The following is a 57,671-nucleotide window of genomic DNA, read 5'->3' on the forward strand; positions in this document are numbered from 1 at the left end:
CCCCCCGCGCGCAAGGCGCAGGGAGTGTCTATGTGAATGTCTCCGATTCTTCCGTCACAGTATGAACTTGAGTTTATTGTAGCTTCCCCGCCACGCTCTCGTCAAGCATGCCAAGTGGCGAGAATGGGTCTCTCACCCTCCTCTTGCACATTGAACTAAAAAATAAAGTTGTATTTTTATTGTATACATCATATACTGTTTATTACATACACATTTAGTGATTTTCCAGAAGGAGGAATAATATCATGACTGCATTTGCTATTGAAATTGCGGGCTTGCGAAAAAGTTTCGGTGACCAGGTTGTGCTTGACTGGATCGACCTTGCCGTGCCGGCAGGAACCGTATTTGCCCTGCTTGGCCCGAACGGAGCAGGAAAAACCACTCTGATTAATATTCTGTCAACGCTGGTGGTCCCCGATGGAGGCTCCGTACGGGTAGCCGGTCACGATGTCAGAACCTCCAGGGAAGAGGTTAAACAATCTATCAGCCTGACGGGACAATTCGCCGCAGTGGATGAGGTGTTGACCGGTGAAGAGAATATCCACATGATCTGCAGGCTTTCCGGCCTTACCGCTGCAGAGTCTCGCACCCGAACCAGCGAGCTGCTGACGCAATTCGACCTTGTTTCGGCCTCCCGCAAGCGGGTCAAGACGTATTCAGGCGGGATGCGCAGGCGGCTTGATCTCGCCATCAGCCTTGCAGTCATCAGGCCCGTGATGTTCTTGGACGAACCAACAACAGGACTTGATACAACCAGCCGGCGCGCCTTGTGGGATATCATCCTTCAGCTTAAAGAACAAGGCATTACCATTTTTCTCACAACTCAGTATTTAGAAGAAGCCGATCAACTGGCGGACAGGATTGCCGTGATCAACAAAGGACATCTCGTCGCGATTGGAACCGCCAAGGAGCTGAAGTCGCATGTTGGCGGTGAGGTGCTTGAGCTTCACAATGCAAAGGACGAATTAATTGTAACGATCCCGACCAGCGGCAGTATCCATGACGTTAGTCAAGCCTTGAATGAGCTTTCCCGTACCCTCCCGCAGGATGCGCGGGTTAGCGTCCGCAGGCCCAGCATGGACGATGTGTTTCTTGCTCTGACAACCAAGGAAATGGAAGGAACTCCTTTATGACAACACATACCAGACCTACCCAAAAAGCATCATTCGTCGTTACGAATGCCGTCTTCATTGGACGGAGCTTCCGTCATAGTTTGCGGAACACAGAAGCATTAGTGATGGCTATTATGCTTCCCATAATGCTCATGCTGCTGTTCACTTATGTGTTTGGCGGCGCAATTGATTCCAGCGGAGATTATGTCAATTACGTTGTTCCGGGCATCATTTTGTTATGTGCCGGATTCGGATCGTCGAGTACAGCTGTAGACGTCGCCAATGACATGACTAACGGCATTATTGACCGGTTTCAAACGATGCCCATCCAAAGTCTGAGCGTTGTGACCGGGCATGTCGTTGCAAGTTTGGCACGCAATCTGTTTGCAACGGGCGTGGTCTTCGGAGTTGCATTGCTGGTTGGATTCCGGCCAACGGCTAACGTCGTCGAATGGATCGGAGCAGTGATTGTCATTACTCTGTTTATCCTCACTTTCACATGGCTGTTCGCAGCCATCGGACTTGTTGCAGGTAGCCCGACAGCTGCCAGTGGATATGGATTCTTGCTGCTGTTCCTTCCCTATCTGTCCAGCGCTTTCGTTCCCATTGACACGATGCCGGCATGGCTGCGCGGCGTTGCCAACAATCAGCCGATGACGCCGATAATCGAAACGATACGCGGATTGCTCACGGGAACGCCGATTGATGACCGTGCATGGTGGGCAATAGGATGGTGTTTGCTCATTCTTTGTGTGTCCATTCTATGGGGCCTGTGGGCATTTCGCAAAAAAGCGGGACGCCGATAACTTTGGCAAAATCAAGCTTGAAGGTCGAGCGGCTTTCGCCTTCTCACACACCACGGAACCAACACTCCAGCAAAAACGAAAAATGGCGCACAGGTTGAACAACCTGTAACGCCATTTTTTTGTTGTGAAATTTTATTTCTTCTCGATGTCACTTGGCATCTGAGCTACGGGCATTTTGGCGGCAAGGTAATGTTCAATGCCATCCAGAATCCGTTCCAACCCAAAATCGAAATCATTTCCAACGGTATTTTCATTCTCAATCTCGTCGGTATAAGCTCCTGATTGTACAACCGGACTGAGATACGGAAAGTGGTCCGGCTGAACCAGCTGCTTAAGCTCTGCACTGTAGTCCAGACCGCTGAATGCAGAAGGACTGCCGCCTGTCCGTACGGCCCGCGCCATATCCCTTTGAATGATACCGCATGAACGGGCGTAGCTGCTTAGCAGCAGGACGATGGACATTTTCTCATAATCATTAAACGGGAGTTTACGCATCGATCTCAGTCCCCAATCAACAATCTTAAGGTTGTTTGGAGTGACTGGAGCGCCGTAGATCGGGATGTCACCATACCAGGGATGTTCCTGGAAAACATGAATGGTTACCCGGACATACGCACGCATTTCTTCGCGCCAATAATTCCGCTGCTCCTCTGGGGGGATAGGGATATTACAGACTGCATCCTGCATAAGCAGGAGCAAATCATCCTTGCTGGATATGTAGCGGTAAAGGGACATGGCGGTAAATCCCAGAGAGGCTGCAACCCTGCTCATGGAGACAGCTGCCAGTCCGTCCTTGTCTGCAATCGCGATTGCAGCCTCGATGATCTGGGCGATGCTCAGTTCGCCCTTTGGCCCCCGCTGCGGACGTTTGACCAGTCCCCAGCTAAGCGCTATGCCACGGGGTAAATTCTTAAAATCTTCGTGCTCCATATCTTTGTCCTTATCCATGATTTCAAATCCCCCATAACTCTTCAGACTGTGGAATACCTGTTGAAGAGGATCCCACAAGAAACTGTATATTCAATAAACAGTATATCACAACATGAAGGAGGTTTCTTCCCCTGAACATAAAAGCAATCTACAGGTTAGAGCTTATACTTTCTTACATTATAAAAAACCGCATAGAAGTCTATGCGGTGCCGTTCATATTATATCGTAAGTGCTTCGCGCGGATCAGAAGGGATCCAGTTCGTACAAGCCGATCAGCAACCTCTCTTCGAGCCATCCGGATGCCGTTTCCAGCCCCGCTGCCATCAGCCATTCACAGCAGCGGTATTCTTTGCAGTCGTATAGCGGTTGGCCGGAAACGGAATGCCTAAATTGCCTCGCAGCGTATCCGCTTCGTATTCGGTGCGGTACAATCCGCGCTCCTGCAGAATCGGCACGACCTGCTCTACGAAATCCTTCAGGCCGCTTGGAAGAGGCGTGTGGATAATAAACCCGTCCGCTGCCTCTTCCTCATTCCATTGCTGGATCAAGTCGGCTATCTTTCGGGGCGTACCGATGAATTCGCCGCGCGGCGTTGCCGATCGCAGCGCTACCTGGCGCAGAGTAAGATTTTGTTCTTTGGCTTGTTTTTTGATTTTATCCGTTCCGCTGCGGAAGCTGTTTTTGCCCAATTCGCCAACATCCGGGAATGGTTCGTCAAGCGGATATTGGGAAAAATCATGGTGCTCGAAGAACCGTCCCAAATAATTGAGCGCACTATCGATGCTGACAAGTCCTGCAATTTCCTCATATTTGCGCTCGGCTTCTTCCTCCGTCGCTCCAATGATCGGCCCAATGCCCGGAAGAATGACGACATCATCCGCAGAGCGGCCACTGGCAATCGCGTTGTCCTTGATTTCCTTATAAAACTGCTTGGCTTCCTTAATGTTCTCGTGGCCGGTGAATACTGCATCTGCCACTTTGCCTGCAAGTTTCTTGCCGCTTTCGGAGGATCCGGCCTGGAAGATCACCGGCTGACCTTGTTTGGATCTTGCGATATTCAATGGTCCCTGTACAGAGAAATATGCACCTTTATGGTTGAGCGTATGCAGTTTGTCAGGATCGAAGAATACTCCGGATTCCTTATCCCGGATGAAAGCATCGTCCTCCCAGGAATCCCAGAGCCCCTGTGCGACCTGGAGAAATTCCTCCGCAATCCGGTAGCGTTCATCATGGCTCGGGTGCTCGGCTTTGCCGTAATTTTTGGCGGAGCCTTCCAGAGGCGAGGTTACTACATTCCAGCCGGCCCGGCCGCTGCTGATCTGGTCCAGGGAACCGAACTGCCGGGCAACCGTGAACGGTTCGCTGTAAGAGGAGGATAAGGTTCCTACGAGACCGATATGCGAAGTGGCCGCGGCAAGCGCGGACAAAATGGTAATCGGCTCGAAACGGTTCAGAAAATGAGGGATGGATTTCTCATTGATATAAAGGCCGTCCGCGATAAAAACCAGATCGAATTTCCCCGCTTCCGCCGTCTGTGCCTGCAGCTTGTAGAACTCAAAATTCACGCTGGCATCCACCGGAACCTCAGGATGCCGCCATACGGATACATTGCCGCCTACGCCATGGATCAAAGCACCGAATTTGATTTGCTTGCGATTTGACATTTCCCTTCTCCTCCTTAATAATCGGGTTTCTTTCAGGTTAATAAAGTGCTCCCTCCCAATTGCAGCCGATAACTCTTCACCAGCAGATTGCCATTCATAATATCTTTATCAAACGCCCGTTCAAAGCCCAGATGTTCATATAATCGGACTGCGGCATCCATCATGTCGGAAGTATGCAAATGAACGGTTTGCGCCCCCCACGCATGGCATTCCCGGACACTTGCCCGGAGAAGCTCCGTCGCTACGCCCAGGCCCCGCGCTTTGCGGGAAACCGCGAGCAGCCGGATGACGGGATTTTGGATATCCAGATCGCTGCTCCCGTATGCAGACTCGGAAGAATCGAACAGAAACACACTTCCGATGATCTCCCTCCCAAGCTCCGCAACAAGCCGCTTTTTTGTTTGCGCCCCGCTCACTGAAGCGATTATGCTTTCCTTATATTCTTCCCAGCGTTCCTTGGGGAGTGTCTGTTCATATTGGCTGTATGCATCCACCAGAACAGCTGTAATCGCTTCCGCATCCGATTCTTTGGCAGCCCGGATAATAATGGACCCCGTTGTCATTCTGTTCACCTGCTTTCCAGTTATCGATTTTCCGTATCTGCATTCTCCCGCATTAAACCTGTTCACGTGTCCCCGCAGCTGCCGGCGGTGCCGCCACCACGTCCTTGATCCGCTCGATCTGGGCAATATGCGTATCTACATGATGGATGAAGGATTGAATGCTGGTCGATAATTTCACGGGATCTCCTTTGGCATTCAGACCCATCTTCTCCCATTCCTTCGCAGACAAGCGGTGGAACAGAAGGCTGTTATAGACAAGCAGCGACCGGAATACCTCCAGTATATCCGCCGCTCGGCCCGCATTCGCCGCCTGGCCGGCAACCCAGTTATCCTGATTGAAGGCTGGCAAGCGGACCTCGGAGCCTGACAGGATTTCACGAATCCGGAAGGAAACCACAATATTATGATCCACGAGATGGGCAAGCACCTCGGTAACGCTCCATTTGCCCGGACCTTCATTCTCGGTCAGCTGCTGCTCCGTTAGTCCGGCTACAGCCTGCTTTAATTGTTCATAGGTATCCAAGTAAGATTCTATATTGATGGTTGGTTGTGTCATTCTAACCCCTCCTCCTGGCAGGTGTCCGGTTCATCCTTGATAGACGGATGCGAACCGGGATAATGAGAACAAGCCGATGTCGTGTCTGGTTACACCGCGTTCAAGCAAATCCGCGGCAATTTCTCCGACAACGCTGGCAAATTTAAAGCCATGTCCGGAGAAGCCGCCGGCCAGCAGCACATTCCGGTGAACAGGGTGCGTATCAATAATGAAATCCTCGTCCGGGGTCATCTCATATTTGCATACCGCACCGCTGAGCAGCCGCCCCGCCGCTCCCGGCATGACCGATGAGAGCACCCTGCGCAAATCGCCTTCATCCTCCGGATAGAATCCGAATGGGGCCAATTCCTCGCCGGGCTGCCATTCCACACCGGTATCATGTCTGCCGATTTTGAGTCCCTTGCCGTCTATGCTTGGAAACCCGTAATAACCGCCGTCCCGGGTCCCCAGTGTAAAGCCTGGGAATTTCCCGGCATCAAATCCAGTCCCCTCCGTTTCGAACCATCCCACCACTTTGCGGATTGGACGGATCGGCAGCGAGACGAACGGTTTCAGCGACTTGAACCAGGCTCCGGCGCTGATCAGCACCTTGCCCGCAGTAAAGCTGCCCTGCTTCGTATGGACCGTGACTCCTCCGGCATCCGGAACAATATCCGTCACGAACGTATTCGTCAACAGCACCGCCCCGGCCTCCAGTGCTGCGCGTCTATAAGCGGCTACGCATTTCTCGCTGTAGAGATAGCCGGCATTAGGCTCATACAAACCTTCATAGCCGTCAGCCAGCTGCACCCCGGGCCAGCGTTCCCGGATTTCACCAGCATCTAACCGCTCAATAACAACGCTATGCGTGAGCGCATCATGGAGACGGACATCGTAGGAATAAATGGCGGGATCCGACATGTTCAGCACGCCCGAGCGCTCCAGCAGTTTCTCCCCGGTCATTCTCTCAAGCTCCAGCCAGCGTTCGTCGGCACGAAGCGCTAGAGATACATAAGCCGCTCCCCCGTGGTAGGCATGTCGGATCAAACGCGGCTCCCCGTGGTGGCTCCCCTGGTTATGCGGAGGATCGAACGCATCGATAAGGAGCGTGTGGAGCCCACGGCTGGCAAGCTCATAACCCGCGCTCATCCCCATGGAGCCGGCTCCGACCACAATGGCGTCATACGATGGTTTCATGGTGACTCCTCCTGCTCCGTCAACTGGTTAATGGCTCTTTCGGCCAGCTCCGCAAAAAACGAAGCTGCAATCGGCAAAGCTGCTTCATCCACATCAAATGCCGGATGATGCCATTCCTGCGGTCCCGATGTTCCCATAAATACAAACACGCCAGGCACTTCCTTCATATAAAAGGCGAAATCCTCGCCTGCGGGCGACGGCTGGGGCTCAACCACCTTCAGCCCGAGCGATTCCGCTGCCAGTGCCGCCTGATCCGCCCACCTCTGATCATTAAGAACTGGCGGCGGGCCGTCGATCCAGTTGATCCTGGCTTTGGTCCCAAAGGCGGCAGCGACTCCGTGCACAACCTGCTCGAAACGCTCCAGCACCTTCCTGCGGACCTCTTCATCGAAGGTGCGTATCGTGCCATCGAAGATAGCGCGGTCGGCGATCACATTCCAGGCCGTTCCGCTGTGCAGCCGGGTCACGCTTATAACGGCGCTTTCCAATGCGCTTACATTGCGGCTGACGACACTTTGCAGCGCCGTAATTATATGCGCGGCGGTAACAATGGGATCAAGGCCGGCTTCGGGAACAGCCGCATGTGTGCCGAGTCCCTCCACAGCGACTTCGAAGCCATCGGCGGCCGCCATGATGGGGCCCCCTTTGATGCCGATCGTACCTACCGGCAAATCCGGTTTATTATGCATCCCGAACACGGCTTGCACGCCCTGAAGAGCTCCGCTGGCGATGACCTGCCTCGCGCCTTTTGCTTTCTCTTCGGCAGGCTGGAACAGGAATCGAACCGTTCCTTTCAGCTCCTGCTCCCTGCTCTTGAGCAGCAGCACCGTACCGATAATGGAAGCCGTATGAAAATCATGTCCGCAGGCATGCATCCGTCCAGGAATGCGGGAAGCGAACGGCAGCCCGGTCTCTTCCTGAATTGGCAGCGCGTCGATATCCGCCCGGACAGCCACGACCGGCCCGCCGTACAAACCGCCGACTTCCGCGACGACTCCCGTATGGAGCGGGTAGTCTGCGAGCCGGATACCAGCTTCCGTCAGCCACTCATGAATCGCAGCGGTTGTCTGGAATTCCTCGCCGGACACTTCCGGATTCTCATGAAGCTGACGGCGGATGGCAACCAGCTGCTCTATCAGGGGTTCGGCAGTAGACAAACTCATATTTTAAGTCCTCCTCGCCTTCAAAAGGCCGGTTAATAGATTGTTTTGCACTACTTTCGTTTCCTTCTATCTTCTATATACTTCGCGTTCAAATTCATACCACCTCTTGAACAGGGAGCTCGGCAAAAGCCTCTTTCAACAACCGGAAGGAATGAATCCGTTTCTCGAAATCCTTCACAATCGTGGTAAATATAAACTCGTCCGCGCCGTAGGTCTCCTTCAGCTCCAGCAATCTTGCCCGGACCGTTTCTTTGGTGCCTTTGGTAATATCCGCTTCCCGGATTTCGTAGGTGAAGGTTTCGCCGGCCTGCCGGGCAAATTCCTCCGCCTGCGCAAGCGTCCCTACATTGATGGTCTTGCCGCTTCCCAGCGTTACCCGGATGTTCTTATGTTCGCCCGCCAGCTCCACGGCTTCCTCATGCGTGTCGGCCGCGATGACGGCCAATGCCAGAATGGTTTTGGGCTGCGAGCCTGTTTCATAATTAAATTTGCTGCGGTATGCGTCGAATGCGCGAAGCGCCGTTTCCGGATCATTATTAATAAATAAAGCAAATGCATAGGGATACCCCCGCTCTGCGGCCAGTTCGGCGCTACTTACGCTTGTGCCAAGCAAATGAATGGCTGCAGGCAGCTCGGTGAGCGGATTCGCCTGAAGACCCGCAAGCGGATGCTCTTCCCCCGCGGGGCCATGCAGAAACTGCTCAAGCTCCGACAGCTTCTCGCCCAGTGTCCATGATTCCGCCTGCCCCTTCTGCAGCGCTTTCGTTGACCGGGGCAATCCCCCAGGCGCTCTTCCGATGCCAAGCTCCACGCGTCCGGGAGCAAGCGATGCGAGCACATTGAAATTCTCGGCAACCTTGTAAGGGCTGTAATGCTGGAGCATCACGCCTCCCGAGCCGATGCGGATTTTCTCCGTTCGCGCCAGAAGGTAGCTGATCAGCACTTCCGGTGAAGAACCGGCCATCTGCGCCGAATCGTGATGCTCGGAAACCCAGAACCGCTCATACCCAAGCGACTCCGCCAGCTTTGCCAGCTTGACTGTATTGGCTAAGGCCTCACCCGGCGTCTGCCCCGGAAATACAATGCTTTGATCGAGAATACCGAATTTGATCACCATCCGTCATCCGCTCCTTATAGTGGCTGTTACAATGTCTTCATTGTCTGAATTCATCAGAACCTTCTCGGCCCTGAAATATTGGCTTATATCGCTCTGGCTTATATGGAATACACACCGTCCGGCGTAATGCGCTTCAGAAACTGCCTTGTCCGTTCTTCCTTCGGCGAGCTGAAAATATCTTGGGGCGAACCTTCCTCTACTACGACGCCCCCGTCCATAAAAACGACATGATTGGCGACATCCTGGGCGAACCCCATCTCATGGGTCACAATGATCATTGTGATGCCTTCCTTGGCAATCTTGCGGATGACGGCGAGCACTTCTCCTACTAGCTCGGGATCCAGAGCCGACGTCGGCTCATCGAACAGGATAACGTCCGGATTCAATGCAAGCGCTCTGGCAATGCCGACCCGCTGCTGCTGGCCGCCAGAGAGCTGGCTGGGGTAAGCATCCAGCTTGTTGCCAAGTCCCACCTTCTCCAGATGCTCGACGCTTATCCGGCGCGCTTCTTCTTTTGGAAGCTTCTTGACGATGAGCAGCCCTTCCATGACATTCTCCAGCGCAGTTTTGTGGCGGAACAGATTATACTGCTGGAACACCATAGCCGTTTTCTGCCGAAGCTTATGAATATCTGCTTTGGACGGATTCCTGCAGTTCACGGTGAAATCATCGATTGAAATTTCGCCGCTTCCGGGCCGCTCCAGGTAGTTGATGCAGCGCAGAAGCGTTGTTTTGCCGGAGCCGCTGGGGCCGAGAATGGCGACCACTTCGCCTTTTTTGACCGTCAGATCAATGCCCTTGAGCACCTGTTGGCGTCCAAAGGATTTGTTGATTTGAGTCAGCTTGATCATGCGACTCCCCCCTTGTTGTACACGTTGATCCGTTTCTCGATGAGTCCGGTAGCTCGCTCAATCAGGAAGGTCAACCCCCAGAATATCAGCGCAGCAGCAATATAGGCTTCGGAGAACTTCCAATTCGTTGATGCGACGATCTGGGCCTGGGCGTTAATATCGACGACCGAAACGGTAAAGGCTAGCGTGGAGCCGTGAAGCATGCCGATGACGCTGTTGGAGAGATTCGGCAGGGAAGCGGCAAGCGCCTGGGGAAAAAGAACTCTCCGCAGGGCTTGTGGCGTCGTCATGCCCACCGAATAGGCCGCTTCCATCTGCCCTTTGTTGACGGCCAGAAGCCCTGATCGCACCACCTCGGACATATAAGCACTTGCCGTGATAGAGAAGGATATATACGCGAACCCGATCATGGGAATCGAAGCGGAACGGAAAGACCAGTCAAATTGATTGGCCAAGCTGTCGATGATCATCTGCAATCCAAAATAAATGAGCAGCAGATGCGTCAGCATCGGCGTCCCCCGGATAAAGGTCACATATGATGCCGCAATAGGAGAGAGCACGGGCAACTTATAGATCCGGACCAGCGCAATGACCGTACCGATGATAAAACCGCAAACCACGGAGACAATGGTAATATACAGGGTCGTCGGCAGCGCCGAGAGCAGACCGACCAAAGCGGTCCATATAAAGGACGGGTCCAGCTTCATAATCTTGACTCCCCTCTCCGGATGCGAAGCAGGCTGAGGACCTGCCGGTAAAATACGCTTCTTTTACTGTTTTTCGTGGTTGCATCGACAGTCAGCTGCTCATGCCGGAGCAACCTGCGCTCCAGTCCGTTGAACATCTTCTCCAGAAGTATGCTGATGATGAAGTAGATGATGGCCAAAGAAATATACGTTTCAATAAAATGCTGGGACAATGCCCCCAGCGTTTGCGCTTTGCCGGTCAATTCCATAATGCCGAGCGTAAAGGCAAGGGATGTATCCTTCAAGGTGGCGATGACCAGATTGGCAAAGACAGGGATGGATATCGCCAGCGCCTGAGGGAGCATAATTCGGGAAAAAGCCTGATAACCGGTCATGCCAACTGAATAAGCTGCTTCCACCTGCCCCCTGTCTACAGCCGTGACGGCTCCCCGGATCGCTTCCGCCATATAAGCCCCGCCATGCAGGGAATACGTCAGGATAACGAAATAGAGTACGGGTACACGGGATACATCCACATTCGCGAGCTTCAATATTTCTGGCAGACCGTAGTAGAACAGGAACAGCTGGATCAGAATCGGCGTCCCTCTGAAGAAGGAGATGTAAATCTGAGAAAATCGCTGCAGCACCGGAATTTTGTAAAGCCTGGGGAGCGCCACCAGAAATCCGACGATAATCCCCAGCAAAATCGAGCTGGCCACAATGAGCAGCGTGATTCTCAGCGTGGGCAGAAGCTTGATCAGATACTCGAAAACATATGAAATATCAAAAGGCTCGCCCATCTGTTGATCTCACCTTCCGTGGAGTTTTTATTTATTGCTCATCTAGGTGTAATCCTGGCCAAGCCAGGTCGTGCTCAGTATCGAGAGCGTTCCGTCCGATTTGATTTCTTTGATCGCTTCGTCGATCGCATCGGCCAGCTTCTGGTCATCGGGGTCGTTTTTACGGAAGACGAACAGAATTTCAGCATCGCTGAGCGGTTCGCCTACGGTTTTGAGCTTGCCTTGCGGATCGATCAGGGATAAGGAGAAATCGGCTGCAAGGGTTGCATCCACACGGCCGGTCGTCAATTGGCTCACCGTATCGTTAGCGGCGCCATTCTGATAGACGATATTGATTTTTTTGTCATGGTCCTTGTTGTAGTTCTCCAGAATTTGAGCTTGTGCGCTGGTGGCGCCCGTCAATACTTTTTTACCGGCCAGATCATCCAGTGACTGAATGCTGTCGTTATCCTTGGCGACTACGATTTTATTTTTCCAGTGCGCATAAGGCTCTTTGTTAAAAAGGTATTTCTGCTCGCGCTCCGGATTTTTCTCCATTTCATGGGCAACAAAGTCGATTTTTTTCGTATCCAGGCTGAGCAGCAAATTGGCAAAATCCATCGTTTGCAGCTCGAATTCGTAGCCTGGAAGACGTTTGTCGATTTCCTTCACCAATTCCACATCAAAGCCGGTCAGTTTGCCGTTCTCATCCAGAAAGCATACTTTCGGAAATGCTGTGCCTGTTCCAACAATGATTTTCTTGATTTCTTGAGTCGTATCCGTCCTTGCCGCATCAACTGCACTGACGCCTGCGGCGGTGTTGTTCGACTTGCCACTTCCGGCATTGGCGCTATTGGAGGAGCCACTACCGGCATTGTTCTTGTTCCCGCAAGCAGAGATGACCAGGACGAAAGCAATCACAAGACTAAAAACAGCAACGTTCTTCATTTCAAACCCCTCCGATTATGATGCGAAATTTAAGTTTATAATTCCTACCGGTTAAGTAAGAATTATGGTTGTGCTTTACTTTACACCCCGCCCTTGGCATCGTCAATACTTCAGCTTATAGAAAGGTTCTATATGAACATCAAAAAATCCGATGAAACCGCAGCCACGTGAATTATACCATTGTGAGTTCCCTGCCGATCTCCAAAATAGTCGCGAGAATTTCCGCATGCTCACCCTGATTGGCGATCAGATTCGTCTGCATGGAAATGCCTTCGGTCTCGGCAAAATGGATCGGAAACAGCTTCCCGCTGCGGATTTCCTGTCGCACACACCATCCCGGCAGGAAAGATATGCCGGCTTTTTGGATCACCAGCTTTTTGGCCATTTCGGAATTATCCGTTTGAATCCGGATATTGGGAGGATGATCCAGGTTTTCGAAGATACGATGGATACGGAGCCAGTCCAGCGCGCCGCACTCGAAGAAAACAAGCTGCTGGCGGGCAATCGCTTCTATCGCCAGACGGGGTTCCTTAAGAAAGGGATGGCCTTCATACACATATAACCTGATCGGGTCTTCATACAATTTGATCGACTGCAGATTGGGATGACTGACATGGCGCACAAAGCCGATATCCACTTCTTTATTCAATACTTTATCCACGATTTCGTCAGTTACGCCGGTTACGATTTTGAACCGCATGGCAGGATAATATTTCCCCAACAGCGGAAGCAGCTCAGGAATCAGATAGTTAGAGACAGAAAGCGTGCAGCCGATCCGGAATTCATCCGGCAGCGACTTCTTCTGACTGATATTCTGCTTGCCCTTCTGGTAAATCAGGAGCAGCTGCTGGGCATAGGGCAGAAACCGCTTGCCTTCTTCCGTAATCTGGATCTGCTTGCCGATCCGGTCAAACAGCTTGCAATTAAGCTCACGTTCCAGGGATTGAATACGGGCCGTTACGGACGGCTGCGACAAATACAAGGCTTCAGCAGCCTTGTTAAAGCCTCCATAATGAATGACATAGACGAACGCTTCCATATTTTCAATATTCATTCAAGGCTCATCTCCTTGTATAAGAGTCACAAGCGTCGGCTGGGTACCACAACATTCAACACCCGGATTAAAAGAAAACATTCCGTCCTCGAAGGATCGGAATGTTTGCAAATCATGCGATTAGGATGGTCACACTGCCTGCTGTTTGCGCTCCAAAAAGTCATTCAGAATGCCCGCAAGCTTCCCTTTACCAAAGGTGATGAACTTGCCGGTTCCTGCTCCCTGGTCGATTGCCGCATAATCAAGAAACTGGATAATCATCTTGCGTCTGTCTATTATCGCGTCCAGACCGCAGTCAAATAATCGCTGATCGATCGTATTATAGATGCCACGGTTCAGCTTATAATGATTCAAACAATGTTCATAGAAGGCCAGATCGGGTTTTTGCAGCAGCTGCGAATCAATGTCTGTACCCATGACTGTTCATCCCGGTGAGATTTCTTTGCTGCGCGTTTTTCTCCATTGCAACTCTTCATTCAGTTGTCCTAATGCATCATCGAGCCGATTGCGGATTTCCTCCGAAACTTCAAAGACATGATTGTCAAACCGGCTGATCGCCTGATCTACCGCATAGACGCCGCCCAGAATATGATGACCGCCCAAAGCCGCAATAACCGGCTTCAACGCGTAATCAATCGCCAATAAATGCGCTATGGAGCCGCCAATGAAGAAAGGCAGCGTGATTTTGTCGCGCAGCCCCTTCATCGGGATCAAATCCAGAAAGGTTTTTAGTACGCCGGTATAGGAAGCTTTGTAGACCGGGCTGCCGATAATGACGGCATCCGCCTGCTCAATCCAGCTGAGCGCTTCAATAATTTGCGGGCTGTTAAAATTAGCGCCGATGAGATCCTCGGCTGGAAGATCCGCTACATGAATGGTTTTGATTTCATACCCCCATTCTTCAAGCTTGGGCTGGCTATATTGAATTAATCCGTATAATCTCGAGCTTTTGTTGGTACTGCCGGAAACAATTACGATTTGTGTCACGTTGTTACCTCCTGTTTCGTTATTGGCAAGCGATAAGCAGACTCTTTCCACTTGGGATCGTACGATATTCCCTGCGAAAGGTACAAACCCCTTTAATCATACACTTCTTTCTTTATCAAAAGAATATATTCGCCGTCTTTATTATAAATTCCAGTATTCCAATAGGAATTATATACCCACAATATAGCAAAATATCTTACCAGTGTCTATAGTGTTGAGGCCGTAACCCTAACTCGCGATAAAACCATAACCATTATGTATATCTCCCCCAGTTCCATAGGATCGCCGGTTAGATACACCCCGCCGCGCTGCCCTTCTTCCATTCATGCGGCCATTGCTTTTATGTTTTACGACAATGGATATGATATAATGCTTCAAAAAACAAGGATGTGGAGCTCATGCTGTTATTCTCGCCTTACAAAATTCGTGAAATGGAACTTAGGAACCGGATTGTCATGTCACCAATGTGCATGTATTCTTGCGAAGCAGGCGACGGGAAGATAACGGATTGGCATCTTGTCCATTACCCTTCCAGAGCCGTCGGCGGTGCCGGCCTCGTCATACTGGAAGCTTCCGCCGTGACACCGCAAGGGGGCATATCCCCTCAAGATTTGGGCATTTGGGACAATAATCAGATAGATGGTTTGAAAGAGGTTGTGAATCGCATCCACGAAGCGGGGAGCAAAGCGGGAATCCAGTTGGCACATGCCGGCAGAAAAGCGATGGTTGAAGGACCAATTGCAGCGCCTTCCGCCATTGCCTTCAACGAAAAATCGCGGACACCTGATGCCCTTTCCGCTGAGCAGATCGCCGGAACGGTACAGGCTTTCAAAGATTCAGCCGTAAGAGCGTCCGAAGCAGGCTTCGACTGCCTGGAAATCCATGCGGCGCATGGATATCTGATTCACGAATTCCTTTCCCCTTTATCTAATACAAGAGAGGATCATTACGGAGGCACTCAGGAGAACCGGTATCGCTTCCTCGGTGAAATCACGGATGCCATACGTTCGGTATGGGAAGGGCCTCTATTCGTGAGAGTGTCTGCCAGCGACTATCATCCGGAAGGTTTGGGCGCCGAGGATTATGTGGAGATCGCCCAGCGGCTCAAAGCGCAGGGCGTAGACCTGATCGACGCCAGCTCCGGCGGCCTGGTGCCCGTGGCACCCCGCTCTTATCCCGGCTATCAGGTACCATTTGCCGATACCATCCGCCGTGGAGCGCAAATCGCGACAGGCGCAGTCGGTCTTATCACAAGCGGGGTGCATGCAGAGGAAATTCTGCAAAATGGGAGAGCCGATCTGATCTTTATCGGCCGCGAGTTCCTCCGCAATCCCTACTGGCCTCTTGCCGCAGCCAATGAGCTTGGCGTCACCCTCCCGCCCCCTAAGCAATATGACCGTGCATGGTAATCGTTTTAAAACAAGCCCGCATTCGACAATGCGGGCTTGCTTCAGCTTTATGCATATTTAATTAGTCTGTGCTCTGAAAGCAATCGGCCTGTCCGGCCCGCACGAAAATGCGTGCAGTCATATCCGCTTATACAAAAGGTTATTTGTCCATGTTGATCCAACCGGCAATGTCGGAAATCACGTCTTCGGGAATATTGCCTGGAACCGTATATTCTTCACCAGTCGAAGGTTTCTCAGTGGAGACGAAGAAATGATTCAGCTTCGGATAAGACTTGAACGAAATATCCTCTCGTCCGCTAAGCGCCTGCTTCCAGCCTTCAAACTGGTCCATACCTACTTGAGCGTCATTCTCTCCTTGTAGGATCAGCATTGACTCGGTCTGACCCTTGGCCAACTCTCCTGCATAATAGTTGCGGAAATCAAACCACCAGGCGGCGTTCTGAAGCTGAAAACCTGCCGGAACATGGTCGGCGGAGTATTGTGGATCCTTTAATACCGTAAGTGTCTGTTTCCAAATCTGTATCTGCTGCTCCAAAGCCTCGGTCGGCTGCTTCGCCTCCTTGGCTCTCTCCAGCAAGCGCTCATATTGCTGCAGAAGTAAATCCTCCAGCGGCCCGGATGGTCCCGCCATCACAATCGTTCCTGCGATGGTTCCGGCGGTATCCTCCTTCACGATCTTGGGTACGAGCATACCCCCTTGACTGTGGCCAAGCACATAAATTTGATCCGTATCAATGGCTGATTGTCCCTGCAGCGTTTTAACTCCCGCCAATGCATCGTCAACCGATTCATCCTTTACGGTAAATAAAGGATTCAACCCGCTCTGGAGCGTATGCTCCATCGTCCGCTTTTCGAAACGCAGCACTGCAATATGGTTCGCTGCCAGACCTGCCGCCAGATCGCGAAACGGTTTATACGCTCCGACGGTTTCATCACGGTCGGATGGCCCCGAGCCATGAACCAGAACTACCGCCGGGAAAGGCCCGTCACCTTTGGGAATCGTCAATGTCGCGGGCAGCGCATTCTCCCCTTGACCGATCACCAGCTCCTGCTCATCATATTGGGTGGAATTATCGTAGGAAGGTTTTTGATAAGCGCCGGCAGGCATCACAGGCATATATAGATCATCGATTTTTCCTTCCGAATCATATCGGACGGTTATGCCCAGGGGCGTTTTTTCGGCTGTAAGATAGCCCAGCGTAGCATTATGATGTACCGCTGTCTTGTTCTCGCTGAGCATGACCAGCTGTGAAGGGGAACCAAAGGCGCTGATGTTGCCCATCCAGTACATTTGCAGGAATTGCTCCGGCAGGAGCTGCTGCAGCTTGGCGTTCATCATTTCCTTGGCAGCCGCAAACTTCCCGTTCTGCAGCAGGTACACAAAGTAACTGCTTCTCGTCTGAATATCTTCCTGGCTAATGGTCAGTCCTTCCTCCTGCGTCCAATCCAACTCTACCTCAAGTCCCTGCCGGATGGTAGCCAGCGCAACAAAAATCCTGCCTTCTACCAGTTCCGCGCCGCCTGCTCCCGATTTGATTACAAGCTCCTTCTGGCCGCGGGTAATCGTGGCCTGCTTGTCCGAATCGCTCCACTGCACGCGGGCACCGATCGATTCCGCTATAATCCTGAGCGGGATCGAGCCCGACGCCGATGCCTTCTCTGCTCCGGCGCCAAGTGCTTGGAATGGCTGCATGGTTCCTGCGGCAAGCAAGGATCCTGCTGCCAGACACTTCAAAATCGCTGTTCGTTTGATCATATCCATCACCTCTCCCTTGTCTGTTATATAAACAGTATAACAGATAGAACAAATTTACAAGTCCATTTTTTTCGCATTCAGCCCCATTCTTTACCTCTGCAGCAAATGGAATAAGCAAAAACAAACCATATCCAACACGCACAAGCGTATCAGGTATGGTTTGTCCTTCATTTTGTCCATCATGCGTCAATTCTTTTCCAAAGCTTCCAACCAGTGATTTTCCATAAGGGCATACAACTGATCCAATGGCATTTGAAAATTTTTTCGGCTGTATAGATAGTTGGCATCATCATCAGCTTTCCCTCAATCCACCTAAATCTGTTTATCGTCTGGCAGCCAATTTATTAATAACCATTCGACGATATTCAGAATCCGGAACAGCGCTCTCCACTGCTACGGGGCAGCTATCCAGATTTTTCGTTTCAATCAGAAGAACCATTGACGGCTAAGCTTCCTGCAGGGATAAAAGGACTCCATTTCCCAATGGCATATAAATGCAGCTCATGCATGGCTCTGGTGCATACCGTATAAAACAGCCGCCGTTCGCTTTCCCGGCTGTATTCCACAGACGAACCATTATAGACAATGACAGCGTCAAACTCGACCCCTTTGGCCAAGTAGGATGGAATCACAACGACGCCGGATTGAAATGTGGTGGTTTCCCGCTCGACCAGATGCAAACCCGGCAGCGCCGAAGAAAAGGCTTGAAAAGCATGCAGGCTCTCGGCTGCGGTTTTGCAAATAATAGCCACCGTCTGATGCCCCTCTTCCAGCAACGCTCTGACTCTGCCGGGTATAAGCCGATGCAGCTCGTCTTCCCCGGATACCAATGTCAGCCCGGGAACTTTGCCATCGCGGTTGAAGGGCTGTATCTTCTCTCCGCCTTCAATGCAGCGGCTGGTAAACTCCACAATCTGGCGGGTCGAACGATAGCTGCGGGTTAACAGGATGGTCTCCGTTTCTTCCGGCTGATACAGGTCCGACAATGCTTTGAAACCGCTGGTACCAGCCGCATTATGGGCATTAATCGACTGATTCAGATCGCCGAGCGCCGTTATCCTGCTGTGCGGAAACAGCCGCTTCAGAAAAGCAAATTGAAAAGCCGTATAATCCTGCGCTTCGTCAATCAGCAGATGGCGCACGGAAGTGTTTGTCTGAAAGCCGCGAACCCGTTCAACCAGATACAAATAAGGAGTCGCATCCTCATAGGCCATTTCACCGCGGTCCAGACGCTCGAGCGTCGCTCCGCAAATCTCCTCCCAACGCTGCGGAAGGCTGCAACCGGCTTCAAGGGCAAACTTCCGGGCAAAAGCGGGATCGGCATACAGCTGTCGGTAAGTCGCTTTCAGATTGACAAAAGCAAGCTTCTTCACGCGAGAGCGAAGCGGCTTGAAATTTTTCCGGATCACATAATCGATAAGCAGGTCACGCTCGCGGTCATGATCGTCAAAGGTGGAGCCGGAATATTGTTTATTCCGCCTCAGGCTCTGGAAGGCTCTGACATATGCTTCGTTGTCAAGCAGCTCGATGGCATCCGCGGCCCAATGCTCCTTGCGAGCGTCCTGCTGGCGTTCGCTGAGGCGCTTCAGCAGATGCTCCGCTACCAGGCGCAGCCGGTTTGGAACGGCGATGCCCGCGTCCAGGGAGTAGAAGGATTCCGCGATTGCCTCGGCAGTTGCGACTGCTCCTCCCATGAACACGAGAGAGCGAAAAAGCAGCCCCTGCTCGCCCAGATAAGCCAGATAACGGTCCATGATTGCGACAAATTCGCCTGAAGCCTTGTACTGGATACCCTCCATCCGCGCCTCATAACCCTGTTGATTCAGTCCCGTCAATGCATATTCAAGCTGGGCATAGGGATTTTCCAGCTTGAAGGTCTTCCCGATCCGATAGGACAGGTAGTCCTGGAAGGTGGTCTGCTCCATGTTTTCCTCGCCAAGCTCCGGCAGCACGGTAGAGACATAGCTGTTGAACATCGGGTTAGGAGAAAATAATACGATTTGATCCGCTTTTAGTATCCCCCGGTACCGGTAAAGCAGATAAGCCACTCTTTGCAGCGCCGCAGAGGTTTTGCCGCTTCCCGCCGCACCCTGAACAAGCAGCAGCCGGCTGCGCTCATTGCGGATGATCCGGTTCTGCTCGCCCTGAATAGTGGCCACGATGCTTTTCATCTGGGCATCGGACTGCCTGCCGAGCACCTCTTGAAGCAGCTCGTCCCCGATGGTGACTCCCGTATCGAACAGACTGATAATGATTCCGTCCCGGATGACAAACTGCCTCTTTACTATCAGCTCCCCTTGTATCGTTCCCATCGGGGTCTCCACCTGAGCAGGTCCCGGCGGATAATCATAATAAAGACTGGAGATGGGGGCTCTCCAATCATAGATCAAATAATTTTCATCCTCTTTATCGCGCAGAGAAGCAATGCCCAGATAAACGCAATCAGCCTCCTGTTCGCCATCCTCGACAAAATCGATCCGTCCGAAATATGGCGAATTCCGCAGCTTCCGGAGCGTTTTCAGCTGAACAGATGCCTGTCCATGCGTGCGCTCGCGTTCGGAAAGCAGCTCCGCCTGCTGCTTCATGCTGGCAAAGGTCTCCGCGACTTCCGCCGTATCCTCGAAATTCACCGTTACATCTTCCCAGAAATTTTTGCGTATCTCGACCATTTCGGATTTGGATTCCAATGTTTCCTTCTCCAGCCGTTCTACCCTTGTATCAATAAGCTCGATAATCTCATCGACACGCCGCTGTTCGTCTGACCAATCCTGTCTGATTTCGCTCATCGCCTGATCGTCCTCTCTATCCAAAAGAAGCTGTTGACTTCTGGTTACTAACGTGGTAAAGTCATATTGGATAATTACGAATTCTTATCATCTCTTCAGTCAAGTCCGTCTATAGATATTACCAGACTGCCTTTAGAAGATCAATCACCTAGCTGTTGAAAATATGCGAAACGCTTCTGTAGCGTTTCGTTTTTTTGTTGACTGGCAGGGTTTATGCATTATGGACGGGGCAGATCCGAGGCTGGCCTGGAAATAAGAAATTTTTTCATTCCGGTACCTTGTCGTGCACACTACCTTGTGATAACATGTACGTCAAGGAGTGGTGGCATTGGAAATATCGGAATGGAATTCCCAGGTACGGCGGGGTATTCTGGAGTTTTGTATTTTACTGTTGATCAGTGAAAAACCGCGATACGGCTACGAAATGGTCACGCTGCTCGATAAATGGGAGCCTCTTGCCATTACGGAAGGCACCCTCTACCCCTTGCTGCGGCGGATGCTCAAAGAGAATTATATGGAGTCGTTCTGGAAGGAATCGGAGACCGGACCTCCCCGCAAATATTATAGTCTAACCACTTCCGGGCGGCAGCTGATGGACAGCATGGCCCGTGAATGGCACAAATTTTCTACCGCTATCCATCAAATTCAATTACATCGAGGAGATGAGGAACAATGAGTCCGGAAGGAAAAGCTTATTTGGACCGGTTTTATAGTTTATTGGAAAAGCTCCCCGAAGAAGAGCGGCTGGATGCCGTACGGGAAATCGAGAGTCATATCGCGGAAGGCCTGGCGCACGGCCAGCCGGAGAGAGAGATCCTTGCCCGGCTCGGCGATCCGCGCAAGCTGGCCAGAGCTTACCGAAGTGAATATATCTTGGAGAACAACCAGGGCAGGACTTTTAAAGAGAAACTTGCATTAATCGGTTTTTATTGTACGACAGGCTTGCTTAGTGTTACGGTTGTACCCGTTTTGGCGGTCATAGCCTACGGCTTTGCTTTTTGTGCGGTGCTTATTGTTGCTGCTGGCATCCTTCGCACCTTCGGGGCTACCTGGATAAATATGGGGATCACTCCGGATCATCAAATCCCAACGCAATGGAGCATTCCTGTTGCCGTTATTGTCGGCGGCATTATCGGCGGCATTGCTTTTATCAGCCGTAAATATTTGCGCAAATATCTCGCTTTCCAGTCAGCCAGCTACAGAAAAACACTGCCAGGCAGCGGGAAAACATTTGCGGATTGAATAGAAATCTGCCGATAAGGATGGTTAATAGAATCAAAAAACCCGCTCTGCTTTAATTTCAGCAGAGCGGGGTATTCTATGGTCATTTTTTCATTACATTCCCATACCTATCCTGACGGAACCTGCCTCTACCACCGGTCACCTGGCGCTATACATCATTCTCTGGAATTTCCGGATAAACATCCGGTTTAATTTCCGGAATTTCGGTCGGCGGAAGCTCAGGGATGACATCCGGTTTGATTTCCGGCGGCTGATCCGGCTTAATCTCCGGAATAACCTTTGGTGGAACCTCTGGCGGGCTTTTTGGTTCCTGTTCGTTTACTGCTTGCCCGTTTAACATCATTACCGCCTCCTTTTGCGTCTACGTATTATTAACCCATTTGCATTATTCCTACACGTCATGGAGTGGAATCGCGATCAGGGGATGGAAGCATCACTGTAATCGTCGTCCCGCTGCCGAGCGTACTGGTAACGCCGATCTCCCCCCCATGCATATCGATAATCCGCTTCACGATGGACAAACCCAGGCCGCTGCCGCTGATCTGGCGATTGCGGGACTTGTCCCCTTTAAAGAAACGATCGAATATAAACGGAATATCCGCCTGATCGATGCCTATTCCATTGTCCGAAATCCGGACTTCGGCTCTGCCATCCCTCTTCCCGGCTTCGATTGAGATGGTTCCCCCATTCGGTGTAAATTTAATGCTGTTGCTGAGAAGGTTCATCCATACCTGGGACAGGAGATCCTCATCGGCAGTAATACGGATCTCCCCCAGCTCTATATCCATGAATAGCTCCTTATCCAGCCACTGCGGCTCACACGCCAGAATTATGCTCCGTATTTGCTTATCCAGGCGGTAGGATTTAAGGTCAATGGGATGCTTGTCAGACTCAAGCGTGGTCAGCTTGAGCAGATTATCGCTCAGCTTGGAGAGCCGGCTGCTCTCCGTCTCAATGATTTGGTAAAAGTGCTTGCGCTGTTTCTCATCCAAACCTTCCTCTTGCTGTAGTGCTTGGGCGAAGCCGCGAATCGAGGTCAGCGGAGATTGAATTTCATGTGAGACATTGGAAATGAACGTCTGCCGCATCTGTTCCATCTGATTCAGCTCCACCGCCATGTCGTTGATGCTGGTCACAAGCTCTCTAAACTGACCGGGGATCGGTTCATCCGCTCGAATCACCACGGTAAAATCACCTTTGGCGATCTTGCGGATCGCTTCTATAATTTGCATCCAACCTCTCATATCCCGTCTCCAGGGACGAAAACACAATAACAGCAGAACCAACACGACAAAACTGAGAAGCTGAATCAAAATCCCTTTCCCGTAATGATTATAGATGCCTGGTAATTCGCTCTGGATGAACAATGCCTGCTGTTTGTCCTGAACCGTAATAGGCAGACCGACCATGGCGACGCCCTTTCCGAACAAATGGGTCCGTTTGATATGCTCGATCGTCCCTCCCGACATTACAGCGCTGATGTCATTCTCCTCCGGATTCTCAAGAAACCGTTCCGCTTTCTCTCCGTAGCTCATTGTCGCGCCGGCGCCATCTATTAGAAGTAAACGGTATCCGTTTTGCCTGGCAATTGCTTGCCAAGCCTGTTCATCCGGCTTCTTGCCGGATGCAGCTATCTGTACCATCAGCTGGCCGTCATGCATGAGCGTGGAAAGCGATTCCGGTTCGTTGCTTCTCTCCGAGGCATAAACAACGATGGTATAAGCGATGCTCCAGCAAATGGCGAGCAATAAACTAATAAGAAGGAAACCATCCAACACTTTGATTTTGCTCTTCAAAGCTACACCTCCAGCCGGTAGCCGAGTCCTCGAATCGTCTGAATCCTGAAACGGCATTGCTCCTCGGGAAACCGCTCGCGAATCCGCTTGATATGAACGTCAACTGTACGCTCGTCACCTTCATAATCGTAACCCCAGATTTGTTCAATGAGCAGATCGCGGGAGAACGTCTTGCCCGGGTAACTGGCCAGCTTGAACAGGAGCTCGAATTCCTTGAGCGGTATTGTCATCACAGAGCCATTCATCTTCACTTCCAGATTTATCCGGTTCAGTTGAATCTCACCGATCTGGACGGTCTGTGACGTGGCGATCCGATACCGCTTCAGCAGCGCCTTGACCCTGGCAATCAACTCCAGCGGTTCGAACGGCTTAACCAGATAATCATCCGCTCCAAGCTCAAACCCCTTTATTTTTTGCGACGTTTCCCCTTTGGCAGTCAGCATCAGGACAGGCAAATCGGCTCGTTCCCGCAGCTCGCGGCAGAGCTGCCAGCCATCCATATGGGGCATCATGATATCGATAATGGCCATATCGACTTGCTCCTTCACCGACATGGCAAGCGCCTCGATACCGTCCGCAGCTTCAATCGTTTCAAACCCTTCTCTTCCGAGAAACAGGCACACCAGCTCGCGGATATGCGGGTCATCATCTACAATCAGCAGTTTCGTCATTTCATCCATCTCCGTTCCCGCTCCAGTACAGCGGGAATCAAGACCCGTGCCTGCTGCGCCATAATATATATATTTATCAGTTTTTCCAATGCCGTACGGCTCCCGTTATCCCCATCATGGCGTCAACCGGTCCGATTAGTCAACAAACGCCTGCACATGCCCTTTGCCGCAGGCGCGTCCTCACTATTTGTTAAAGTATAAGATCCCTTTATGAACGGAATATGAACATGGAAATATGTGAAAATAGAAGCAGGTTAAACTCCTTTCACGATTCTCTTCGCTCTTGCGGCTGCCTCACGAAACAACTCTTCCTCATTAAGCCATCCGGAATGCCTGATTTGTCGGCAGAATGGTCGGATTGCCATAATCCAGCTTCTGCATCCGCTCGCCGCTCGGTCACCGGAGCAATTCCTCGCCATCCCTCATTGTCAACAGGGTCCACTGCAAACTCTTGCCACATCGCCGCCGGATATACTAAGATGATAAGCATTCAACCAACGAAAAGGTAATGAACAGGAAAGGAAGCATAAAGATGGATATTCAGCAGCTATATACCACATACAGACCGCTCATGTTCTCAATTGCCTACCGGATGCTGGGTCTGGTTCAGGATGCCGAGGATGTGGTGCAGGATGTATTTGTGACCCTGCAGCAGAATCAGGACATCTCTGCTGCACATCTTAAAGCCTATCTATGCAAAATGGTTGCCAACCGCTGCATCAACGAGCTTAAATCCGCACGCAGAACCAGAGCGCGGTATACAGGACCCTGGCTCCCCGAGCCGCTTGTAGAGCGGGTTGAACATCATCCGGAAAGAGCCATGGAGCTCAGGGATGACCTGGCATATGCTTTTCTCGTTCTCCTTCAAATTCTGGGCCCATCCGAGCGGGCCGTATTCATTCTCCGCGAGACTCTCGATTTTTCTTTTGATGAGATTTCCGGAATCGTAGATAAAACAGCCGTGAATTGCCGTAAGCTTTACAGCCGTGCGAAACAAAAGATCGCCAGTCAACAGTTGGAGGAGGGTCTAAAGCTCCCCTATCAACCGGATCATCCGCATGTTGCCCAAGCCTTCAGCCAGGCTTTCCTTGCTGGAGATTTGAATCATTTGATGACACTCCTCAGCGACGGGGTTGTTTTTGTCAGCGATGGAGGCGGCAAGGTAAAAGCCGCAATCAATCCGATTTATGGGAAAGCGCGTGTTCTTGCGCTGCTTGATTTCTCCATGAAATTCAATTCAGACAGGAAGCTTTCCTTCACCTCGGTGGTTAACAGCCATGAAGGTTTCATCCTATATCGCGAGCAGAAGCTTACTGCGGTATACAGCTTCGCTTATACCGCTGATGGCAAGGCTATTTCCCGTATCTTCAGTGTGATGAATCCTGATAAATTAATCATCAGCGGCGTCAGAGCGGCTTCTTCCTGATGATTATCGCCAGCGATGTCACAAATTCCGCACTTCATTTGTCTTATTCAGTGAACGATCATTCAAGAGACGAGGAGTGAACCGACTTTGAAATTCAACCACAGTACCGTTAACCCCGAAGCTTACCAAACCATGCTCAAATTTCACCAATTCACGGAGGGGACCGCGATTGAACCCAAGCTGCGCGAGCTGATTAAAATCCGCGTATCGCAAATCAACGGATGCGCCTTCTGCATCGATATGCATGCGCGGGATGTGCGCAAGCACGGGGAAAGCGAGCAGAGAATTGTCCTTCTGAACGCCTGGCGCGAAACAACCCTTTACAGTGAAGCGGAGAAAGCGGCATTGGCTCTGGCCGAGTGTGCAACCGTACTGAGCAGCCACGGCGTTCCCGACCAGGTGTACGAACAGGTGCTGGAGCATTTTAGCGAGAAAGAATTCGTGGATCTGTTGATGATCATTAATGATATCAACAGCTGGAACCGGTTCGGGGTTTCCCTACACCTGCAGCCTGAGCCACGGTGATGATTATTTCTAACTCCTGCCGGGACAGCGGGCCAGGATCAGAAAGTTTGTTTATAAAAAAAGCAGCCGGCAGGGACATGAGCCCCTGCCGGCTTGCTGCTAATACCCTACTTCCACTGAAGCGACCACGACATAGATCAGATCGTTTTTGTCATCCTTATCCGGAAGTACAATTCCGCTTGAGGTGATCATCCCGCCATCGATAATTTCGATCGTGACCTGCCCGTAAGGAAGTTCAGCTTTCACCGCTTCTTCATCAAGCAGCTCGCGGTCGCAAGGGACGGCAAGCTTCACATGCACCTTCATGGCGTGCAGATCCTGGCCCGGCAGCACACTGCGAAGACCCGGCATCGAATTATGGTGAATCGCATTCTGGACGGCTCTTACTGCAGCCTTCGTAATGTTCTGCCCATGCAAATCGGTGCCCATGCCAAGTTCGATGAAAAAAACGGTATTCACGATTGCACACCACCTCTGTTTGTTTTCCTTGATTATAACAGATTGCCAAATGCCAATAAAATCTGTTCCAGATGCGATGCCCGGTCGCTATACACCTATCCACTCCACAATATCCGGCCGCGGGGCGCTCCCCACTTCCTCGGCCAATATTTGCACCAGCTTGCCGTATTGGATTCTGGCCGCTTCCGCATCACCGCATTGCCGGTAAAGCTTCATCACTTCAAAATGGATCTCCTCGGCATGCGGAAATTTGTCCAGCAACTGGTTGTACAGATGGATCGCTTCGGATACCCGTTTGGCCTGAGCCAGCAGCTTCGCAACCTCCGAGGCATGCTTAAACCATAAATAACGAAGACGCTGGCGCTCGCTCTCCGCCCATAAATAATCATAATCCGCCAAATAATCGCCGCGGTACAGCTCCGTCAGGTAAAGATGGCGGTCCAGGGTTTCCATCGTGAGAGCCATATTGCCCGTGACCCCTTGCTCCCAAATCTCAACATCGAGCGGAAGCCCGTTCACTTCAAGTTTGTAGCCTTTCTCGTTGCTTTTGAGTTCGAGCGTGACATCCAGCGCCGCAATCGTCTTGCGGATCTGATAAGCTGTCGTATAGAGCTGGGTATAACCCTTCTTATAGTCCACTTCCGGCCATAATAGCTCCAGCAGCATGTCTTTGCGGATCAGCTGCTCCCTGTGCAGCAGCAGGAAAGAAAACAGCTCCTGCGCTTTAAAGGTGCGCCATGGAAGTGATTCCAGCCTGCCGTTATCAAGCTCCAGCGTTTGAAAACAACGCAGCATCGTATGCGGAGGGGAGGCGGCGGGAAGCGGCAATCCTCTGCCCACACCGCTCTCGTTGGACAGCTGGATTTGCCGGATATCCGCCTGAAGCCGCTCGACCGTTCTTCTCAGCCTTCCGGTATTTACCGGCTTCAATAAATAATCCACCGCATTGAGCTCGAACGCCTTTATCGCATAATCATCGTACGCCGTAACGAATACGATCTTGAGTTTAGGCAAACGCATCTGCAGAAGCTCGGCCGCTTCGATCCCGCTCAGAACCGGCATATCGATATCCAGGAAAACCACATCCGGATCAAGACTTTCCGCTTGCCGGACCGCCTCCTGCGCATCTTTCAGCTCGGCAACGATTTCAAAGCCGCCGATTATCTCAAGCTGTCTGCGCAGATCATAGCTTGCCAGCGCTTCATCATCAACCAGCATGGCTCTCATTCTTATTCACCCCGTGTTTAAACCTTATAATAACATCCCTTTTGCTTCGCAGTTGGAAAGGCATAGCCTTAGTCATGATTTCAAGTATAATCCAAATGTTATCGGAATTTAATAAATTATGTAAAATAATCAGCACTAAGAACGAATATTGTTCGATTGTGTAGATCGCTCGAACGGTCGGAGCCGGCAGCCGCCTATGTTGTTTATCGGTAAGTAAAGGCTGCTTTTTCACCCGATCTTAAAAAATAAGGGAAATCCCGCTTGCCGGAATTCCCCTGATAACAATCTGTAATAGGTTCTAATAAGGCAGTCCGTCATCGGCCTGTGGCAGCTGCGCCTGTGGGTATTCATCGCTATTCTGCTCTTTTTTTGGCTGTCCGAGCTGCTCCAGGACTTCCAGCAGATCGGGCGGCTGCAGCAGCTCAACTGGCGAGACGCTGCGGTCAAACTGGAACGCATCGCCTTCAACCAGTGCGATATAACGGCCCTTGTACGTCGCAAAATGAATCGAGCGGCCGAATTCTGCGAGCGGCCCCTTGACCGATACGCCATCCAGTTTGAACGCAACACTCAGGTTTGGCTGCTGCTCCACCAGCTGCTCCGCCGCGGCCGATACCTGTTCATGCGTCCAGCTTTCCTGAAGCTCCCGCTTCTCGCTCGCCGCCCAGATCTCGAAGCGCTGGGCTTCCTGCTCGCGTTCCTCGCCCTCTTGTCCCTGCCACTTCTCGTCCATATATTCATGGACCATCGTAATCATCTGCTCGCTCATCAGCTCCGGCATTGCTTTCTCATAACTGACAAACCGCAGAAAATCCTCAAAATACCGGGCATGCGAAGCCTGGTGAATTTTCAGCTCCCAAAGCTCCAGCATTCCCTCTTCCGGCATAAACGGATATTGAATCGATTTCATATTCCGTGCGCTGATCGCCATTTCAACATGCGAAATGAGGCTCTTCTCGTCGGAAATCCGCGCGATCTTCGGTTCAAAATCGCATTTCAGTATAAACAGCAGCGGCTCGTCCGTATGCCGGTTCGGGGTCGCTTTTACAACAATCAGAGCTCCTCCGCGAACAGCAGCGGCATCCATATAAAGACGGATAAGCTCGTCGGCATAGCTGTGAAATTCCTGATTGGTGCCTGCATCGCGAAGTCGTTGAAACAGATTATAGTTTGGATTGCTGTCCAGTTCGTAACCGGGTTCGGCAATAAACCGCCCGATTTTGGTCGGCGCATTCTCTGTGACGGGATGGCGTTCGGCCTTGCGTTTGCAGATCCGCTGAAATTCGCCGTCCAGGAAAGCTTTCAGCTCGCTGTCCGCATACCCTTCCTGATCCAATGTCTGAAAATGCTGGAAGGTTTTCGCCGCATTGTCGGCACCGTCCCCCTGAATAACAAAAAACGAAAGATGATGCACAATAAAGTCCATGTATGTTGTTGCCCCTTTGCTGTTTGCTGCTCATATTGACACCAATCACTCGGCAAGCTGCCTTTCGGATGGACCGGAAAACTGCCAGCTTAAGCGTGGCACATTAGCATAGCATACGATCTTTACCGGGTTCCAGTCCAGTTTTTTTCCTGCTGGCATTGCAAACAACCGGCACCGCTCAGCCGTGACTTCCTGTACGAAACCATCCTGATTAATGATAATCTACCGCATATATGGCGGGAATTTGCTGGATGATCTGAAGCAGCTTGTTGATTTGAAAATCAGGCGGCAGGATCACATGGAGTTCAATCTCCATCTCAGCCGCTTCGTTTTTCTTCTCCACATGAAAACTGCCGATCCGGATGCCCTGCTTCTCGATTTCCAGCAAAATCTGATCCAGCATGCCTGGCTCATTGCCGGCGCGGATCATAAGCTGCTCGGTTCTGGGGGTTCTTAGCCAGTTCAGCTTCAGGTGCAAAAGTTTCTGCCCGATAAAAATCATCAGGGTGACACCGACACCCACCAGATAAAGCCCTGCGCCGATGGTAAGCCCAATCCCCGAAGTCGCCCAGACTCCGGCAGCCGTTGTCAGTCCTTTGACAGTCTGCTTCTGCATGAAAATCATGCCGGCACCCAGAAATCCGATGCCGCTTACGACTTGAGCCGCGATTCGCGCCGGATCCAGTGAAAGATTACTCCAGGATAACTGATCCTGAAAGCCGTATTTGGAGACGATCATCATCAGGGACGCGCCAACGGCCACGATAAAATGGGTACGGATACCGGCTTCCTTCATCCGGCTTTTCCGCTCGTAGCCGATAATCACCCCACATGCTCCCGCTACAAGGACACGGAGCAGGTAATCCCATTCCATTCCCATCATCTTCCATTCCTCCTATCATCCAGAACAACATTTTCCGCCGGCAATGGTATGGCCATCAAAAGGTTTCAATGAAGGGATTCAATCAGTTGCACAGTTCTGCATTCAGCAAATTCGTAAGCGGGCCGCAGCTGAGCAGCTTCAGCTTATGCAGAGCGCGCGTACAGGCCACATAAAGCAGCTTTCCGTCATTATCGCCGAAGCTTGCCGCATCGGCATCGGCGATCAGCACCGCATCAAATTCCAGTCCTTTCGCCAAATAAGCCGGCACGATGGTCAACCCCCCGCCATAGGCTTCCTGCTTGCTTTGAATAAGAGACGCTTCCACCCCTTCTTCGGCAAACCGCGCGGCAAGCACAGAACAGGCTATGGCCGTTCTGGCCAGCACGGCGATAGTTCGGTAACTGCCCTGGGACTGCCAATCCAGAACCGTCCGAACGGCTTCCGCAAGTCGTTCCTCCTCCTGATCAAACACCGAGATCTCAACTTCTTCTCCACTGCGGAACACCGGAACAGCCGGCTTCACACCATCTCCCATGCTGCCGAGAACCCGGTTGGCAAATTCGATAATTTCCATCGTCGACCGGTAACTGCGGTCCAGTTCGTAATAGTCCTGCTCCTGTGCGTCAAATACCTCTGTCAGCTCGGTCCAGTTGACGATCCCCGCATAACGGTGAATTCCCTGCTGCAAATCGCCTAGAATGGTCATGGATGAATGGAGCTGGCACAAGCGCAGGCCTTCAAGCTGAAACGGCGAATAATCCTGCGCTTCATCGATGACAACATGGTCATAGACCGGCTGGTCCAGCCCGTAGAGCCTCAGTTGGATATAAACGAGAGGTGCCAGATCTTCCGGCTCCGCAAGATTCTTCTTGAGCGCTTTCACCGTTGCCGCCCGTGACTTCGCTGGGATCAGCTCCGCCGCGTCCGCTCCGCTTAGCATTTCGCTGTATAGCTGAGATGCGGTGAAGGAAGGTATTTTTTTGCAGTAGGCGTTCAGTCTGGCATTGGCTTTGCTCTTTAATGGGCGGTCATTGATGCGGCGAGCCTTCCACTCCGATTCCAGCCATCGCTTGATCCGGTTGACAAGTCGTTCCCGGCGTTTCATGAATGGTTCATAACTGTCCTCGATGAGCAGCCAATCCTGAATCGCCGAAGGCTGAAGCGTCATACCCGGTATGGGCTCAAACGGCTGCTCCGGCAACAGCGTGGATTCCAGCTCCTGCAGCCTGCGGTCGACCGCCTCCTTGAACGCTGTACTCCCTTTGATCCGTCCTGATGCCTGCTCCATCTCCTCTCTCGTGCGCGGCTGCTCGAACCAATACGCCATGCTGTCGGAGGAGTCATCCAGCCGCACTGACCGCTGCAGCCGTTCAATCGCCCATTCATTATAGGTCGTCTGCAGGATATCGCCGACCCCAAGCTCCGGGAGAACCCCGGAGATATAATCCAGGAACATCCGGTTGGGCGCGAAGATCACCATCCGCTCGGCCCGGATACGGTCCGCATAACGATACAGCAAATAAGCAAGCCGGTGAAGGGCTACGGTCGTTTTCCCGCTGCCTGCCACTCCTTGGATAAAGACGGTTTTATTTTTTTCCGTGCGGATAATCCGGTCCTGCTCCTGCTGGATGGTCGATACAATATCCCTCAGCCGATTGTCCTTGTTCTCGCCCAGACGGTACAGGAGGAACTCGTCGGTAACCGATTCATCTTTCTCTCCCCGGATGTAGCTGTCCACCACCCGCTCCAGCACGCCGCCGCGCACCATCAGGTTGCGTTTGAGATGAATGGTTCCTTCGATTTCGCCCTCGGGCGATTCATAAGTAATTGGCGCTTCCCCGCCGCTGAATGCATAGAAAAGGCTCGCTACAGGAGCCCGCCAATCCACAACAAGCAGCTCCTTGCTCGATTCATGCGCGACACCGGCCTTGCCGATGTATAACGGTTTGGGCTGCGGCGTGGCCAGCTCCTGAAAATCAATACGGCCAAAATAAGGCTCGCGCTCGGCGACCTCCAGCCGCTGCTGCCGCTGCTCGCGCTGTAATTGCAGCATTTGTTCCGTGAAATCATCGCCCGTATAACGGGGGCCGATCGCAAGCAGCTGACGGCGGATTTGCCCAAGCACATCCTCGATCCGCGCTGCTTCGTCTTGAAAGGCACTTTGAACAGACATGTCAGTTACCCTCCTGAAAGTTGATAATGATGAGCCGCATTGCCCTTGCAGCATCTATTTAAGGACCATCCTGTACAAACTGCAAGGGCAAAGAAAGCCGCATTTGCATGCGGCTTGTTCGTGTGTTCATATAGGTTTTAAGACCGTGTCATACAGATATGGCACAGCAAGCATAGGGTTGTTACACGAAATAGAAATATAGCATATGTAGCGTAAACAGTCAATGGATGCTTGTAAAAACATGCTTCAGGCTATCCACTTCTTGCAGAGCCACGAACTTAGGCAAGATAACGGTATGCAGCAATCAGAACAACAGCATGAATGAGGACCATTACCGGAAAGCCCGCTGCAAAAGCAGCATGTTTGGTTTTGTGGCGGAACATCCGCATGGCGATCCAGCCCCCAAGTGCCCCGCCAAGTGCGCCAACGCCCAGCAGCCGCCGCTCGGGAATGCGGTGTCTGCGGCCGCTTGCGCTCCCGGAACGGGTTTTGTCGATCCGCATCAGAATAAGCAGCGTTACATTCATAACCAGTAAATAAACAATCAGCAGTTTCATTCTTCGATCCTCCGAACTTATCAAGGCTGTCTTGTCCTCTTTACACACGCGGCCTGGTCCGGTTGGTCGGCATCGCTTCAAGAGGGTTATCAGGCCAATAATGTTTGGGATAACGCCCCTTCAGATCCTTCCTGACTTCAAAATATGTCCCCTTCCAGAAGCTGGCCAGGTCGCTTGTCACCTGTACCGGCCGCTGTGCAGGCGACAACAGATGAATCGTCAATGGCAGCTTGCCCCCGGCGATCCTGGGCGTTTGCTGCCACCCGAACAGCTCCTGCAGGCGAACCGCAATCACGGGAGCTGCAGGGTCGCTGTAATCGATGGGTATGCGCGATCCGCTGGGTACGGTTATATGGGTTGGTACTTCTTTGTCCAGCTGCTGCCGCTCCTGCCAGGAGAGCAGTGACTCCAGGACGGCCGCCAGATTGACTCTGGCCAGATCCGAGCGCCTGCGCATGCCGCCGATATAAGGACCAAGCCAGCCCTGCATGTCTATTAGCAGCGATTCATCGGAAACATCCGGCCATGCCTGGTTGTGCGCATGCATCAAGGCGATCCGGGCCTGAAGTTGTCTAGCCTGGCGCGTCCAGGGAAGAACATCAAGGCCAAGCTCGGCGATTCCGCTCATCAGCGCCTGCGCGACCCGTTCGGGGTCCGCATCGGCGAGCTGGCTCTCCTTAAGTACAAGCGCACCAAGCCGCAGCTTCCGCTTGGCGCGGACAGCTTGTGCCGAACGGTCCCACAGCACTTCGTCCTCCTCTATAATCTGATCGCCCATTATCTGTTCAAGCTCTCCCAAAGTCAGCGGTGCAGCCAGCTGAATTCTGCTGTCCACTCCACTGTCCTCCAGCTCCGCCGCAGCCAGATACGCCTCTTGCGATAACGGCTGCAGCTCCCGCACGATGGCCCCGCGGCCGCTGCGCAGCAGAAAACGGCCGTCGCTGCGTCGCTGGGCGATCCGGTCCGGATATGCCAAAGCGAGCAGCAGGCCGTGGCCATCCGCACCGCCCAGGCCTGGACCGTCTCCTGCCGATGGCTGGGAGATACCTGCCGCCCGTCTCCATTCCCGTGCCTCTGCCGCAATTCTCCTCCGCACCGCATCGTCCATCGCATCCGGAGGATGGCCGTGAAGGGCTTCCATTCGCAGCCGCATATCGATGCTGCGGACCTTGCTGCGCAGCGGATCGCGGTCGCTAAGCAGTGCAGCCAGCTCACAGGCGGCGGCGCCATATCCGAGCTTATCCGCCTCCAGGACCATATGAGCCAAGCGCGGGTGCATACCCAGCGCCGCCATCGCCCTGCCGTGCCGGGTCGGCTTGTTATCGGCATCCAGCGCGGCGAGCTCGCACAGCAATTCTACCGCATGACCATAGGCCGCAGCCGGAGGGGGGTCCAGCCATAAGAGATCGCCGGGGTCTGTTACACCCCAGACGGCCAGCTCCAGCGCCAGTGGTGCCAGATCCGCATCAAGCAGCTCCGGCTCGCTCTGCGGTTTCAGCTGGCGGTGCTCCTGTTCGGTCCACAGCCGGTAGCAGATTCCCGGCGCTTCCCTTCCTGCACGACCCTGCCGCTGATCGGCGGAGGCGGCGGAAACCGCAACCGTCTCGAGCCGCGACATGCCCGTGCGCGGGGAGAACCGCTGCACGCGGCTGAGACCGCTGTCGATCACGATCCGGACGCCCCGCACCGTTACACTGGATTCGGCAATTGTCGTAGCCAGCACAATTTTGCGAATGCCGGGCGGAGAAGCGGCTATCGCCTGATCCTGTGCATCCGGGGGCATGCTGCCATGCAGCGCCATAACCCGCACATCGGGACCGAGTCCGGCCGCCGTCCCGCTCAATAAGCCCTGGACACGGCGGATTTCTCCCGCCCCCGGCAGGAAGACCAGCACATCCCCCTCATGTCTGCGAACAGCTTCGGCAGCCATCCTCGCGGCGGCATCCTCCATACGCCCTTCCAGCCTGTTGGAAGCATAATGCGTGACCACCGGAAACGCCCGGCCTTTGCTGATGACTACCGGGGCGCCCCCGAGCAGGGCCGAGACCCGTTCTCCTTCCAACGTGGCAGACATCACAAGCAGCCGTAGATCCTCCCGCAGCAGCGATTGCATCTGCAGGCAAAGCGCGAGGCCCAGATCGGCATGCAGATGGCGTTCATGAAACTCGTCAAAGATAACCATCCCCACCCCTTCCAGCGAAGGATCGGTTTGAAGCAAGCGGGTCAGCACACCTTCGGTAATGACCTCAATCCGGGTTCCTGGGCCCACCTTGGTATCCATTCTCACCCGGTAACCGACCGTTTCGCCTGGCTGCTCGCCAAGAGAAGCGGCCATATAGCGCGCGGCTGAGCGGGCAGCCAGGCGCCTGGGCTCCAGCATCAGAATACGCTGACCCTTCAGCCACGGCGAATGTAAAAGAGCAAGCGGAACCCGTGTTGTTTTCCCTGCCCCTGGAGCTGCGATCAGTACCGCGCCAGTCTGCTTGCACAGATGCTCCATCAGCTCCGGCAGCAGGCTGTCTATCGGCAGCTCCGCACCGCCGCGCTCCTTATGATGATGATCCATACTTCCAGTCTCCTCTATATGTTGAGCATGTCGCTGCGTGTTTGCCTCTCTATTTCTGATTCTATTATAATGTTTCACAGCCGAAAGAGATAATCAATCGATCAGGCCCTATATTAAATGTAATAAAGGAATAGACATTGCCAAGCAGCCGTGGTATGATATCCCTTGTCTTATCGCATGGAGCTGTGGTGTAGTGGCCCAACATGCCTGCCTGTCACGCAGGAGACCGCGGGTTCGAATCCCGTCAGCTCCGCCACTTTATATTCGCATTCAAGAGCAGAAGCTTCGGCTTGCTGCTTTTTTGTTTGGTTTATTGCTCTACGACCGCTGCTCCGAACGAAATTCAGGACGGATCAGCTCTTATCCCTTTCACCCAATCGCAGTACCATGAGTTCTTCATCCCAATAGTGATCCCCAGATTTCAAAGCATTGCGCTCCGTTCCATATCCAGTAAAACCACTACGTTCATACAATCTTATTGCACCGGTGTTTGTAGAGATTACGGATAGATTAATTTGCTCCAGCCCACCCAAATGCGCTGCCCTTTTGATCAGCCTCCGGATCAATGCCTTGCCTGTTCCTTTCCCCCGGCATTCAGGCGAAACATACATCGCATAGATATTCCCTTTATGTAAGGTTTTAGGGTTACTTTCTCTTACAAAAGTCACGATACCCACGAGTTCGTTTACGATAAAAGCACCTAGCGTAAATCTGCTGTCTGTCGGTAAAAGATTCTGTTGCACCTGCTCGATTGGTTTTGCGGACTCTATTTCATAAGTCGTTAAATATGCTTCAGGATTCTCCATTAAGGACTTCAGCCGAAGCTCTCGATATCGATGTGCGTCTTCCCTATTCAGAAGCCTGATTTCCAATTCTGCAACCTCCAAGGTTCTCACCTGATCAAAATCGTATTCCTAACCTGATTTTGCACAAACCTGCTTTCAGTTTCGCGGCTGAATCGTTCCTTCAGCTCTCCTTCTGCGTCGAGACCGCCTCAGAAACCGTATCGTAAACCAACCGTCCGATCGCGCTTCCGACCATCGTTGCGGAGCCCGCATACCGATGGATCCCGCTATAGCGTTCAGACTTGCATGTGCCAATCACAATCGCATCCGTTGTCGTGCCTGTGGCTGCAGCATGGTGCAGGTGATCGGCAACGCCAAGGTCGGCCAGCGCAGCGGCTTTGGCCTCCGTTGCAGTAATGATGGCGTTGACCATCGCCGCTGACGTGAGCTGCCCGTCAATCAACACAACGGTATTGATCGTCCCCGCCTCGTAAGCGGAGAATACGGGGCGCGCAAGTCCCGCTCTGGCCGCATTGCCCGTGCCTGCCGTGGTACAGCATACCATGGAGAAGCCGTCCCCATCAGTCTCGAAGATCGAGGCATGTGTGAGCTTCGCGGCAGTCAACAGCCCTACGGTAGCTTTTCCTGGGACGCCCCGTTCAATCAGCATCTGATGAAAATCCCGCACCGGATCCGAACCCTCGTAGCCCAGCGGGACCTTCCAATTGACAATCCGCTCCGCTTTTGAAAAACCGCCCCCGACTACCGCGCTGCTTAACGTTTCCAGCGGCTTTGCGCATGTTATGATGATGGCATCCGCTTCCAGCCTGATCATCATTTCCGGCCCGTTCGCCGGTCTGTATCCATCATCCTTATTCCGCATCCGAAAGGGCTGGGTCATATAAGATTCTCCTTGCGTTCAAGCAATGCTTTCATTTCCTTCAGCAGAGCGAGATGATCCTTGCGTAAACGCACCGCAATCCGGCAGAAGCGGTCATCCAATCCGTTAAACAAAGAAGCGTCCCGGATCAGAATGCCGCGATGGCCAAGCTGCTGCTGGAGCAGCTTGGCGTTGAGCTGATGTCCGCGGGGCAAAGCAAACAATACATAATTAGCTGCGCCAGGATAAACGTCCAATCCGAGAGCTTGCAGTTGGTTTTCCAGCCATGGACGTTCCTCCGCAATCCAGTTCATCGAGTCTTTCCGGTATTCCTCATCTGCAAGCACCGCTTGACCGATCTGCTGTGCCAGCGAATTTACGCTCCAGGGCACCTGCAGCGCCCTGATCCGGCCAATCGATTCCGGCGAGGCCGTCATGTATCCCAATCGTATGCCGGGAATCGCATAAAACTTGGTCAGTGAACGAATGACGAACAAACGATCATGGGCAGCGGCTTCTTCCAGCAGGCTGATTGCCGCGGCGTCCGGAACAAAGTCCATAAACGCCTCGTCCACCACAACCTGCTCGCCTTCTATGAGCAGCTTGCGGATAATAGCAGGATCGACCAACTGTCCTGTCGGATTGTTGGGGGAGCCCAGAAACCACAGGGTATCTCCTGCTTCAAGCCCTTCCCCGCGTAAGGTTGCAAGCAACGTTTGGGCCCCCTGCATCGTCAACCGGAAACCCGCTTCCGGAGCAAGCGCCAATTCTCTCACGGCGCTCCCGCATTTCAAAGCAGCATCCCGATATTCAACAAAGCTTGGAGCCGCTACAACCGTTACTTTGGGCTGCAGCGTGCGCACCGTCAAATCAATCAATTCCGCCGCTCCGTTACCGGCCAGAATGGACAGTTCGCTGACCCCATGGTGAGCGGCCAGCTTCTTAATGAGACTTCTTGACGCAGGATCGGGATATTGCCCAATCGTCCCGGCATAGTCCCTCAGAATCCTTGACACGCAGGCCGGCGGCCCTTGAGGATTCATATTGGCGCTAAAATCGATAAATTTGCCTGCCCCGATGCCGAACAGTTCCTGGGCGGTCAGGAGGTCACCCCCGTGACCGAATCGCTCCAGCATCATCCGTATAAGCCCCCTTGTTCAATCGAAATTACTTTCATACTAGCCAGGTCTCCTTCTTACTGCGCGCATCTTCCCGTCCATCTTTTAAATCAGCCAAAGCAGAGAAAACAGCAGCATGCATTCCAGTATCTCAATTAGAGCTCCATAGGTATCTCCGGTCAAACCGCCTAACCGGCGGGTAAAATAGCGGGAGAGCAGCATTCCGCAGAGCAGCGTCAGCGCTCCCTGGACAAGCACAATCAAGCCCAGCTCTGGCAAGGACAAGCCCCAAGCCATACCGGCAGCGGCAGCAAGCGTAAGCTGCACGACAACTGTCACCGACACCTGGGATCTGCGTACCTTGCTGAACAGAATGGCCAATCCTTCACCGGGCCTCGCAAACGGCCAGCCAACCATGGACACAACCACCCACAGCCGGCTCCAGCCGCATGCCATAACCATAAGCGGCACCGCATCCGTCCACCGTCCTTCTGACTCTAGAAGCGCTGCGAGGGTGGAAAATTTCAGCAGCATCAGAATAATCACCGCTATGACCCCCATGGCGCCCACCCGGCTGTCCTTCATGATCTCCAGCATTTTCTCCCTCGAACGGTAGCTAAGCACTCCGTCTGCCGTATCCATCAGGCCATCCAGATGAAGAGCGCCGCTTAGTACCGTCCAGATCAACAGGATCAGCACCGAAGATGGCAGCACCGGTACCCACAATGACAAGAACCAACCGGCGGCACCGGCGATGCCTCCGATCACAGCACCAACAAGCGGGTAATAGACCACGCTCTTGGCCAGTACCGCAGGTGTAAATGGAATTTCAAGCGGCACCGGCAGACGCGTCATAAATTGAAATGCGGCACCGGCTGCCTGAAGCTGCGTTTTCAGCGAATGACGCACCATAGCAGAACCACCCCCGCGAACCAAAATAAACTGACAAGGTAGAGCAGCCTAACGGTACGGATAATATCCCCGGCCGCAAGCGGCTGCAGCGGCCAGCCAAGACGCGCCCGTTCGCTTGCCTGGCCGAAATAAATATTGCGGCCGCCAAGCTCAATTCCAAGCGCTCCCGCGACGGCTGACTCCGGAATGCCGCTATTTGGGCTGGGATGCAGCCGGGCAAAAGCTTGGACCGCTCCATAAGCTCTGCCAGCGGCAAGACCTGGTGTCAGCCATGCTGCCGCGACAAGCAGCAGGCCGGTTATACGGGCGGGCAGATAGTTCAGGATGTCGTCCAGCCTGGCAGAGGCCCAGCCGAAATGAAGATAACGCTCATTACGGTATCCGACCATGGAGTCCAGCGTATTTGCCGATCTGTAGAGCATGGCAAGCGGCGCAGCTCCCAATAGTGCAAAGAAAAGCGGAGAAACAAATGCATCCACCGTATTCTCCGCGACGGTTTCCACCGCCGCTCTGGCCGCTTCCGCATCACTCATTGACTCTGTATCCCTGCTGACAATATAGCCCGCGTATTTTCTCGCTTCTTCAAGATCGCCGGCAATCAAGGGGCGGTATACAAGCATCGCCGCATCCTTGAGTCCCTTCACAGCGATTGTGGAGGAGATAAACCAGCAGGACAGCGCATAACCCGCCCATGGATGGATGAAGGATGCCAATGCCGTTATCAGCCATATAACGGCAAAGGACAATACCGTCGTGGTTCCCGCAAGCAGCATTCCGCTCTTCTTCAAACGGGAAGGCGCCATCAGGGCTCCTTTTGGATAGAGCCGCCGTTCAAAGGAATGAATAAATCGGCCTATCCAGATGACGGGATGGGTCGGCCATTTCGGATCGCCGACGACCCAATCGATAACGATAGCCGCCGCAATGAGGAGCAGGATTTCCGGCAGCGAATAGAAAAGCACCTATTCGTCCTCCAGTCGAAAAGCAAGTGTCTTCAAATCCAGCGGAAAGCCTGCTACGACAAGAAAAGCTTGTTCGCAAACAGCCGCCAGCCTGCGGTTGAGTCTCCCCGCTTCGTCGCGGAACCGGCGTCCCAGCGGATAAGCGGGAACAATGCCGCTTCCCACCTCGTTGGTTACCAGCAGCAACGGTCCGCTGTAAGCTGCTACGGCAGCGATCAGTTCGTCAGCCACCGCCTCCATTCCCTGAGGCTTGGCCGATTGACAGTCCCCCGGCCCCGTGGGACCGGCTGCAGGGTCCTCTTCCGCATCCAGTTTGAGTATCCAGTTGGTCAGCCACAAGGTCAGGCAATCCACGAGAACTGCAGGACGCTGGCAGCCGCTCCCTTCCTCGGCGGCTTCCTGGTCCAGACGCTGCAGGATGGCTGCAATATCCAAAGGCTCTTCAATCGTCCGCCAGGGAAAGGCTGCGGCTTCGCGGGACCGGCGGTGCCGCGCGATCCGCTGTGTCATTTCATCATCCCAGCTTTGGGAGGTGGCGATATAAATGCCGCTTTCGGCCATCCGCATGGCATACCGCTCGGCAAAGTCGCTTTTTCCGCTTCGCGCCCCGCCTGTAATCATAACCGCCATTGCAGTTCCTCTTTTCTTCGGATGTAATCGGTCCCGGGCTTATTCCCGCGATATTCCGGCACTTTCAAATGTGGCCATCTCTCTCATAACGGCAATCGCCGCATCAACAAAATGAAAGCTCAGCACGACTCCTGTTCCTTCGCCCAGTCTCATGTCCAGATGGATCATGGGCTGGATCCCGATACTCTCCAGCAGCCCGCTGTGAGCCTGCTCGTCCGACAGATGAGAACCAAGCATATAAGGTAGAGCCTGCGGGGCAAGCCTTGCGGCAACCAAAGCAGCTGCCGATGAAATAAATCCGTCGATCAGAACGGGACAGCGATTGGCAGCCGCACCCAGGATAACGCCGACCAGACCGGCAATCTCTAGGCCGCCCACCTTGGCCAGGACATCAAGCGGATCAGCCCGGTCGGGTTTGTTGATTGCAATCGCCCGGCGGACCACATCGACTTTATGTCTGCGCTTATCTTCATCGATGCCGGTTCCCCGGCCGACCGCCGCATCAAGCTCCATGCCTGCCAGCACGGCGCAGAGGGCAGCGCTCGCAGTCGTATTGCCAATTCCCATCTCACCGGTCCCGAACATCCGGTAACCTGCGGAAGCCAGCTCATCCACCAGCCTTGATCCTGCCGCAATGGCCCGGAGGGCTTCCTCGCGTGACATTGCAGGTCCCTGCGTCATATTGGCTGTCCCGCTGCGAACCTTCCGGCTGATCAGCAGGGGATGCTCCAGCTGGGCATTGACACCGATATCAACACAGCTCACCTGGGCACCGGCCAGCCGTGCGAGTACATTGACAGCCGCTCCACCCGACAGGAAATTGAGCACCATCTGGCCTGTCACCTCCGCCGGAAAAGCGCTCACGCCCTCGGCACAGACGCCATGATCCGCCGCCATGACGATAATAGCCCGCTTCGACAGATCCGCCGCGAGCTCGCCGGTTATGCCTGCCATCTGCCGGGCAATCGCTTCCAGCCTTCCCAGGCTGCCCGGCGGCTTCGTCAGGCTATTCAAATGCCGGTCGGCAGCCTCTACCGATTCCTTGTTTAGAGGTTTTATAGTTCCAATAAGTTGTGATAGGATGAATTCGCTCATTAATGCTGTCTTCCTTTCTTATCTGGTATCCGATGAAGGCTTGCCCGGCAGCAGCAGCAGCTGGGGAATGCCTGTTTGCGGATGCGGCAGAACAACGGATCCGGCGCCGTAGACGCGCCGGATCAGCTCTTCGCTGATCACCTCCGCCGGGGTGCCGAACGCTTCCAGCCTTCCTCCGCTTAGCACAAGCAGCTCCTGGCAGTACTGGGCCGCCAAATTGATATCGTGAAGGACGGCCACTACCGTTATGCCCCGTTCCTGCTGCCAGCTACTGACCGTATCCAGCAGCTGCAGCTGATAACCGATATCCAGATAGGTCGTCGGCTCATCAAGCAGAAGCAGCCTGGGCTCCTGGACCATCACTTTTGCCAGGGCGACACGCTGCCTTTCCCCGCCGCTGAGTTGATCAACCGGCCGATCCTCAAGACCCCTGAGGCCCATTGCCTCCATAGCCTCATCGATGAGCGGACCGGTATCGGTCTTCTCACCCCCCAGCCAGTTCTGGAACGGATACCTGCCCATCGCGACTACCTCGCGAACCGTAAAACCTGCGGCAGCCAGACCGCCCTGCTGAAGAACCGCAAGCCACTTGGCCAAAGACTTGCGGGCATATCGCCCGGCAGGGATTCCTTCGAGCAGAATTTGACCGGATGTCGGGAATTCGATTCCCGCAAGGAGTTGAAGAAGAGTTGACTTTCCGACACCATTTGGACCGATAATTCCGTAGATCCGTCCTGCTTTCAGCTTGAACGAAAGTCCCTTCAGTATCTGGTTGCCTTCGATTGTCTTGCGAAGTTCAATGGCTTCAATCATGCCGTCCCTCCCCGCTGCACCTTGCGCCGGTATAATAAATAGGCGAAGAAAGGAGCCCCGATCAGCGCAGTAACGACGCCGAGCGATATTTCCCTGGGGCTGAGCGCCGTCCGCGCCAGCGTATCGGCCCACAGCAGATAAATGCCGCCGCCTACAGCCGACAATGGAATAAGGATACGGTAATCCGGACCGATAAGCAGCCGCAGCAGGTGTGGGACAACTAATCCTACAAAACCTACAATACCCGATATCGATACAGCCACGGCGGTCATTAAGGTCGAGACAATCAGCACAATCATTTTGGTCCGCTCCACTTCAATACCCATATATGCGGCATGCCGCTCGCCAAAAGCGAACATATTCAAGGGCTGGGCGTAACGGATCAGTACAGGAAGACCGATCAGCACAAAAGGAAAAATAAGCTTTACATGCTCCCAGCTCCGCCCGCTCAGACTCCCCATTAGCCAAAACATAATTTCATTAACAACCCCCTGGGAAAGCGAAACCATAAAGGTCACGAACGCGCCAAGAAAAGCCTGGACGATTACGCCCGACAAGATTAAGGTCTCGACATTCACTGCGCCGCGTGCCCGCGAAAGGGCAAATACAACAACAAGGGTAATGATGCCGGTAACAAAAGCAATCAGCGGGATCGACCAGATTCCAATTACGGTCTGATAACCGAATAAAATGAGAAAGGATGCGCCCACCGCGCAGCCGGAAGCAACGCCAAGCGTAAAAGGGTCCGCTAAGGGATTGCGCAGAACACCCTGAAAACCCGCGCCGGCCAAGGATAAACAGGCTCCAACCATTACGGCAAGCAGGATGCGGGAAAGACGCAGCTGGGTAACAATCGCAATATCGCCAGCATCCCACCTGCCTTCCGCGCTGTCCATCCATGGCAGCTGATGGACGAGAATGCCCCATACATCGCGCAGCGGAAGTCCGGCGGAGCCGATAGACATACTGACAACAATAGATGCGACAAGGAGGAGCATAGCTGCTCCTCCAAAAACGTACAGTTTGAGTCTCATTTACTTCACGAGGTCCGGATGCAGCTTATTGGCTACCTCCAGCAACCCTTCCGCAAGACGTGGACCGACCCGTACAAGCGGATCCTCATTCACCTCGTATATCTTCTTCTCTTTGACAGCAGCAATCGTATTCCAGCCCGGACGACTTTCGATGGCCGCCAGTATCGGATTTTTCTCGCCTTCCTTAACTGCCATGGAAGCATAAATAATCGCATCGGGATTCGATTTCACTACCGACTCGGGATCGATTTCATACCATCCCTGCTGATCCGCGATATTGGTCCCCCCTGCGATCGTGAGCAATTCATCCAGGAATTCGCCTTTTCCAACCGTCCAGCCCGGGGAAAATTCCAGGAATACGTTAGGCTTAGGCGCATCCTTGACTGCATCCGTCACCTGCTGGCGGACATCCTGCATATGCCTGGTCACTTCAGCGGCTTCCTTTGCCTTATCCATGATAACGCCGATTTGGGTGATTTTCGACGCAACGTCGTCATAGGTTTTCGGATCGCTTGCATACACCGTCAGCTTTAATGACCGCAGTTTATCCACTACAGGCTGGTTCATACCTGAGGAAGCAAGCACCAGATCAGGCTTCAGGCTGACGATTTTCTCAATATTCGCCTCCATGCCGCCAATCTTTTCTTTGCCAGCGGCCTCTTCCGGGTAATTGGAGAAATCATCCACTCCGACGACCTGCTCGCCGGCTCCGATCGCGAATGCGATCTCGGTTTCGCTTGGAACCAGCGTCACGATTCTGGCTGGAGCCTGCGCAAAGACAAGCTCCGTTCCCGTCCCATCCTTGACCGTCAGCGGATAGGCAGTGGCTTCTGCGGCAGTCTCTGCCTCTCCTTCGCCTGTATCCGTCTCATCCGCGCCAGTATTCGAAGGCGTTCCGGTCGCTGTCGCCGGGTCTTCCAAGTTGGAATTGGCCCCGTTCTTACTATTGCCCGGTGCCCCGCTTCCACAGGCTGAAGCGACCAGCAGCATCGCCGCCAGCAGAAGCATCAATGATAATTTCATCCAGGATATCCGTTTCACAGCTTTCATCGATTTGGTTCTCTCCCTAAAAATAATATATTATTGTATAAATCCCCCGTACCCGGTTGCAAAACATGGCCTATATGAATAGCCTCCTGTTCATATAGGCATAAATCAAAAAAAAGCATTGCCGACAAATGAGTGTCAGAAATGCTCCAGTTCTTGCGAACAGCGGATTTTGGAAGCGGAACACCTGTAACGGTGCTTGTTCGCATAACGAACCGTTCCCTAAAACCAATCTCTCACACCTCCCTAAGTCCACGTAGGTAGCGTTATAATAAAAACAGGAAGGTAACCTGACTTGGAGAGATCCGACGCCTGGATGGCATCGAAGCTTTCCTCACAGTGGCGGGTCCGTGCCGGGTTCTCACCGGTCTTTCCCTTTTAAGCCGATTCCACCTTATCTTCGCCAAAATAATTCGGTCATCGGCAGCCTGTTTTTAATCCTATTCAGTTGTGCAAATGTTAATATATCACTCTACGGAGCTGCTTGTCCAGATTATGCTTCCCCTCGCTTGCAATGGAGTCATCTCGGAGACGAGCGGCAGCTTCGCAAGCCTGTCAGATTAAACCCTCGCTACATGAAGGTTCGGTGAGGCATCGGCCCTTTCTGTCTTCCCTCCCCCTGTTTGCGCAGCGCCCGGTTCATCTGCCCGTTTAGCCGCAGCGCGTTTCCGACAACGGACACCGAGCTGAGGGCCATGGCCGTCCCCGCCATCCAGGGCGCCAATCCGCCGAGAGCGGCAAATGGAATCACAACCATATTATACAGAAAAGCAAAACCGAGGTTTTGACGGATATTGCGAACGGTCAACCGGCTTACGATCAATGCTTCATAAATCCCGGTCAATCTCGGCCGGAGCAGCGTAAGATGGCCAGCTTCCAGCGCCGCGTTGGTTCCGCTTCCCATGGCAATGCCGATATGGGCGGCGGCAAGCGCTGGCGCATCGTTCCAGCCGTCTCCTGCCATGCCAACGACAAGTCCTTCCTGCTGCAGTTTCCGGATAAGCTCGGCCTTATGCTCCGGCAGCATGGAGGAATGGATTTGCGTTATGCCAGCTTCCGATGCGGCATGTCCGGCTGCTGGACTGTAATCCCCGGTCGCCAGCATCACGGAAATTCCTGCCGCCTGCAGCAAATGCACCGCCTCCGGAGCCGAACGCTTCACCGGATCAGCCAGCGCTATGGCGCCTTCGCAGATCCCGCTGCGGAAGACATAGATAACAGTTTCACCTGCCGCTTCCCGTTGGCCGGCGAATAATCCGGTACTGGGGCTGATCTGCCAGCCCGCTTCAGCCGCATAAGCAGCATTGCCGATCTGAACTTGTTCGCCCTCCACAATGGCCGCTATTCCTTTGCCGGGCACGGCTTGGCAGGTCTCGGCCGGGCTCACGCTCAGCCCTTCCCGCTGTGCAGCGTTCCTGATCGCGGCGGCGAAGGGATGCACGGCCTGAAATTCGGCTGCTGCTGCGAGCTGCAGCAGCGCATTGCGGGAGCCGCGAAGCGGGAATACCCCGGTTATCGATGGCTTGCCTTCCGTAATCGTGCCTGTCTTGTCCAGTACGATAACATTCATCTGTGCCAAACGTTCCAGAGCTCCTGCTTCCTGAAGGACTATGCCCCGCCTCGCCAGCTTTCCGGAGGCTAGCACAAGCGATATGGGAGCTGCCAGTCCCAAAGCGCATGGACATGCCGCCAGCAGTACCGCGAGCGCATATATCCCTGCTGACCCCGTATCGCCTGGACGCAGCACAAACAGCCAGAGCAGCAGCGTAAATACGGAGAGTCCGAGCATGACAGGAACGAAAATTGCGGCAAGTCGGTCCACTCTGCGGCCAATCGTTGATTTCGTGGACTGGGCCTGACGGGTCAAGGCTGCGATCCGGCTGAGCAGCGTATCTTTTCCGACCGCCGTGATCCGGATTAACAATCCGGAGGCCGTGACCGTTGTGCCGGCGAATACCTCATCACCGGCTTTCTTGTGGACCGGGATGCTCTCGCCTGTCAGAAATGATTCATCAGCCTCCGCCTCCCCTTCCAGGACTATACCGTCAGCGGGCAAAGGAATGCCCGCTTCCGACAGCATTCTCTCGCCTGTACGGATCTGCTCAAGCGCCACCTTTTCGCGGATACCGCCACGCACAATAACAGCTGACCTGGCTTTTAACTGCTCAAAAGCCTCCCCTTCCTTCATCACCTTCTCTGAGGCCGCCGCTTCCAGCAGTTTGCCCAGCAGAACAGCTGTAATCACAATCGCGGAAGTTTCAAAATACAAGGGTTTTCCTGTCATCATCGCATAATAACTGTATCCGAATGCCGCTGTTGTTCCGATGGCTACCAGGACATCCATGGTCGCCGTCCGTTCCCGCAGCGCGTGGTAGGCGCCAAAATAAAACGGCATGCCCACAAAAAACTGGATCAAGGCGGCAAGCGCAAATTGCAACAGCGGTTCCTGCAAGAAAGCGGGTACAGGCCACAGTCCCAGCCAGCTGTAGTGATGGGCCATTGACCACAACAAAGGGAAAGTAAGCACTGCGGCGATCACAAACCTGAGGCGAAGTGCGTTCCTTTCGGACAAACCGGAACGTTCTTCGCCGAAAGGATACGCCTGAAACCCGAGCTGCGTAATCCGGTCCATGATGGCATCGGAGCTTACCTGATCTTCGGTTATACGAATATTGGCTGACTTTCCGGCGTAATGAACGGACACTCCGCTAACGCCTTTCATTTTCCCGACAGCCTTTTCGATCCGGACTGCGCATGCGCTGCAGTTCATGCCTTCAATACGCAGATCAAGCACATGCTCCGTTTCCTGGTTATGCACACCCATCCTCCTCCCGCTGCCATGACGCCGAATTTAACACCGTTTGATGATTGTCCTGTCTTACACTATATGGCGGTTTCATGTTGCTCATGATTATTCATAGGCGTTCTTCCCGAAAAGCAAAAAAAAGCACCGGCAAAGTGTACCCGGTGCTTCTCCTTATTTGGGGAACAGAAATCTCAACTCTAGCTGTCTGTAACAACCTTCCCAGGCCAGCTCAGCATGCCGCCGACCATGTTTATAACTTCAAAGCCTTGGGCGGACAAATAATCGCAAGCTTTGCCGCTGCGGTTGCCGCTGCGGCAAACAAGGTAGAACGGTTCTTCGAAATCGGACAATTCCCCTACCCGTTCCACGAATTGGGACAACGGTATGCTGACTGCCTCAGCGATATGGCCCGATTCCCATTCGTCCGGCTCCCTGACATCAATAACACTCAGCTTCTCCCCTTCACGCAGTCGCGTTTCCAGCTCGCTTGCTGTTATTTCTCCATTCATATACATGCATCTCCTTTTATCCGTTCATGAAGTCCATCTCCGGTCTCCACTAAATTGTACCTTTGTCTGCTTCCGATTGTCCAGTGGCTTGCCCTTTCCTTTCCCAGACTGGGCCTATGATAAAAAAACACCCGCCTTTGCAAGGGCGGATGCGCGCTGGGTTATCACGACATGATGAGAGGGATTTAAATACGCACCGCCGTACCGCTGACAGCGACCATCAACATCCCATCGCGGACAACCTCGTAATCAATATCAATTCCAACGATGGCATTAGCTCCCGATTTGGAAGCTTGAGCGGACATTTCATTGAAGGCTAAATCGCGGGCTTCCTTCAGCTTGGTTTCATAGGCTCCGGAACGGCCGCCGACAATATCGGTAATGGAAGCAAGCAAATCACGCATAATATTGGCTCCCATAATCGCTTCGCCTGTTACGACCCCCATATATTCCTTAATTGGTTTTCCTTCAATGGTAGGCGTTGTCGTAAGTATCATATCTCATCCCCCTGACTCAGATCATTTTGTAATTCATCGTCTTCTTGACAGACTTGCCGTCTTCCGCAAAGCGGATCTTAATGACATGCTCGGTTTTTCGGTCGAACCAGATGCTCACCTTTACCCCGAATTTCTGATTGCCTTTATTGAGCAGCAACCGGAAGGATTCTGAGAGAATACCCGGTTGCTCTGTTTTTCTTCCCAGATGCTTATAGTCCACAATATCGGCTTGATATCGTTTGGCTGTTTCCTTCATCGCCAGCCTGCCCCATTTGGCATAATCGGGCTCCGCCGAAGCTTTATAGGTGAAGCTCCCAGCCAGAAACATCAGCGCCGCTAACAGAGTGATTGTTGTTCTCATCCTTGGACACCTCCACTGTTTGGAGGGTAGAGTTCCCAAAGGGCAGGTTATCTATACAGCATTCAAGAAAGTAACAGCTAATACTTGCCCGGATAGGAAACCCGATGTTTGACGGAGTCCCCCGGTTTTGTGCCTGCCCCGTTCGCACGGGCGCATAATAGGCAGGAGATGAGCAGCAGCAATGCCCAGGCCAGGTAGAAGCAGAACCAAATGTACAGTTGATTGTTCTGGATATGCTTCCAGTTGGCAAGGGTGAGATCAGCCATTAAACGATGCTCCAACCAGACCCGGACCGCCTTGTAGGACATAATGGTAATTCCGATAAGCGTCAGCGACGTAACGGCCCCGACAAGTCTGTTGTTGCGTATAGCGATATACAGCAGCGAAGCTGCGAATAACCCGAACATGAAAGCCGACATCGGAGCGACGATCCACATCCCTACCAAACCCGGATTTACCGAGAACCATCCTTTAACCAGAAAAAGCAAACCCGCATTAAGAAAGGCACAGCCCCAGAGTAATTTTTGCGTCATCGGCGAAGCCAGCGGCCGAAGCTTCTGCGGTGAAACCGACTTCAGCCAGACGGAATATCTTCGGAGCAGCACCAAAGCAGGCACCAGAAGCCCCAGGACGGAGAAGCCGTACTGCAGCCAGGAATAGATTCCTTTGCCGCCTATATAGGTTCGCAGCACAGGGAATTCACTGACGAATCCACTGGTGTGCGTCCAGCTATCCATGAAAATATGAGTCAAATAACCAATGAACAACGAAACAATAAAAACCGACCAGGACCGGACGGAATGAAGCCTCCAGTCCTTCAGCAGGCTCTGAACAAAATGGTCGAGTCCTCCCCGGGAGGGCATAAACATCGGCAGGACAGGCTTGACGACCAGATGAAAAACGAAAGCAAGCGCAATAGACAGCGGCATACCCAGCAGCACAAAACCTTTCAGGCTGTGCCCGATCGTCCGGTAAGGTTCCATAGCAATAAAATATTCCATATCCGGCGCCATGCTGCCAAGCACCAGTCCGGTCACACTCAGCCATTTTGGGGCTATTTTTCGCAGCGGCACTGCGTATAACGGATGCGAAAAGGTAAAAGGCATCGTTTCCCCCTTTTTTCTCATGAGCGTCTTCAGTATACAACCCATGATGATCATTGTCCGATTGCCGAAGCAATCAGCACGAATACAATCTATTCGATCAATTCAATTGTCCGAATTTATTCAAAGGCCATAAACGGAATACGGCCCGGCCCTCCAGACTGGACAGTGAAACAGGCCCAAGCTCGCGGCTATCCTGGCTGTATTCACGATTATCGCCCATAACAAACACTTTCTTGACCGGAACGGTAAAAGGAACATCCAGCCCGTTGCTGAAGGTTTGGCCCTTTACATATGGCTCCTCCAGCAATATATCGTTCACAAGAACCTGGCCGCCTTTGATATCTATGATATCGCCCGGTAGGCCGATTACTCGTTTTATGAGCCTTTTATCGCTTTCAGGACCATCGATGATAACAATATCGCCACGGCTCGGCTGTTCAAAATGATACGAAATTTTATCCTCGATCAGCCGCTGTCCTTCAAAAAGCGTATGCTGCATGGACACATTTCTTACTTCCGTCTGGGCAAAAGCGTAGTTCTGTATGAGCAGAGCTGCAATGACTGCGATCGACAAGGATAACATCCAGTCCCGGATCTCGCGGATCCACCTGTTGCTTTTATGCTGTTTTTTCGGCTGCTCTTCCACTTCCACATCCATTCTCCTTTCTCCCTTTCAAAAATCATCCAGCCTCTTCTTCTCGTTTCTTATACGAATGAACCACTAAATTAGTTGCTTTTTACGAATAAACTCCGTCATAAAAAAGGATTGCTCAAGTCTATTCGCATGCGATAGAGTAAAGAGATTGCAGCCCATTTTCTTTATAGGAGTGAATTCCGCTTGCAAATTGAAAGCGCAGCCCGTTTGAGCCAGCCGAATCTGGCATTATCCCGGTTCGATCATATCGTGTTTATTGCCGTTACCTTACTCTATTGGTCAACTCTATATGTTTATGTGCCGATTTTGACGCCTTTCATGAAAGAAGGGGGTTACTCCGATGTTCTGATCGGCGTGGTTCTCGGAAGCTATGGGTTTACCCAGATGTTTATCCGCTTCCCGCTTGGCTTGTTATCCGATAAGATGCATAAACGCAAGCCTTTTATGATGCTTGGCCTGCTGAGCGGAGCGTTAAGCTGCCTATTATTTATGATCCCCGGCTCCTGGATGTGGCCGCTTGCCGGCCGGATTATGTCCGGTGTCTGCGCATCCGCCTGGGTTGCTTTTACCGTCTTGTACGCCGCTTATTTCTCCGCCGGGGAAGCGACCAAAGCGATGAGCAATATCAGTTTTCTGACCGTTATCGGCCAACTGATCGGCATGACGCTGAGCGGCTGGCTGGCCGATACCTTTAATTGGAACGCTGCTTTTATAGTCGGGATCGGATTTGGCGTCACAGGTTTTCTTCTGACCTTCGCAGTCAAGGAACCACAGGGTGGGGTGACCCGTTCCCCGATTTCGCTTCAATATCTACGGGATGTGATCCGCAATCGGACGCTGCTGCAGGTATCACTGCTTTCCATACTGGCTCATAGCGTGCTCTTCATCACGATGTTTGGCTTTACGCCGCTCAAAGCAACCTCGCTTGGTGCCACAAGCGGCCAGCTCACCATAATCGTCATCGCCTTCATGGTCCCCCATGCCGTCACTTCGCTCCTGAGCGGACGAATCATCGCCCCCCGCATCGGTACCTGGAATGTGGCAGCGGCAGGCTTTGCTTTAAGCGCTGTGTTTACGGTCGCAATCGCCTACTCGCCTTCTCTGGGGTGGCTTGCTGCCACACAGGCTTTGAACGGATTTGCCCAGGGACTTCATCTCCCGCTCCTGCTTGGCCTTGCCATACAGCCCTTTGAGCCATCCAAACGCGCCACTGCGATGGGATTCTATCAGGCTGTTTATTCAATCGGCATGTTTGCGGGTCCTTTTCTAGCCGGATTCATCAATGACGGATTCGGCCGGGAGTACGGGTTCTGGCTGGGAGGGGCATTTGCCCTTTCCGCCGTTGTGCTTACCCTGATTTGGCAACGTTCCCCCCATCAAACGATCCGCTGACGAACCTCCTAAGGCGGATGCGCGTTATCAAAAGAAGCTGGCCCGATTTCGTATCGGCGCCAGCTTCTTTGATAGCGAGGGCAGCATGCAGGTCCCTCTTATTCGATACACTCCACAGGATCATCGGCAGGCGCTGCGCCTTCGACAGTGATTTTCTCCGCTACGGTATCGCGAATTACGGAAACGACTGTCTGCAGCAAATAATTGATGTCCGACTGGCTTTGCTGAAATTCAGTAATAATCGGGATGCCGTCCAGCTCATCCTGAAGGACTTCGATTTCTTTTTCAATCTTGGCTACCATGTCAGCATTTTTGAATGTGGTTTCAAAAGCTACGATTTCCTTCTGCTTCTTCTTGATCAGCGAGATCAAGTCCTGAATGCGGGTATTGCCCTGAATTTGCTTTTCCGCACGGCGGAAATGCTGCACTTCCTCCGATGTGTACAGCATATCGGCCAATTCTTTTGTTTTCTGCATAATATCGGCCCGTACAATAATATTCTCCGTATTAAAAGAAGGTATGTTACAGCCTTCGCCTTGTCCATGATCATGTCCGTGATCGTGTGCTGCCGCTGTCTGTTCGTTTGCCATGAAATCCATCTCCTCCACTTTTTGCTCAGCCTGCCCTTATGATACAGCTTCTTGCACAGGCGGTTCAATAATCGGTTCTGCTTTGATATACCAGGTTTGCGAATCCGTTACCCGCGCTTGGACAAAACGACCAATCCAATCCTTGGGCCCTTCCAGATGGACCAATTTGTTGGTTCTTGTCCTTCCGGACAAGACATTCGCGTTATTCTTGCTTTCCCCTTCTATAAGCACTTCCACCGTTTGACCGACCATCTTCTCATGGCTCACTCGGCTAAGTTCGGCAATCAGCTTGTTCAAACGGGCCAGACGTGCTTTTTTGACCTCCATGGGAATATTGTCTTCCATATCGGCAGCAGGTGTCCCTACGCGGGGAGAATAGATAAAGGTATAGGCGGAGTCGAATCCAACCTCGCTCACCAACGACAGCGTATCCTCAAAATGCTCATCGGTCTCGCCGGGAAAGCCGACGATGATGTCGGTCGTCAAGACGGCATCAGGAATAGCCCGCTTTATTTTGCCCACCAGCTCCAGATACATCTCGCGCGAATACTTGCGGCTCATCCGCTTCAGAACGTCTGAGCTTCCCGATTGTACCGGCAGATGAATATGCTCCACCAGATTGCCACGCTCTGCCAAAACATGAATCAAATGATCGTCAAAGTCGCGCGGATGGCTGGTGGTGAAACGCACACGGGGAATATCGATCTTCGCAATATCTGCCATCAAATCCCCAAAGCGATAGTTGATGTCTTCAAAATCTTTGCCGTAGGCGTTGACATTCTGGCCCAGAAGCGTGATTTCCTTAAACCCTTGACGGGCAAGGTCCCGCACTTCCGCAATAACATCCTCCGGACGGCGGCTGCGTTCTTTCCCTCTCGTATACGGTACGATGCAATAGGTGCAGAATTTGTCGCAGCCATACATGATATTGATCCAGGCCCGCATACCCTCGCGTTTCTTCGGAAGGTTCTCGATTATATCGCCTTCCTTGGACCACACTTCCACAACCATTTCTTTACTGAACATGGCGTCCTGCAGCAGTTGAGGCAGCCGATGAATATTATGCGTGCCGAATATAATATCAACGAAGGGATGCTTCTGCATGATTCGGCCTACAACCGATTCTTCCTGGGACATGCAGCCGCATACACCCAGAATCAATCCCGGTTTCTCGATCTTCAGATGCTTCAGATGACCCAGCTCGCCGAATACTTTATCTTCGGCATTTTCCCTGACCGCACAAGTATTGAGCAGAATCACATCCGCCTGCTGGCGGTTCTCCGTTGCTTGATAACCCATATCCTCAAACAGGCCCCTCATGACTTCGGTATCATGCTCGTTCATTTGGCAGCCATAGGTAGCGATCAAATAAAATTTGCCTTGTCCAAGCTGGGTGATCTCAGGAGGAATGGCAAAATCATAATGGACCTGGATTTCTTCCTTGCCCCGGCTTTTCTCGTTTTTATAGCTAGGCGCAGAATTAATCGTAATATCCCGGCCTTTTATCCGATATGTCGTTTTGCCTTCGGCTTCCTTGACGACCTTGGCGCCAGAGAAATCAAAATATTTGGAGTAGTCTTTGTCGCTCTTGGCGGATTGCAGGTCCGGAGCGTTCCGGCTCTCCTTGCTCACGTTGTGATTCACTTCCTTCCAATATACATGAACCGAGATAATAATGGCCCATTTCCTGATTATATCAAAGTACCTGCGGATTATAAAGAAAAATGAGGACCCGCTTCCAGGTCCCCCAACAAAGATCGAAAAATCGTCCTTAACCGATGATTTCCACCTGATCTCCGGTCTTGGCTCCCGCCGCATTCGCTTCATCCGTATCGATATGAAGATCCAGCGCAAATTCCGGCGAGACGCGGGCAATAACCTGATCCAGCACGAGTCCTCTTTCTCCCGATAAACGGACGGACAACCGCTGCTTATCTACAATCCCGTATTGCTCTGCATCGCTTGTGTGAAAATGAATATGTCTGGCGGCGACAATAACGCCCTCTTCGATTTTCACTTCGCCAGCCGGACCTTTGATCACGATGCCTGCTGATTCGGCGATATCGCCCGATTCCCGTACCGGAGGATTGATGCCGATGGCAAAAGCATCCGTTCGCGATACCTCAAGTTGAGTACGTCTGCGGACTGGCCCCAGAATGCGTACCTTGGGGAAACTCCCTTTAGGTCCGATTACTTCCACCGTTTCATTGGCGGCAAATTGGCCGGGCTGGGATAACGGCTTAAGCTCCGTAAGGGATGCTCCTTCTCCGAATAAAACAGCTAAATGCTCAGGGGATAGATGGATATGTCTGGCTGATACGCCAACAGGAACGGTTCTCATGCTGCATGTCTCCTTCTCATTTCTAGATTCTGTGGCCCGTTTTGTTGTGCAAAAGGCATACAGCCCGGATGGGCAGTATGCCTTTAAATGCTGCATCACGCGATTTATTTGAACTCCGCGAGCAATTTATCGAATTGATCCTGCGGCAGCGTCAGGTCCTGATTAGCCAGACCTTCCTCTTTGAAGCCTACAATCATATCATCATAGGCCTTACGCTCTTTGTTCTGATAGATCAGTCCCGTCAGCATACCGCCTGTCTCCATGATTTTGTTCATGGCGAGCATTCGGTTGGATGGATCGTAATCCGGATACTGCTCCAAATTGACAATATGTTCTTTGAACCAGTCGTACGTATTCACCTTATTGAAGGTAACGCAAGGACTGAATACGTTGATCAGGGAGAAGCCTTTGTGATTCAGACCGGCTTCAATCAGCGCCGTCAATTGCTTCAGGTCGCTTGAGAACGATTGGGCAACGAACGTCGCTCCCGCCGACATCGCAATCTCAAGGGGCGAAAGAGTGGATTCGATTGAACCTTCCGGCGTTGATTTTGTTTTGAACCCTTCTGCACTGCGTGGCGATGTCTGGCCCTTTGTCAAACCATAGATCTGATTGTCCATGACGATATACGTAATGTCCAAATTACGGCGGATCGCATGTACAGTATGCCCCATCCCGATTGCAAAACCGTCTCCGTCACCACCTGAAGCGATGACAGTCAGCTCGCGGTTCGCAAGCTTCACGCCTTGTGCGATCGGAAGTGCGCGTCCGTGGATCCCGTGCAGGCCGTAGGCATTGATGTATCCCGAAATCCTGCCGGAGCAGCCGATACCCGATACAACTGCCAGTCTCTCCGGCTCCAGACCTACATTTGCTGCCGCGCGCTGAATCGCCGCTTGGACAGAGAAGTCGCCGCATCCGGGACACCAGTTTGGCTTGACGTTATTGCGAAATTCTTTAAATGTCGCCATCTTAGACCAACTCCTTGCAGGCTTTGTAAACTTCTGAAGGCAGGAATGGATTTCCGTCGTATTTGAGCAGGCTGTGTATTTTGTCGGCTTGACCGACATGCAGCTTCACTTGGGAAGCAAGCTGGGCAGTCGCGTTATTCTCCAGCACAACCACTTTCTTCGCGTTGTCCATATATGAACTTACCAAATCGGTAGGGAAAGGATGGATCTGACGGATCGTAATATGGTTTGTTGTATGTCCATCTTTATCCAAACGCTTGCGCGCTTCATCGATCGTTCCGCCTGTCGAGCCCATCCCAATGACGAGCAGCTCGGCCGCCTGATGCGGCGCATCTGCGCGAACAGCGTCACGGATCAGCATATTGTCCAGCTTCGTCAGACGTTTGTCCATCATTTTCTTACGGTTGACCGCGCTCTCCGACGGACGCCCCGTCTCATCATGCTCCACGCCGGTTACATGATGGATTCCGTTCTTATCGCCGGGAATAACGCGCGGGGATACCCCGTCTTCTGTCAGCTCGTAACGCTTGAACAATTGATTGGGTTCCATTTCCGGCAGTTCGCGGGTCAGCTTGCCGCGGTTGATTTTCATTTTCTCAAGCTCCAGGGGCTCGCAGGATTGCTTGCCAAGCGAAAGCTGGAGGTCTGTCATCAGAATGACCGGAACCTGATACTGCTCGGATAAATTAAACGATTCTATCGTGTCATAGAAGCAGTCTTCAATGGATGCCGGAGCAATAACAATTTTGGGAATTTCCCCATGTGTACCGTAAACCATGGCGTTCAGGTCGGATTGCTCCTGTTTGGTGGGCAGACCAGTAGACGGTCCTCCCCGCTGGGTATCGACAATAACGAGCGGCGTTTCGGTCATGCCGGCAAGGCCGATGGCCTCCATCATCAACGAAAGGCCAGGTCCGGCAGAAGCCGTCATTGTGCGGACACCCGCATAGTTCGCCCCGATCGCCATCGTGGCTGCAGCAATCTCATCCTCAGTTTGGATAACTGTACCGCCGAATTTAGGCAGCTTTTTGATCAAATATTCCATAATTTCGGAAGCCGGAGTGATCGGATAAGCAGCCATCAGCCGGCAACCGCCAGCAAGAGCCCCCAATCCGATTCCTTCATTTCCGATCATAAACAGCTTTTGTTTGCCGTCGGCCGGTTCCAGCCGGAATTCATCCAGCGGTCCGCCGGCCAGCTCCAGCACGAAATCAGAGCCGCGTTTGACCGCTTCCACGTTCTTCTCGACGATGGCTGGCCCTTTACGGCCAAACTCTTCTTCAACGGCTTTATTGAATACATCAACAGGCAAGCCAAGCAGCGCCCAGGACGCACCCGACGCTACCATGTTCTTCATGAGAGAAGTACCCAGCTCTTCCGCAATCGAAGTTATTGGAACCGGAAACAAGCGGGCGTTAATGCCCTCCGGCAATACAGGATTAAATTTAGCGTCCGCTACGACCACGCCGCCGGCACGAAGCTCATGGGCATTCAAATCGATGCTTTCTTGGTCGAACGCGACCAGAATGTCCAAATCATCGGATATCGCCCGAATCGGATTCGTGCTGATCCGAATTTTGTTATTCGTATGACCGCCCTTAATACGGGAGGAAAAATGACGGTACCCGTACAAGTAATAGCCAAGTCGGTTGAGCGCGGTAGAGAAAATACGGTCCGTACTTTCAACGCCTTCCCCTTGTTGTCCACCAATCTTCCAAGACAATTGACTGATCAAAATGCCCATCTCCTCTTTTGATGAACGTGCTTGCTCGACAATAAATACCAGATATATACAAAAAGATGACGAAAATTTATAGAGTCTCATAAATAGTATGATGACAGGTTGTAAAAAGCAAGATGTAAACGCTATTTC

General features: G+C 52.6%; 55 protein-coding genes, 1 tRNA gene and 1 riboswitch. Of the genes, 9 read left to right on the forward strand and 47 right to left on the reverse strand.

Annotation, left to right across the window (positions count from 1 at the left end):
• The first annotated feature begins 245 nt into the window (after positions 1-245).
• A complete protein-coding gene (locus tag IEY46_RS12930) occupies positions 246-1,133 on the forward strand; it encodes an ATP-binding cassette domain-containing protein (protein ID WP_188992416.1) in 888 nt (295 codons plus the stop codon).
• On the forward strand, positions 1,130-1,918 hold the full coding sequence (locus IEY46_RS12935; RefSeq protein WP_188992417.1) for an ABC transporter permease: 789 nt from the start codon (positions 1,130-1,132) through the stop codon (positions 1,916-1,918). The genes IEY46_RS12930 and IEY46_RS12935 overlap by 4 nt, the downstream gene beginning before the upstream one ends.
• Before the next feature lie 132 nt (positions 1,919-2,050).
• Here IEY46_RS12935 and IEY46_RS12940 read toward each other — a convergent pair whose 3' ends face one another.
• From IEY46_RS12940 to ssuE, 14 genes are all read right to left on the reverse strand, one after another.
• Complete coding sequence (locus tag IEY46_RS12940) at positions 2,051-2,866, reverse strand: TetR/AcrR family transcriptional regulator (RefSeq protein WP_229750276.1); 816 nt, start codon at positions 2,864-2,866, stop codon at positions 2,051-2,053.
• Between the two features lie 305 nt (positions 2,867-3,171).
• Positions 3,172-4,512: an LLM class flavin-dependent oxidoreductase gene (locus IEY46_RS12945; RefSeq protein WP_188992418.1), complete on the reverse strand. Its 1,341-nt coding sequence runs from the start codon at positions 4,510-4,512 to the stop codon at positions 3,172-3,174.
• Between the two features lie 32 nt (positions 4,513-4,544).
• Positions 4,545-5,075, reverse strand: coding sequence for a GNAT family N-acetyltransferase (locus IEY46_RS12950; RefSeq protein ID WP_188992419.1), 531 nt, complete (start codon positions 5,073-5,075; stop codon positions 4,545-4,547).
• Between the two features lie 52 nt (positions 5,076-5,127).
• Positions 5,128-5,631 carry a DinB family protein gene (locus IEY46_RS12955; RefSeq protein WP_188992420.1) on the reverse strand — a complete coding sequence of 168 codons (504 nt, stop codon included), beginning with the start codon at positions 5,629-5,631 and terminating at the stop codon, positions 5,128-5,130.
• A gap of 30 nt (positions 5,632-5,661) precedes the next feature.
• Entirely contained in the window at positions 5,662-6,807 is a 1,146-nt protein-coding gene (gene solA / locus IEY46_RS12960) for an N-methyl-L-tryptophan oxidase (RefSeq protein WP_188992421.1), read from the reverse strand.
• Positions 6,804-7,970: an amidohydrolase gene (locus tag IEY46_RS12965; RefSeq protein ID WP_188992422.1), complete on the reverse strand. Its 1,167-nt coding sequence runs from the start codon at positions 7,968-7,970 to the stop codon at positions 6,804-6,806. The genes solA and IEY46_RS12965 overlap by 4 nt, the downstream gene beginning before the upstream one ends.
• A gap of 94 nt (positions 7,971-8,064) precedes the next feature.
• Positions 8,065-9,087, reverse strand: coding sequence for an LLM class flavin-dependent oxidoreductase (locus IEY46_RS12970; protein ID WP_188992423.1), 1,023 nt, complete (start codon positions 9,085-9,087; stop codon positions 8,065-8,067).
• Positions 9,088-9,185: 98 nt separating this feature from the next.
• Positions 9,186-9,938, reverse strand: a complete 753-nt coding sequence (locus IEY46_RS12975; RefSeq protein WP_188992424.1) for an amino acid ABC transporter ATP-binding protein — start codon at positions 9,936-9,938, stop codon at positions 9,186-9,188.
• The gene (locus IEY46_RS12980; protein ID WP_188992425.1) at positions 9,935-10,645 is read right to left on the reverse strand and encodes an amino acid ABC transporter permease; all 711 of its coding nucleotides are present in this window, start codon (positions 10,643-10,645) and stop codon (positions 9,935-9,937) included. The genes IEY46_RS12975 and IEY46_RS12980 overlap by 4 nt, the downstream gene beginning before the upstream one ends.
• Positions 10,642-11,424, reverse strand: coding sequence for an amino acid ABC transporter permease (locus IEY46_RS12985; RefSeq protein WP_188992426.1), 783 nt, complete (start codon positions 11,422-11,424; stop codon positions 10,642-10,644). Before IEY46_RS12985 ends, IEY46_RS12980 begins: the two co-directional genes overlap by 4 nt.
• Positions 11,425-11,466: 42 nt before the next feature.
• The gene (locus IEY46_RS12990; RefSeq protein WP_188992427.1) at positions 11,467-12,351 is read right to left on the reverse strand and encodes a transporter substrate-binding domain-containing protein; all 885 of its coding nucleotides are present in this window, start codon (positions 12,349-12,351) and stop codon (positions 11,467-11,469) included.
• A gap of 172 nt (positions 12,352-12,523) precedes the next feature.
• Positions 12,524-13,405, reverse strand: coding sequence for a LysR family transcriptional regulator (locus tag IEY46_RS12995; RefSeq protein WP_188992428.1), 882 nt, complete (start codon positions 13,403-13,405; stop codon positions 12,524-12,526).
• Positions 13,406-13,534: 129 nt separating this feature from the next.
• Positions 13,535-13,822 carry a hypothetical protein gene (locus tag IEY46_RS13000; RefSeq protein ID WP_188992429.1) on the reverse strand — a complete coding sequence of 96 codons (288 nt, stop codon included), beginning with the start codon at positions 13,820-13,822 and terminating at the stop codon, positions 13,535-13,537.
• A gap of 6 nt (positions 13,823-13,828) precedes the next feature.
• Positions 13,829-14,392 (reverse strand): NADPH-dependent FMN reductase, encoded by a 564-nt coding sequence (ssuE, locus tag IEY46_RS13005; RefSeq protein ID WP_188992430.1) that lies wholly within the window; start codon positions 14,390-14,392, stop codon positions 13,829-13,831.
• Between the two features lie 398 nt (positions 14,393-14,790).
• Here ssuE and namA point away from each other — a divergent pair, with 398 nt between their 5' ends.
• The gene (gene namA / locus IEY46_RS13010; protein ID WP_188992431.1) at positions 14,791-15,801 is read left to right on the forward strand and encodes an NADPH dehydrogenase NamA; all 1,011 of its coding nucleotides are present in this window, start codon (positions 14,791-14,793) and stop codon (positions 15,799-15,801) included.
• Positions 15,802-15,940: 139 nt separating this feature from the next.
• Here the strand turns inward: namA and IEY46_RS13015 are convergent, their stop codons facing one another.
• Together IEY46_RS13015 and helD are read right to left on the reverse strand one after the other, a co-directional pair.
• Positions 15,941-17,557, reverse strand: coding sequence for an alpha/beta fold hydrolase (locus IEY46_RS13015; RefSeq protein WP_188992432.1), 1,617 nt, complete (start codon positions 17,555-17,557; stop codon positions 15,941-15,943).
• A 422-nt stretch (positions 17,558-17,979) separates the two neighbouring features.
• Positions 17,980-20,343: an RNA polymerase recycling motor HelD gene (gene helD, locus IEY46_RS13020; RefSeq protein ID WP_188992433.1), complete on the reverse strand. Its 2,364-nt coding sequence runs from the start codon at positions 20,341-20,343 to the stop codon at positions 17,980-17,982.
• A gap of 328 nt (positions 20,344-20,671) precedes the next feature.
• Here helD and IEY46_RS13025 point away from each other — a divergent pair, with 328 nt between their 5' ends.
• Both IEY46_RS13025 and IEY46_RS13030 read left to right on the forward strand, forming a co-directional pair.
• On the forward strand, positions 20,672-21,019 hold the full coding sequence (locus tag IEY46_RS13025; RefSeq protein WP_188992434.1) for a PadR family transcriptional regulator: 348 nt from the start codon (positions 20,672-20,674) through the stop codon (positions 21,017-21,019).
• Complete coding sequence (locus IEY46_RS13030) at positions 21,016-21,585, forward strand: DUF1700 domain-containing protein (RefSeq protein ID WP_188992435.1); 570 nt, start codon at positions 21,016-21,018, stop codon at positions 21,583-21,585. Before IEY46_RS13025 ends, IEY46_RS13030 begins: the two co-directional genes overlap by 4 nt.
• A gap of 148 nt (positions 21,586-21,733) precedes the next feature.
• Here the strand turns inward: IEY46_RS13030 and IEY46_RS13035 are convergent, their stop codons facing one another.
• Genes IEY46_RS13035 through IEY46_RS13045 form a run of 3 tightly spaced genes read right to left on the reverse strand, consistent with a single transcriptional unit; the run spans position 21,734 to position 24,052 of the window.
• On the reverse strand, positions 21,734-21,925 hold the full coding sequence (locus IEY46_RS13035) for a hypothetical protein (protein ID WP_188992436.1): 192 nt from the start codon (positions 21,923-21,925) through the stop codon (positions 21,734-21,736).
• Positions 21,926-21,983: 58 nt separating this feature from the next.
• On the reverse strand, positions 21,984-23,381 hold the full coding sequence (locus IEY46_RS13040) for a sensor histidine kinase (RefSeq protein WP_229750277.1): 1,398 nt from the start codon (positions 23,379-23,381) through the stop codon (positions 21,984-21,986).
• A gap of 2 nt (positions 23,382-23,383) precedes the next feature.
• Positions 23,384-24,052 (reverse strand): response regulator transcription factor, encoded by a 669-nt coding sequence (locus IEY46_RS13045; protein ID WP_188992437.1) that lies wholly within the window; start codon positions 24,050-24,052, stop codon positions 23,384-23,386.
• Between the two features lie 532 nt (positions 24,053-24,584).
• Between IEY46_RS13045 and sigJ the strand changes: the two genes are divergently transcribed.
• Entirely contained in the window at positions 24,585-25,478 is an 894-nt protein-coding gene (gene sigJ, locus IEY46_RS13050) for an RNA polymerase sigma factor SigJ (protein ID WP_188992438.1), read from the forward strand.
• Between the two features lie 87 nt (positions 25,479-25,565).
• Entirely contained in the window at positions 25,566-26,003 is a 438-nt protein-coding gene (locus IEY46_RS13055) for a carboxymuconolactone decarboxylase family protein (RefSeq protein ID WP_268239512.1), read from the forward strand.
• Between the two features lie 99 nt (positions 26,004-26,102).
• Here the strand turns inward: IEY46_RS13055 and IEY46_RS13060 are convergent, their stop codons facing one another.
• The 7 genes from IEY46_RS13060 to hrpB form a co-directional block, all read right to left on the reverse strand.
• On the reverse strand, positions 26,103-26,462 hold the full coding sequence (locus tag IEY46_RS13060) for a Lin0512 family protein (RefSeq protein WP_188992439.1): 360 nt from the start codon (positions 26,460-26,462) through the stop codon (positions 26,103-26,105).
• An 87-nt stretch (positions 26,463-26,549) separates the two neighbouring features.
• The gene (locus tag IEY46_RS13065) at positions 26,550-27,689 is read right to left on the reverse strand and encodes a response regulator (protein WP_188992440.1); all 1,140 of its coding nucleotides are present in this window, start codon (positions 27,687-27,689) and stop codon (positions 26,550-26,552) included.
• Positions 27,690-27,987: 298 nt separating this feature from the next.
• Entirely contained in the window at positions 27,988-29,115 is a 1,128-nt protein-coding gene (locus tag IEY46_RS13070) for a DUF3900 domain-containing protein (protein ID WP_188992441.1), read from the reverse strand.
• A gap of 211 nt (positions 29,116-29,326) precedes the next feature.
• Positions 29,327-29,998, reverse strand: a complete 672-nt coding sequence (locus IEY46_RS13075) for an MgtC/SapB family protein (RefSeq protein WP_229750278.1) — start codon at positions 29,996-29,998, stop codon at positions 29,327-29,329.
• A gap of 82 nt (positions 29,999-30,080) precedes the next feature.
• On the reverse strand, positions 30,081-32,171 hold the full coding sequence (locus tag IEY46_RS13080) for a HelD family protein (RefSeq protein WP_188992442.1): 2,091 nt from the start codon (positions 32,169-32,171) through the stop codon (positions 30,081-30,083).
• 278 nt (positions 32,172-32,449) lie between these two features.
• The gene (locus IEY46_RS13085; protein WP_188992443.1) at positions 32,450-32,728 is read right to left on the reverse strand and encodes a DUF1294 domain-containing protein; all 279 of its coding nucleotides are present in this window, start codon (positions 32,726-32,728) and stop codon (positions 32,450-32,452) included.
• A gap of 40 nt (positions 32,729-32,768) precedes the next feature.
• Entirely contained in the window at positions 32,769-35,294 is a 2,526-nt protein-coding gene (gene hrpB, locus IEY46_RS13090; protein ID WP_188992444.1) for an ATP-dependent helicase HrpB, read from the reverse strand.
• A 179-nt stretch (positions 35,295-35,473) separates the two neighbouring features.
• Between hrpB and IEY46_RS13095 the strand changes: the two genes are divergently transcribed.
• Positions 35,474-35,550: transfer RNA gene (locus IEY46_RS13095), tRNA-Asp, on the forward strand.
• A 97-nt stretch (positions 35,551-35,647) separates the two neighbouring features.
• On the opposite strand, the gene IEY46_RS13100 is transcribed toward IEY46_RS13095, so the two are convergent.
• The 16 genes from IEY46_RS13100 to lepB all read right to left on the reverse strand — a co-directional run bounded on the left by IEY46_RS13100 (position 35,648) and on the right by lepB (position 50,507).
• Positions 35,648-36,166, reverse strand: coding sequence for a GNAT family N-acetyltransferase (locus tag IEY46_RS13100; RefSeq protein ID WP_188992445.1), 519 nt, complete (start codon positions 36,164-36,166; stop codon positions 35,648-35,650).
• A 94-nt stretch (positions 36,167-36,260) separates the two neighbouring features.
• A complete protein-coding gene (locus IEY46_RS13105) occupies positions 36,261-36,980 on the reverse strand; it encodes an adenosylcobinamide amidohydrolase (RefSeq protein WP_229750279.1) in 720 nt (239 codons plus the stop codon).
• Entirely contained in the window at positions 36,977-38,098 is a 1,122-nt protein-coding gene (gene cobD, locus IEY46_RS13110; RefSeq protein ID WP_229750280.1) for a threonine-phosphate decarboxylase CobD, read from the reverse strand. Before cobD ends, IEY46_RS13105 begins: the two co-directional genes overlap by 4 nt.
• An 84-nt stretch (positions 38,099-38,182) precedes the next feature.
• Complete coding sequence (gene cobS, locus IEY46_RS13115) at positions 38,183-38,989, reverse strand: adenosylcobinamide-GDP ribazoletransferase (protein WP_229750281.1); 807 nt, start codon at positions 38,987-38,989, stop codon at positions 38,183-38,185.
• Complete coding sequence (gene cbiB, locus IEY46_RS13120) at positions 38,971-39,951, reverse strand: adenosylcobinamide-phosphate synthase CbiB (protein ID WP_188992446.1); 981 nt, start codon at positions 39,949-39,951, stop codon at positions 38,971-38,973. Before cbiB ends, cobS begins: the two co-directional genes overlap by 19 nt.
• Positions 39,952-40,581, reverse strand: coding sequence for a bifunctional adenosylcobinamide kinase/adenosylcobinamide-phosphate guanylyltransferase (cobU, locus tag IEY46_RS13125; RefSeq protein ID WP_188992447.1), 630 nt, complete (start codon positions 40,579-40,581; stop codon positions 39,952-39,954).
• Between the two features lie 39 nt (positions 40,582-40,620).
• On the reverse strand, positions 40,621-41,676 hold the full coding sequence (gene cobT / locus IEY46_RS13130) for a nicotinate-nucleotide--dimethylbenzimidazole phosphoribosyltransferase (RefSeq protein WP_188992448.1): 1,056 nt from the start codon (positions 41,674-41,676) through the stop codon (positions 40,621-40,623).
• A gap of 18 nt (positions 41,677-41,694) precedes the next feature.
• Entirely contained in the window at positions 41,695-42,489 is a 795-nt protein-coding gene (locus IEY46_RS13135) for an ABC transporter ATP-binding protein (protein ID WP_188992449.1), read from the reverse strand.
• Positions 42,486-43,523 (reverse strand): FecCD family ABC transporter permease, encoded by a 1,038-nt coding sequence (locus IEY46_RS13140; RefSeq protein WP_188992450.1) that lies wholly within the window; start codon positions 43,521-43,523, stop codon positions 42,486-42,488. The genes IEY46_RS13135 and IEY46_RS13140 overlap by 4 nt, the downstream gene beginning before the upstream one ends.
• Entirely contained in the window at positions 43,524-44,573 is a 1,050-nt protein-coding gene (locus tag IEY46_RS13145; protein ID WP_188992451.1) for an ABC transporter substrate-binding protein, read from the reverse strand.
• A gap of 260 nt (positions 44,574-44,833) precedes the next feature.
• Positions 44,834-44,979, reverse strand: a riboswitch (cobalamin riboswitch).
• A gap of 162 nt (positions 44,980-45,141) precedes the next feature.
• Entirely contained in the window at positions 45,142-47,388 is a 2,247-nt protein-coding gene (locus tag IEY46_RS13150; protein WP_188992452.1) for a heavy metal translocating P-type ATPase, read from the reverse strand.
• Between the two features lie 185 nt (positions 47,389-47,573).
• The gene (locus IEY46_RS13155; RefSeq protein WP_188993807.1) at positions 47,574-47,885 is read right to left on the reverse strand and encodes a rhodanese-like domain-containing protein; all 312 of its coding nucleotides are present in this window, start codon (positions 47,883-47,885) and stop codon (positions 47,574-47,576) included.
• A gap of 185 nt (positions 47,886-48,070) precedes the next feature.
• Positions 48,071-48,382, reverse strand: coding sequence for a heavy metal-binding domain-containing protein (locus IEY46_RS13160; RefSeq protein ID WP_188992453.1), 312 nt, complete (start codon positions 48,380-48,382; stop codon positions 48,071-48,073).
• A 16-nt stretch (positions 48,383-48,398) separates the two neighbouring features.
• Positions 48,399-48,743, reverse strand: a complete 345-nt coding sequence (locus IEY46_RS13165) for a DUF3889 domain-containing protein (RefSeq protein WP_188992454.1) — start codon at positions 48,741-48,743, stop codon at positions 48,399-48,401.
• Positions 48,744-48,820: 77 nt separating this feature from the next.
• Entirely contained in the window at positions 48,821-49,849 is a 1,029-nt protein-coding gene (locus tag IEY46_RS13170; protein ID WP_188992455.1) for a DUF4184 family protein, read from the reverse strand.
• Positions 49,850-49,946: 97 nt separating this feature from the next.
• Complete coding sequence (gene lepB, locus IEY46_RS13175; RefSeq protein ID WP_188992456.1) at positions 49,947-50,507, reverse strand: signal peptidase I; 561 nt, start codon at positions 50,505-50,507, stop codon at positions 49,947-49,949.
• 180 nt (positions 50,508-50,687) lie between these two features.
• Here lepB and IEY46_RS13180 point away from each other — a divergent pair, with 180 nt between their 5' ends.
• Positions 50,688-51,896: an MFS transporter gene (locus IEY46_RS13180; protein ID WP_229750282.1), complete on the forward strand. Its 1,209-nt coding sequence runs from the start codon at positions 50,688-50,690 to the stop codon at positions 51,894-51,896.
• A 98-nt stretch (positions 51,897-51,994) separates the two neighbouring features.
• Here the strand turns inward: IEY46_RS13180 and IEY46_RS13185 are convergent, their stop codons facing one another.
• The 5 genes from IEY46_RS13185 to IEY46_RS13205 form a co-directional block, all read right to left on the reverse strand.
• Positions 51,995-52,486 (reverse strand): YlbF/YmcA family competence regulator, encoded by a 492-nt coding sequence (locus IEY46_RS13185; protein WP_188992457.1) that lies wholly within the window; start codon positions 52,484-52,486, stop codon positions 51,995-51,997.
• A gap of 36 nt (positions 52,487-52,522) precedes the next feature.
• Positions 52,523-54,118 (reverse strand): tRNA (N6-isopentenyl adenosine(37)-C2)-methylthiotransferase MiaB, encoded by a 1,596-nt coding sequence (miaB, locus tag IEY46_RS13190; RefSeq protein ID WP_229750283.1) that lies wholly within the window; start codon positions 54,116-54,118, stop codon positions 52,523-52,525.
• A 139-nt stretch (positions 54,119-54,257) separates the two neighbouring features.
• A complete protein-coding gene (locus tag IEY46_RS13195) occupies positions 54,258-54,827 on the reverse strand; it encodes a phosphate propanoyltransferase (RefSeq protein ID WP_188992458.1) in 570 nt (189 codons plus the stop codon).
• Positions 54,828-54,931: 104 nt separating this feature from the next.
• A complete protein-coding gene (locus tag IEY46_RS13200; protein WP_188992459.1) occupies positions 54,932-55,798 on the reverse strand; it encodes a 2-oxoacid:ferredoxin oxidoreductase subunit beta in 867 nt (288 codons plus the stop codon).
• Position 55,799: 1 nt separating this feature from the next.
• Positions 55,800-57,533, reverse strand: a complete 1,734-nt coding sequence (locus tag IEY46_RS13205) for a 2-oxoacid:acceptor oxidoreductase subunit alpha (protein WP_188992460.1) — start codon at positions 57,531-57,533, stop codon at positions 55,800-55,802.
• Positions 57,534-57,671: the final 138 nt, after the last annotated feature.

Origin of the sequence: Paenibacillus nasutitermitis (assembly GCF_014641075.1) — a bacterium.
GTDB classification, from domain to species: domain Bacteria; phylum Bacillota; class Bacilli; order Paenibacillales; family Paenibacillaceae; genus Paenibacillus_Z; species Paenibacillus_Z nasutitermitis.

What these genes read in the sequence shown, in the direction of transcription:
- IEY46_RS12930 (WP_188992416.1), top strand. Translation starts at nt 246, where the DNA reads ATGACTGCATTTGCTATTGAAATTGCGGGCTTGCGAAAAAGTTTCGGT.
- IEY46_RS12935 (WP_188992417.1), top strand. Translation starts at nt 1,130, where the DNA reads ATGACAACACATACCAGACCTACCCAAAAAGCATCATTCGTCGTTACG.
- IEY46_RS12940 (WP_229750276.1), bottom strand. Translation starts at nt 2,866, where the DNA reads ATGGATAAGGACAAAGATATGGAGCACGAAGATTTTAAGAATTTACCC.
- IEY46_RS12945 (WP_188992418.1), bottom strand. Translation starts at nt 4,512, where the DNA reads ATGTCAAATCGCAAGCAAATCAAATTCGGTGCTTTGATCCATGGCGTA.
- IEY46_RS12950 (WP_188992419.1), bottom strand. Translation starts at nt 5,075, where the DNA reads ATGACAACGGGGTCCATTATTATCCGGGCTGCCAAAGAATCGGATGCG.
- IEY46_RS12955 (WP_188992420.1), bottom strand. Translation starts at nt 5,631, where the DNA reads ATGACACAACCAACCATCAATATAGAATCTTACTTGGATACCTATGAA.
- solA (WP_188992421.1), bottom strand. Translation starts at nt 6,807, where the DNA reads ATGAAACCATCGTATGACGCCATTGTGGTCGGAGCCGGCTCCATGGGG.
- IEY46_RS12965 (WP_188992422.1), bottom strand. Translation starts at nt 7,970, where the DNA reads ATGAGTTTGTCTACTGCCGAACCCCTGATAGAGCAGCTGGTTGCCATC.
- IEY46_RS12970 (WP_188992423.1), bottom strand. Translation starts at nt 9,087, where the DNA reads ATGGTGATCAAATTCGGTATTCTCGATCAAAGCATTGTATTTCCGGGG.
- IEY46_RS12975 (WP_188992424.1), bottom strand. Translation starts at nt 9,938, where the DNA reads ATGATCAAGCTGACTCAAATCAACAAATCCTTTGGACGCCAACAGGTG.
- IEY46_RS12980 (WP_188992425.1), bottom strand. Translation starts at nt 10,645, where the DNA reads ATGAAGCTGGACCCGTCCTTTATATGGACCGCTTTGGTCGGTCTGCTC.
- IEY46_RS12985 (WP_188992426.1), bottom strand. Translation starts at nt 11,424, where the DNA reads ATGGGCGAGCCTTTTGATATTTCATATGTTTTCGAGTATCTGATCAAG.
- IEY46_RS12990 (WP_188992427.1), bottom strand. Translation starts at nt 12,351, where the DNA reads ATGAAGAACGTTGCTGTTTTTAGTCTTGTGATTGCTTTCGTCCTGGTC.
- IEY46_RS12995 (WP_188992428.1), bottom strand. Translation starts at nt 13,405, where the DNA reads ATGAATATTGAAAATATGGAAGCGTTCGTCTATGTCATTCATTATGGA.
- IEY46_RS13000 (WP_188992429.1), bottom strand. Translation starts at nt 13,822, where the DNA reads ATGGGTACAGACATTGATTCGCAGCTGCTGCAAAAACCCGATCTGGCC.
- namA (WP_188992431.1), top strand. Translation starts at nt 14,791, where the DNA reads ATGCTGTTATTCTCGCCTTACAAAATTCGTGAAATGGAACTTAGGAAC.
- IEY46_RS13015 (WP_188992432.1), bottom strand. Translation starts at nt 17,557, where the DNA reads ATGATCAAACGAACAGCGATTTTGAAGTGTCTGGCAGCAGGATCCTTG.
- helD (WP_188992433.1), bottom strand. Translation starts at nt 20,343, where the DNA reads ATGAGCGAAATCAGACAGGATTGGTCAGACGAACAGCGGCGTGTCGAT.
- IEY46_RS13030 (WP_188992435.1), top strand. Translation starts at nt 21,016, where the DNA reads ATGAGTCCGGAAGGAAAAGCTTATTTGGACCGGTTTTATAGTTTATTG.
- IEY46_RS13035 (WP_188992436.1), bottom strand. Translation starts at nt 21,925, where the DNA reads ATGTTAAACGGGCAAGCAGTAAACGAACAGGAACCAAAAAGCCCGCCA.
- IEY46_RS13045 (WP_188992437.1), bottom strand. Translation starts at nt 24,052, where the DNA reads ATGACGAAACTGCTGATTGTAGATGATGACCCGCATATCCGCGAGCTG.
- sigJ (WP_188992438.1), top strand. Translation starts at nt 24,585, where the DNA reads ATGGATATTCAGCAGCTATATACCACATACAGACCGCTCATGTTCTCA.
- IEY46_RS13065 (WP_188992440.1), bottom strand. Translation starts at nt 27,689, where the DNA reads ATGAGAGCCATGCTGGTTGATGATGAAGCGCTGGCAAGCTATGATCTG.
- IEY46_RS13070 (WP_188992441.1), bottom strand. Translation starts at nt 29,115, where the DNA reads ATGGACTTTATTGTGCATCATCTTTCGTTTTTTGTTATTCAGGGGGAC.
- IEY46_RS13075 (WP_229750278.1), bottom strand. Translation starts at nt 29,998, where the DNA reads ATGATGGGAATGGAATGGGATTACCTGCTCCGTGTCCTTGTAGCGGGA.
- IEY46_RS13080 (WP_188992442.1), bottom strand. Translation starts at nt 32,171, where the DNA reads ATGTCTGTTCAAAGTGCCTTTCAAGACGAAGCAGCGCGGATCGAGGAT.
- IEY46_RS13085 (WP_188992443.1), bottom strand. Translation starts at nt 32,728, where the DNA reads ATGAAACTGCTGATTGTTTATTTACTGGTTATGAATGTAACGCTGCTT.
- hrpB (WP_188992444.1), bottom strand. Translation starts at nt 35,294, where the DNA reads ATGGATCATCATCATAAGGAGCGCGGCGGTGCGGAGCTGCCGATAGAC.
- IEY46_RS13105 (WP_229750279.1), bottom strand. Translation starts at nt 36,980, where the DNA reads ATGACCCAGCCCTTTCGGATGCGGAATAAGGATGATGGATACAGACCG.
- cobD (WP_229750280.1), bottom strand. Translation starts at nt 38,098, where the DNA reads ATGATGCTGGAGCGATTCGGTCACGGGGGTGACCTCCTGACCGCCCAG.
- cobS (WP_229750281.1), bottom strand. Translation starts at nt 38,989, where the DNA reads ATGGTGCGTCATTCGCTGAAAACGCAGCTTCAGGCAGCCGGTGCCGCA.
- cobU (WP_188992447.1), bottom strand. Translation starts at nt 40,581, where the DNA reads ATGGCGGTTATGATTACAGGCGGGGCGCGAAGCGGAAAAAGCGACTTT.
- cobT (WP_188992448.1), bottom strand. Translation starts at nt 41,676, where the DNA reads ATGAGCGAATTCATCCTATCACAACTTATTGGAACTATAAAACCTCTA.
- IEY46_RS13135 (WP_188992449.1), bottom strand. Translation starts at nt 42,489, where the DNA reads ATGATTGAAGCCATTGAACTTCGCAAGACAATCGAAGGCAACCAGATA.
- IEY46_RS13140 (WP_188992450.1), bottom strand. Translation starts at nt 43,523, where the DNA reads ATGAGACTCAAACTGTACGTTTTTGGAGGAGCAGCTATGCTCCTCCTT.
- IEY46_RS13145 (WP_188992451.1), bottom strand. Translation starts at nt 44,573, where the DNA reads ATGAAAGCTGTGAAACGGATATCCTGGATGAAATTATCATTGATGCTT.
- IEY46_RS13155 (WP_188993807.1), bottom strand. Translation starts at nt 47,885, where the DNA reads ATGAATGGAGAAATAACAGCAAGCGAGCTGGAAACGCGACTGCGTGAA.
- IEY46_RS13160 (WP_188992453.1), bottom strand. Translation starts at nt 48,382, where the DNA reads ATGATACTTACGACAACGCCTACCATTGAAGGAAAACCAATTAAGGAA.
- IEY46_RS13165 (WP_188992454.1), bottom strand. Translation starts at nt 48,743, where the DNA reads ATGAGAACAACAATCACTCTGTTAGCGGCGCTGATGTTTCTGGCTGGG.
- IEY46_RS13170 (WP_188992455.1), bottom strand. Translation starts at nt 49,849, where the DNA reads ATGCCTTTTACCTTTTCGCATCCGTTATACGCAGTGCCGCTGCGAAAA.
- lepB (WP_188992456.1), bottom strand. Translation starts at nt 50,507, where the DNA reads ATGGATGTGGAAGTGGAAGAGCAGCCGAAAAAACAGCATAAAAGCAAC.
- IEY46_RS13185 (WP_188992457.1), bottom strand. Translation starts at nt 52,486, where the DNA reads ATGGCAAACGAACAGACAGCGGCAGCACACGATCACGGACATGATCAT.
- IEY46_RS13195 (WP_188992458.1), bottom strand. Translation starts at nt 54,827, where the DNA reads ATGAGAACCGTTCCTGTTGGCGTATCAGCCAGACATATCCATCTATCC.
- IEY46_RS13200 (WP_188992459.1), bottom strand. Translation starts at nt 55,798, where the DNA reads ATGGCGACATTTAAAGAATTTCGCAATAACGTCAAGCCAAACTGGTGT.